Raw genomic sequence first — 56,310 nt, 5'->3', positions numbered from 1 at the left:
CCTATTCGATCGACAATGTTGTCGACGGCGACACCTTGTCGGTGAACCTGCGGACGGATGCCACGGCCTCGTCGGGTGTCGGAACCTATGGCATTGCCCTTGATTCAGGCCTGATCGGCAACGACCTCGGCAATTACAGGCTCGACACCTACAACGGCGCGGACCTGACGGTGAACCAGCGCGCGATCACGCTCAGCGCCGATGCCAAGTCGCGGCTCTACGGCAACGCCAACCCGGCGCTGACTTTCGGTGCCGTTGGCGGTGACGGGCTGGCTTCCTTCGATACGCTGGGCAGTGCCGGCTACGGTCTCGCCACCTCGGCGCAGACAACATCCGGTGTCGGCACCTATGGCATCACGCTGACCGGTTCGAACGACAATTATGCGGTGACCTACACCGGCGCCGACCTCACGGTGAACCAGCGCGCGATCACGCTCAGCGCCGATGCCAAGTCGCGGCTCTACGGCAACGCCAACCCGGCGCTGACTTTCGGTGCCGTTGGCGGCGACGGGCTGGCTTCCTTCGATACGCTGGCCAGTGCCGGCTACGGTCTCACCACGTCGGCCCAGACAACATCCGGTGTCGGCACCTATGGCATCACGCTGACCGGCTCGAACGACAATTATGCGGTGACCTACACCGGCGCCGACCTCATGGTGAACCAGCGCACGATCACGCTCAGCGCCGATGCCAAGTCGCGGCTCTACGGCGATGCCAACCCGGCACTGACCTTCGGCACGATCGGCGGCGACGGGCTGGCGTCCTTCGATACGCTGGCCAGCGCTGGTTACGGTCTCACCACGTCGGCCCAGACGACATCCGGCGTCGGCACCTACGGCATCGCGCTGACCGGCTCGAACGACAATTACGCGGTGACCTACAGCGGCGCCGACCTCATGGTGAACCAGCGCACGATCACGCTCAGCGCCGATGCCAAGTCGCGGCTCTACGGCGATGCCAACCCGGCACTGACCTTCGGCACGATCGGCGGCGACGGGCTGGCGTCCTTCGATACGCTGGCCAGCGCTGGTTACGGTCTCACCACGTCGGCCCAGACGACATCCGGCGTCGGAACCTACGGCATCGTGCTCACCGGTTCGAACGACAATTACGCGGTGTCCTATACCGGCGCCGACCTGACCGTGAACCAGCGCGCGATTACGCTCTCGGCAAACAACGCCGCCCGCGCCTACGGCGCCGCCAATCCGGCGCTGACGTTTGGCGCCGTCGGGGGTGACGGCCTGGCCTCGTTCGACTCCATGCCGGAGGATGCGGGCTTCGGCCTGGCCACTTCGGCGACGGCCAATTCCAATGTCGGCAGCTATGCCATCACGCTCGCCGCCACCGACACGAACTATGCCGTGACATTCACGCCGGGCACGCTGACGGTCAACCAGCGCGCCATCACCGTGACGGCCGACAACCAGTCGCGGTTGCAGGGCCAGCCCGATCCGATGCTGGGCTATTCGCTGACCGGCGGCAGCCTCGCATCGTTCGACAGCGACAGTAGTGTCTTCACTGGCGCGCTGGTGCGCGCGCCCGGAGAGGCTGTCGGCGGCTATGCCATCAGCCAGGGGTCGCTTGCCGCCAACAGCAACTATGTGATGACCTTTGTCGGTGGCGTGTTGTCCATCGGCCCGGCGCAGGTCACGGTCAGTCGACCTCTGGAGACGACGCCAGACCAGGTCGCATCGCTGCTCCCGGCACCGGGCGGTCAGGCAGGCGAGGGAGATGAGGCTCAGTGCAAGGCTGGTGTGATCGGCGGCGCCTGCGCGTCCCAGGTCTATCCGGACAATCGCCGCCTCGGCCCGTTCATCGGTTTCTCGAACTAGGTGGCCGGGATGAGGATATTGCGCGCAACGACGCTCCTCTTGGCCGGTGCGGCCACGGGTTTGATTGCTGAGGGACAGGCCTGGGCGCAGTCCGCGGTGGAGCGCAACCTGCCGGCCACGGTTGCGCCGCGGCCGGCCGCGCTTTCGGTCGGCGAAACGGACTATGGCAAAGGCGACGACAAGCCGCTTGGCGTCAACCTGGCCGGCGTGCGCCTGATTGGGCCGGACGAGAAGGTTGCTGCAAGCGCGCCAGTCGGAATTTCGCTTGGCAACATATCCGGCATCACGGCAGAGGCGGCGCGGGCGGCGCTGTCGCCCTATATCGGTAAGCCGCTGACGCGCGCCCAAATCGCTCGTATGCAGGCCGCGCTGGCGGGCTTGTGGCGAAAGGCGGGCTTTCCGTTTATGTCGGTCACCGTGCCGCCGCAGGAAATAACGTCGGGCGTGCTGAGCCTCAGGATCATCGAATTCCATGCCGGTGCGGTGAAGGTCGAGGGCGGTTCGGTCCTCGAGCGCAATCTGGCGGGGCGCATGCGCGTGGAACCTGGCCAGCGCATCGACGCCGCGGCGATCAAGGAGGACCTCGACTGGATCAACCGAAATCCGTTCCGGCGCGTCGAGGGCGTGTTCGCGCCAGGCGACGGGACGGGTGCCAGCGACATCACGCTGAAGGTCACGCAGGACAAGCCTTTCCAGGTGTTCGGTTCCTATGCCAACACCGGCAGTGAAGCGACGGGGATGGACCGCTGGTCCTTTGGCGGCGGCCTATGGCTGCCGGCGCTCAACGACATGACGTTGTCCTACCGCTTTACCCGCTCGGGCGAGTTCTGGGACAATGGCGACGTGTTCAAGCTCGACACCGCGCGGGGCGGCTACATAAGCCATTCGGGACGTATCGACCTACCAACCTTCGACCGCCAGGCGCTGTCGATCGCGCCGAATTTCGTCGAGACCAACGAGCTTGTGACGGGCACGCCTTTCTCCTTCGACAACACGACATTCGAACTGCCCATTCTCTATCGCAGCGCGATTTCCAACATCCTGCCCGGTCACTATTGGGGCGACCTTTATTTCGGCGTCGAGCCGAAATGGTTGAAGCGCACCACCGCCTTCGCCGGCGTCAACGTCGCGCAGGGCGAGGCCAATCTGTTCAATCTGGTGCTGGGCTGGTCCGATGATTTCAGCGACCGCTACGGCACCACATCGGTCGATGCCCGCATCAAGGGTAATCCGGGAGGGGTGCTGTCGAAAAATACCGCTGCCGACTGGGCGGCGTTCACCGGTGGCCGCGTCGACGACAACACCTATGTCACCGCCGGCATCGACATCAGCCGCATGACTGACCTGACACACGGCTTCGGGTGGGCGACGCAGCTGTCCGGCCTGATAGCCGGCCAGGCGCTGCCGGACTCAGAAAGGCTGTCGCTTGGTGGTTACTATGCCGTGCGCGGCTACGGCAGCGAGGATGGCGCCGCGGATGCCGGCCTTGTCTGGCGCAATGAATTGCGGCTGCCAAGCTATGCGCCGCTCGCAGGGGCGGGGCTGGGCATCAGGGACGGTCTCTCGCCGTTCCTGTTCGCGGATCTCGGCCACGGCTATGACTTCGCCGCGAAGGACCACATGACGCTGGCCTCGACCGGTGCCGGCTTCGATTATTCGATCGGCGCCAACCTTGCCGCCAGTCTCACCGGCGCAGTCGCGCTTGCGCACGCCGGAGAGACTCGCTCCGGCGATGCCACACTCACAGCCAGCGTACGCGTAAGCTACTGAAGGCCTGCCTGAAGCCGCCGGATGGCGGCGGCTGGAAGGACCCAAAAAAAGTCAGGCTGAAAAGGTTTGGCCAAACCCTGCAATCAAGCGGCCTTTTGACTGATATCTTGCGGCCGCGATCAGCGCCTTGCGTTTGCCAATGGGTTGAAAAAGCCCGGAAAACGGCCTGTTCCGGTTCATCCGTACACCAATGATCCTTTGTGTAAGCTACTGTTCAGACACGGAAATCGCCGATCGGCACCACCCGCCGGCGGCGTTGACAGATGACGATGCGGCATGCGTATTCGTGGTCCTGGGGTTACGCCAAAGCGATGCTGTTCGAACGGGGCGGGGTTTCTTGAACGACAGCGTTGGCGGGGGCGCCGGACGAGCGGGCATTGCAGCCTGAGGCAGTGCGCCGCTCGCTCCTGGCGAACTATACGTGCGAAAATCTATTCGCCGACAAAGCCGATTGGCTCTCCCGATGCGTGAACTCGCCATGCCTTCCCTGCGTCTGCCAACGGTCATCGCTTGCCCGGCAGGCGGCTCCTGAGCCATGTCCATCGGACCGCAGTACCGCTCCAAGACAGACAGCAAAAAGCCCCTGAGGGAGAAATCCCTCAAGGGCTTGGCTCATTGTCCGAAAGGGACGTCAGACCGAATAGTACATATCGTACTCGACCGGGTGCGGGGTCATTTCGAAGCGCATGACCTCGGCCATCTTCAATTCGATGTAGCTGTCGATCTGGTCGTCGTCGAAGACGCCGCCGGCCTTCAGGAAGCCACGGTCCTTGTCGAGGCTCTGGAGCGCTTCACGCAGCGAGCCGCAGACGGTCGGGATCTTCTTCAGCTCCTTCGGCGGCAGGTCGTAGAGATCCTTGTCCATCGGTTGTCCCGGATGGATCTTGTTCTTGATGCCGTCGAGGCCGGCCATCAGCAACGCGGAGAAGGCCAAGTAGGGGTTCGCGCCCGGATCGGGAAAGCGGACCTCGACGCGCTTGGCCTTCGGCGACGAACCGAACGGGATGCGGCACGATGCCGAGCGGTTGCGCGCCGAATAGGCGAGCAGCACTGGCGCTTCATAGCCGGGCACCAGACGCTTGTAGGAGTTGGTCAGCGGGTTGGTGAAGGCGTTGATGGCCTTGGCGTGCTTGATGACGCCGCCAATGAAGAACAGGCAGTTCTCCGACAGGCCGGCATATTCATTGCCGGCGAAGGTCGGCTTGCCGCCTTTCCAAATCGACATGTGGACGTGCATGCCCGAACCGTTGTCGCCGAAGATCGGCTTCGGCATGAAGGTTGCCGTCTTGCCGTAGGCATTCGCGACCTGGTGCACGACATACTTGTAGATCAGCATCTTGTCGGCGTTGCGCACCAGCGCATCGAACTTGATGCCGAGCTCGTGCTGTGCGGCGGCGACCTCGTGGTGATGCTTCTCGACGCGCACGCCCATCTCGGCGAGCACGGTCAGCATTTCGGAGCGCATGTCCTGCGCGCTGTCGATCGGCGGGACCGGGAAATAACCGCCCTTGACGCGCGGGCGGTGGCCGAGGTTGCCGGTCTCATAATCGGTGTCGTCGTTCGACGGCAGTTCGGTGGAGTCCAGGCGGAAGCCGGTGTTGTAGGGATCGGCCTTGTACTTGACGTCGTCGAAGACGAAGAACTCGGCTTCGGGGCCGACATAGATGGTGTCGCCGATGCCTTCCGACTTCATGTAGGCTTCGGCCTTCTTGGCCGTGCCGCGCGGATCACGATTGTAGGATTCGCCCGAGACCGGGTCGAGGATGTCGCACAGGATGACCATGGTCGACTGCGCGAAGAACGGGTCCATATGGACGGTGTCGGGGTCTGGCATCAGCACCATGTCGGACTCGTTGATGGCCTTCCAGCCGGCGATCGAGGAGCCGTCGAACATGACGCCGTCTGCGAACATGTCTTCCTCGACCTCGACGACGTCCATCGTCACGTGCTGCAGCTTGCCCTTCGGGTCGGTGAAGCGCAGGTCGACGAATTTCACGTCGTTGTCCTTGATCTGCTTCATGATGTCTTTGGCTGTCGTCATGTCATGTATCCCTGTGTGATGACGTGTTTTTTGATGGATGACGTTTCTTGGAAGATGGCCGCGTCAGACCGCGTCCATTCCGGTTTCGCCGGTGCGGATGCGCACGACTTCCTCGATATTGGAGACGAAAATCTTGCCGTCGCCGATACGGCCGGTCTGGGCCGCCTTGCGGATGGCCTCGATCGCGCCTTCGACCGCATCGTCGCCGAGCACGACCTCGATCTTCACCTTGGGCAGGAAATCGACGACATATTCGGCGCCACGATAGAGTTCGGTGTGGCCCTTCTGGCGGCCGAAACCCTTGGCCTCGGTCACGGTGATGCCTTGCAGTCCGGCCTCCTGAAGCGCTTCCTTCACTTCGTCGAGCTTGAATGGCTTGATGATCGCTTCGATCTTTTTCATGTAAAAAGTGGCCTCCACTGCCAAAAAAACGGGTTGTGAGTCCCCGCTTGCGCCTCTTTCAAGCACGAACCGTGCCAGATACACGGATTCGAAGCGGCCTCATACGATTTCGAAGGCGCGCCGCGCGGGGATGCAAATTCGCGTCGTTCGTTGCGCCAGATGCGGCACGGGGCTCAAGCGTTGACAGGATATCTACAGGCTCTATAGCCCAATAATTGGGCGTCTTGCCTATCTCTTGGGCATTTTCTGCCAGCGGTGCCTCCCATCCGCACATCTTGAACGCGGGTCCGCCGCTCCTCCTCGTTTGCGTCGGATCGAAAACTGGACAATGCTTGATCCAATGCGGATCGGCAATCCATGAGCAACGAACTTCTTACTTCCGCCGAGATGGGCGAGGCGGACCGGCTGGCGATCGCGGCCGGTCCGGCGGACGGCATCGCCCTCATGCACCGTGCCGGTGAAGCAGTCGCGGCAGAGATTTTGATCCGCTATTCCCGGGCCAGCCATGTCCACGTGCTTTGCGGGCCGGGCAACAATGGCGGCGACGGCTATGTCGTCGCGCGCATCCTGGCTGCAAGCGGCGTCACCACCACCGTATGGACCTCCGGCCCGCCGAGGCCGGGAAGCGACGCGGCGCTGGCGGCAGCCGAATGCAGCATCGCGCCCAGGCCGCTGTCCGGCTTCGAGGCCGAGCGCGGCTCGATCGTGGTCGATGCGCTCTACGGGGCAGGGCTCTCCAGGCCGCTGTCTGGAGATCCCGCCAGGGCGATCGATACTGCCGCCGGTCTGCGTCTGACTGTCGTGGCGATCGATCTGCCCTCCGGCGTTTCGGGCGACAGCGGCAAAGTGCTGGGCGAGGCGTTTCGCGCCGATGTGACAGTCACGTTCGCCCGCAAGAAACCCGGCCATCTGCTGCTGCCGGGCCGGGAGCGATGCGGCGAGATCGTGCTTGCCGACATTGGTATTGGCGACGATGTCATCGCGCTCATCCGGCCCCGGACGTTCGAAAATACCCCAGATCTGTGGCTCAGGGACTTTCCGGTGCCGGCTGTCGACGCGCACAAATACAGGCGCGGCCATGCCGGCATCTTTTCGGGCGGGCCAAGCGCCACAGGGGCGGCGCGGCTGTCGGCGCTCGCGGCGGCCCGAAGCGGGGCAGGTGCGGTGACCGTGCTGTCGCCCGGCAATGCCATGCAGGTCAATGCTGCCCATCTGACGTCGATCATGCTGCGCAAGGCCGACGATGCTGATGACGTCGGGGCGTTTATCGGCGAACGCCGGCCTTCGGCCTTTGTTCTCGGCCCCGGCTTTGGTGTCGGCGAAAAGACACGGACCTTCGCGCTTATGCTTCTTTCCCTGAGGCAAGCGCAGAATTCCGCCGCACAACTCGACGGGCTTGTGTTCGACGCCGACGCGATCACGTCGTTTCGCGAGGCGCGAGATGTCCTGTTCGACGCCGCGCATCGACCTGGCGCACCGGCATTGGTGATGACGCCGCATGATGGGGAATTCGCCAGGCTGTTTCCCGATCTCTCCGGCGATGATGCTTCGTCCAAACTGGACAAGGCGCGCATGGCCGCCGCACGTGCCAACGCCGTCATCGTCTACAAGGGCGCCGACACGGTGATCGCCGCTCCCGACGGCAGGGCGGCGATCAATTGCAACGGCGCGGCCTGGCTGGCCACCGCCGGCTCGGGCGACGTGCTGTCGGGCATCACGGCCGGTCTGCTGGCGCAAGGCATGCCGGCATTCGAGGCGGCCTCCGCGGCGGTGTGGATCCATGCCGAGGCCGGCAGCCGCTTCGGGCCGGGGCTGATCGCCGAGGATCTTCCTCAGGCCATGCTGCCGGTGCTGCGTGAACTCGTGACTGCTCGCGGCCAGCGCTGATCAAAGGCGCTGGCGCAAGCCGCTCACAATGGAATGTTGTCGTGCTTCTTCCAGGGGTTCTGCATGTCCTTGTTGCGCAGCATGCGTAGCGCCCGCGCGACCCGGCGGCGGGTCGAGTGCGGCATGATCACCTCGTCGACATAGCCGCGCTCGGCGGCGACGAAGGGCGACAGGAAGCGATCCTCGTAAGTCTTTGTATGGGCTGCGATCTTTTCGGCGTCGCCAATGTCCTTGCGGTAGATGATCTCGACCGCGCCCCTGGCGCCCATGACGGCGATCTGCGCCGTCGGCCAGGCATAGTTCATGTCGCCGCGCAGATGTTTGGAGGCCATCACGTCATAGGCGCCGCCATAGGCCTTTCTCGTGATGACGGTGATCTTCGGCACGGTGGCCTCGGCATAGGCGAACAAAAGCTTGGCGCCATGCTTGATCAGGCCGCCATATTCCTGGGCGGTGCCGGGCAGGAAGCCCGGAACGTCGACGAAGGTGACGATGGGGATGGAAAAACAATCGCAGAAACGCACGAAGCGGGCCGCCTTGCGGCTGGCATCGGAATCGAGCACGCCGGCCAGCACCATCGGCTGGTTGGCGACGAAGCCGACCGTTCGCCCTTCGACGCGCCCGAAGCCGGTGACGATGTTCTTGGCAAAGCTCTGCTGGATTTCGAAGAAATCGCCTTCGTCGGCGACCTTCAGGATCAATTCCTTGATGTCATAGGGCTTATTGGCATTGTCGGGGATCAGGCGGTCGAGCGACATGTCGTGGTCGGTGACCGACTGATAGCACTCGATCTCGGGAATTTCCGAAGTGTTGGAAGCCGGCAGCAGGTCGATGAGCCGGCGCATCTGCAGCAGCGCCTCGACATCATTGTCGTAGGCGCCATCGGCGATCGACGATTTGGTCGTGTGGACGGAGGCGCCGCCGAGGCTTTCGGCCGTGACCGTTTCGTTGGTCACCGTCTTCACCACATCCGGTCCGGTGACGAACATGTATGAGGTGTCGCGCACCATGAAGATGAAATCGGTCATGGCGGGCGAATAGACATCGCCGCCGGCGCAGGGGCCCATGATCACCGAGATCTGCGGGATGACGCCGGAGGCCAGCACGTTGCGCTGGAAGATCTCGGCATAGCCGCCAAGCGCCGCCACGCCTTCCTGGATGCGTGCACCGCCGGCATCATAGAGGCCGATGATCGGCGCGCGATTGCGCAGCGCCATCTCCTGCACCTTGATGACCTTCTCGGCATGCGCTTCCGAAAGCGAGCCGCCGAACACCGTAAAATCCTTGGCGAAGAGGTAGACCGGGCGGCCGTTGACCGTGCCCCAGCCAGTGACGACGCCGTCACCGGCTATCTTTGTCTTCTCCATGCCGAAGTCGGTCGAGCGATGCTCGACATACATGTCGAACTCCTCGAACGAGCCTTCGTCGAGAAACACCTCGATGCGTTCGCGCGCGGTGAGCTTGCCTTTCTTGTGCTGGGCCTCGATGCGTGCCGGGCCACCGCCCATGCGCGCAATGTCGCGCCGACGTTCGAGTTCCTTCAGCACGTCCTTCATTGCGTTGCCCTCAAAAATGGAAGCCGGAATTCGTGGTAATCGTGCCCGATTGACAGCGCAAGCTTCACTTTCAGACCGCTTCTTGTTGCGCTGCAGCATTGCGCTCTTGCATTTCGAGGCGAACTCCGCCATATGCAGGCCATAGGCGCTTGGGCCGGGAACGAATCCGGCCTTCTCGACGAATGAGACTGGTTGCGTCTGTTTTCCCTCTTTTTCGGCTGATCGGCCCGATTGGTTGGCAAGGTGGTGAAAAAGCCCCGAGGCACAATGCCTGCGGGCACGACAGCGCAGCCGCGCGGACGGGTCACGTCCGCCGCCTTGTCGTTCCATTAGAGATATCCCGACGGCAGGTTGCGCCCTGCCGCCCCACGATGTTTGCGGCCAAGAGGCCGCTCGAAAGAAGATTTATTTTGACCAACGAAAACACTTTGCCCGGTAACGGCACTGCGGAACTCTCCGGTTTCGCCGCACTGGGAATTACGGGTGCGCTGCTCAAGGCCACCCACGCCGCGGGCTTCACCGATCCGAAGCCGATCCAGGTGCAGGCTATCCCGCCGCAGCTGGAAGGCCGTGACATTTTCGGCATCGCGCAGACCGGTTCCGGCAAGACGGCTGCCTTCGCGCTGCCGATCCTGTCGAAGATCATTGGCCTCGGCACCAAGCGGCGCGCCAAGACGACGCGTGCGCTGATTCTTGCGCCGACACGCGAACTCGCCGTGCAGATCGAGGAGACCATCAAGATCCTCGCCAAGGGCGCGCATGTGTCGACCGCGCTCGTGCTGGGCGGCGTCTCGCGCTTCAGCCAGGTGAAGAAGATTGCTCCCGGCGTCGATATCCTGATTGCTACGCCCGGCCGGCTGACCGACCTGGTGCGCGAGGGCGACCTCATCCTCTCCGACACCAAATGGCTGGTGCTGGACGAAGGCGACCGCATGCTCGACATGGGCTTCATCAACGACGTCAAGCGCATCGCCAAGGCGACCGCGCCTGATCGCCAGACCGCACTCTTCTCGGCCACTATGCCGGACGAAATCGCCGAACTCGCCAAGGGTCTTCTGAAGAGCCCCGTCCGCATCGAAGTGTCGCCGCAGAGCACCGCGGCGGCCGAGATCGTGCAGAGCGTCGTGCTTGCCCGCACCAAGCAGAAGCGGCAGGTGCTGTCGACGATGCTTGCCGACGAGGCGATGAAGTCCGTCATCATCTTTTCGCGCACCAAGCATGGCGCCGACCGGGTGACCAAGGACCTCGAGCGCGACGGCTTCAAGGCCGCCGTCATCCACGGCAACAAGTCGCAGAATGCTCGCCAGAAGGCGCTCAACGACTTCCGTGACGGGTCGGTGCGTATCCTGGTCGCGACCGACATCGCCGCGCGCGGCATCGATGTGCCCGGTATCAGCCATGTCGTGAATTTCGATCTGCCGGACGAAGCCGAAAGCTACGTCCACCGCATCGGCCGCACCGGCCGCAACGGCCGGGATGGCATCGCGATCACGCTGTGCGATCCCTCCGAAAACAGCAAGCTGCGGCAGGTCGAGCGGATCATCCGCACCAAGCTGCCCGTGGTTGCCGACCATCTCGGCAGCCCCGATCCACAGCGCAATCCGGCCGAGAGAGCCGAGCGCCGCCACGAGCCTGCCAATGACCGCGCCGACCACAATGGCCGTCGCGACGGCCGGCGCCCCGGCGGCAACAATGGCGACGGCAAGAAGCGCTTCGGCGGCAAGCCGGCCGGCGATCGCCCCTTCGCGGCAAAGCCGCAAGGAGAGCGTCCGGAAGGGCGCAAGCCGTTCAAGGGTAACAACAAGCGCCGTTTCGGCGGCAAGCGGCCCGCGACGCGGGCGGCATAAACGGATATTCCGTCCAATCGGGCCTAGTTTATTGGCCGATTGAAAAACTGAAGAAGGCGATCACGGCCATGCCGCGGTCGCCTTTTGTCTTGTGAACGTTCTTCTCTCGGGGATTCCTGGCAGGCTTACTTGACCACGGCCTCGACCCATACCGAAATTCTCTGCGCGAGGAATGCCGTTGTCGACGGCGAAAGCACGTCGCCGGCGATGACGTGGTTGTCGGGATCGCCGGTATCGTCGACCGGCACCAGCTCGTGCGGCGCGCCCCAGCGGGCGGCGATTTCGCGGGTGCGGTCCGGCCGCACCACCTTGTCCGAATCCGAAAAGATGAACAAGGCGGGGATAACAGCCTTTTCCACCGGCGCAGCGTAGGCAAGTTCCGTCAGCGCCTGCATCGGCAGCGTCGCGGCGACCGGATATTTGTATGTCCAGAATTTCTCGTGCAGCGCATTGCGCGGCACGAAGCTGCGCTCGCGGCCGATGACGAGCTCGGCGATCTGCTTGCCCCACGGCATGGTCAGGATCTCGGCACCAGATGCCTTCACCCCGAAATTCGGCGAAATGAATGCGATCGCGGCCACGCCCTCCGAGGCTCCGGGCTGTGTTGCCGCCCAGGCCGCCAGTGAGCCGCCGGTCGAGGTAGAGATCACGATCACCTTGTCGCCGATGGCACGGCCGATGGCGAGCGCCTCTTCGTAGTCGTTGATCCAGGCATTGACGCTGCCTTGTGTCATGGCCTCGCCGTCCTGCCCGTGGCCGGTAAGGCGGGTGTAGAAGAGATTGGCGTCGAGCGCGTCGGCCACGTCATCCGGCAATGGGCGAAGCTCGCCCTTCGATGCCGAGAAGCCGTGGATATAGACGATGGACAGCGGCGTCTTGGCATGCACCATCGGGTTGGCCCAGACGATCTCCTTTTCCAGCCCGTCGCGGATGCCCGGCACGGCTGCTTCGGTCCTTGCTATATAGGCTTGCGGATCGTCGCCGATGACGGAGGGGTCGAAACGGATCGTGGTGTCGACGGGGACGCGCGGACCAAGTGCGAAGGCCAGGGCAAGGACGGCGATCAGGCCCAGCACTGCAAGCACGATCCGTCGCCCCATTGCAGACTCCACGCAACAACAAGTCAACCTATGGCGGCGGCCAAAGACAGGCAACGCCCGGCGCTGACATGCCCTGTGAATTTCGGCGGCGAATTATTGGCTTGGCGGCTTGCGGTCGTAATTCAGCGGCCGTGCTTTCCATTTGGTCATCAGGGAGATCGTCGCCCTGGAAAACGGCCTGGGCAGCAGGCCGAGAAATTTCAGAGGCCAGCTCGTGCGGTAGGGAAACGTCACCTCGAAGCCGCCGGACTTTATGCCGCGTATCATGCGCCGTGTCGCACGACCGACCGGCATCAGGCCAGGCATCGGCAGCATGTTTTTTTCGGTCAGCGGTGTGTCGACGAAGCCGGGGTTTATCACCTGGACGCGGATATTCATCTTGTCGAAATCGTATTTCAGCGACTCGGCCAGGATGTTGATCGCCGCCTTGGTGCCGCCATAGGCGGCCGTGGTCGGCCAGCCGAAATAGGCGGTGACCGACCCAACCAGCACGACGTGGCCGCGGGCCCGCACGCGCATGTGCTCCACAACCGGCACCAGCCCGTTGATGATGCCGAAATAGTTGACCTCGAAGGAGCGGCGAAAGTCGCTGACCACAAGGGCCTCTCCGGGTGTCGAAATATAGTTTCCGGCATTGAAGACGGCCAGCACGATGGGGCCGAGTTCCTTCTCGATGGCGGCGACCGTTTTTGCCATGCGCGGCTCGTCGGAGACGTCGCAGGGAAACGATACGACGCGGCCAGGCATCTGCGCGGTCTCGACGATAAGCGTGTCGATCGGGTCGTTGTCGAGTGACGTCACCGCCACGGCATAGCCCTGAGCCGCCAGGTTTCTGGCCAGCGAGCGGCCTATGCCGCTGCTGCCGCCGGTAACCCAGGCGACGCCGTGTTTCGGATCTGCCCGATAGAGTGTCATGCCGTTCCAGTCGAATTGTTGGTGCCTTGCTCTAACGGCGAAGAAATCGGATGAAAAGAGTGCTTTTTGGCCGCGGCGATAAATGAAGTGTGTGACACTGGCCCGATCCAAGGGAAGCCGAGCGCTCTCGCAGTGCCCGAAATGCGACTGGACCAGGCGAATTCTTGCCTTGAAACCGGGGCGTCGGGTTTCTAGGGTTTCGGCGCACGCACACAAGGAATCCTGAATGCCCCGTTCTGTGATCGACGCGATCGGCAACACGCCTCTGATCCGCCTCAACAAAGCTTCCGAAGAAACCGGCTGCGAGATCCTGGGCAAGGCCGAATTCATGAATCCCGGACAGTCGGTGAAGGACCGCGCCGGCCTGTTCATCATCCGTGACGCCGAGCAGCGGGGCCTGTTGAAGCCGGGCGGCGTTATCGTCGAGGGGACTGCGGGCAACACCGGCATCGGGCTGACGCTGGTCGCCAAGGCGCTCGGCTACAGGACCGTCATCGTCATTCCGGACACGCAGAGCCAGGAAAAGAAGGACACGATCAGGCTGCTCGGTGCCGAACTGATCGAAGTGCCGGCGGTGCCTTACAAGAATCCCAACAATTATGTGAAACTGTCGGGACGGCTGGCCGAGCAGATGGCAAGAACCGAGCCGAACGGCGCCATCTGGGCCAACCAGTTCGACAATGTTGCCAACCGCGAAGGCCATATTCGTACGACGGCACAGGAAATCTGGAACCAGACCGGCGGCAAGGTCGATGGCTTTGTCTCGGCCGTCGGCTCCGGCGGCACGCTGGCGGGCGTCGCCATGGGGCTGAAGGCCAGGAGCAAGGACGTCAAGATAGCGCTGGCTGATCCGCTGGGGGCGGCACTCTACAGTTTCTACACCAGTGGCGAACTGAAGTCCGAAGGCAGTTCGATCACCGAGGGTATCGGGCAGGGGCGCATCACGGCCAACCTCGAAGGGTTCACACCTGACTTTTCGTATCAGATCAGGGACGAGGACGCGTTGCCGATCGTCTTCGACCTGATCCAGGAGGAAGGCCTGTGCGTCGGCGGCTCGACGGGTATCAACATTGCCGGCGCGATCCGGCTGGCCAGGGAACTTGGGCCGGGCCACACCATCGTGACCATTCTCTGCGACTACGGCACGCGCTACCAGTCGAAACTGTTCAACCCGGAATTCCTGCGCGACAAGAATTTGCCGGTGCCGGATTGGATGGAGTTCAAGAGCAGGATCTCGGTGCCGTTCGAAAAGGTCGCGTGATGGCGCACAAGACGGAAGCGTTGTTTCGCGACGATGCCTATCTGCGCACGGCCGATGCGACGGTGGTCGCCATCAATGATCGTGGCGGCATCATTCTTGACCGGACGATCTTCTACGCCACCTCGGGCGGCCAGCCAGGCGACATCGGTCATCTCGAACGGATGGACGGCAGCCGCATCGCCATCGCGGCCACCATTACGGGCGAGACCAAGGACGAGGTCATCCATGTGCCGGCGCCGGAACAGGCTGTGCCGCAGGTCGGTGAACGCGTGACCCTGGCGATCGACTGGGACCGTCGGCACCTGTTGATGCGCATGCATGCGGCTTGCCACCTGCTCACCGTCGTTTGTCCGTTCCCGATCACGGGCGCCGCGGTTTCGGTTGACGACAGCCGCGTCGATTTCGACATTCCGGATGCCGGTTTCACCAAGGAGGAAGTCACCGCACGCTTGATGGAACTCGTCCGGGCCGATCATGTAATCTTCACCAGGTTGATCAGCGACGAGGACCTTGCCGCAAATCCGGGCCTTGTGAAGTCCAAGAACGTCCGGCCACCGGTCGGCACCGGCAAGATCCGTCTGGTCTGCATCGGCGACAATGGCGCGGTTGACAGCCAGCCCTGCGGCGGCACGCATGTGAAAAGCACAGGCGAAATCGGTGAAATCCACATCGGCAAGATCGAAAAGAAGGGCCGCGAGAACAGGCGCTTCCGCATCCGCTTCGGCCCGATGCCCGCAGCCTGACCCAAGACGCCCATCTTTTGTCCAGAACAGGAAGAACCACCATGGCCGAAGACAGTCCTTTCACCGTCGATGCGGACTGGCTGCAGGAGCGCCTGGGACAGCCAGGCCTGACGATCGTGGACGCGTCCTGGTACCTGCCGGCGCAAAAGCGTCAGGCGCGCGCCGAATATGATGCGGCGCACATTCCTGGAGCCCGATTCCTGGACCAGGACGCGGTTTCCGATCCTGATGCCGCCTTGCCGCATACGCTGGCTTCGCCACGGCATTTTGCTCAATATGTCGGCGCCATGGGTGTCTCGGCCGATGACACGATCGTCGTCTATGACGGCCCGGGCTTCTTCTCCGCACCCAGGGCATGGTGGATGTTTCGCATCATGGGCGTTTTCCAGACCTATATTCTGGATGGCGGCTTCGACGGCTGGAAGGCTGCCGGACGGCCTGTGACCGCGGAACCGACAAAGATCGCGCCGGGCGTTTTCCATGCGGATTTCGACGCCAGTCGCGTGGCCAGCCTTGCCGACATGCGCGAGATCGTTGAAAGCAAGGCCAGCCAGATCGCCGATGCCCGGGGACCGGGCCGCTTCACAGGTGGAGAGCCCGAGCCTCGCGCAGGCATCCGCTCCGGACACATGCCCGGCGCCCGCAATGTGCCGTACTCCGCATTGTCGGAGAACGGCAAGCTGCTGCCGAAGGACCGCTTGCGCAAGGTGATCGAGGAGGCTGGCATTGACCTGTCGAAGCCGATCGTCACATCCTGCGGGTCGGGTGTCACCGCCGCGGTGATCACGCTGGCGCTTGAGACGCTTGGCCACACCGACAACCGGCTTTATGACGGCTCATGGACCGAGTGGGGCGGTCTTTCCGATACGCCTGTCGTGACCGGCCCAGCGACGCCCGGCCCCGCAAAGACCGGCCCCGCGAAGATCGGCAAGGAATGAACGCGATGGAAAACGGCGCGCTGCAAGACATCGAAGTCACTGTGACTTTTCTGGAGATGCATGCCCCGCCGGCCGTCTCACCGCCCGTGCCCTACAACCGTCAGGTCGCGCTGCTGAAGACCAGGGATATCCCGCTGCATTTCTACCGCTACCTGATGGACCGGGTAGGGCGCAAATGGCACTGGGTGAACGTTCTGCGGCTGAATGATGACGAACTCTCGGCTGGCATCCACCGCGAGGATCGCGACATCCGGGTGCTTTACCTCGATGGCTCACCGGCAGGCTTCTTCGATCTCAAGCCGCATCTGCCTGAGGAAGTTGAACTGGCCTATTTCGGCATGATGGAGCATGCCACCGGACAAGGCATCGGTCGCTGGTTCCTGGGCTCGGCCATCGCCGCGGCATGGTCGCACGGGCCGAAAAGGGTCACGGTGCAGACCTGCACGCTCGACCATCCGGCGGCGCTGCCGCTCTACCAGAAACTCGGCTTCAGGCCCGTCGCGCAGAAAAAGGAAGTTGTCCACCCGCTGCCCTTCGCCGAGCGCTCGGCCAGCGTCATGCGGCCATGACACCGGCCGGAACCTGAACCGGCCGTTCATCCGCGCTTCAGCCTGCCTTTGGCATGGTGCCCCGCATTACCAATGCGGCGCAGGCCGAAGGAGAAAGACATGCTGACCCGACGTACACTCGCCGCCGCGCTGATCGCAGCCATTGCCTTGCCAAGTCTCGCCGCTGCCCAGGCCACGACGCCTTCGGCCGCGACCATCGAGCGCAAGCTCGAGGCCGCGCCTCAAGTGAAGTTGCGGCCAAACGAGCGTGTCACGATCCGCGAATTCAAGCGCCGCCCGGATTTGCGCCGCATGGCCCGGTCGATCGATATCCAGTCGATCAACTTCGCCTTCGGTTCGGCCGCCATTTCCAGTTCGCAATACGACAAGATCGAAAACATTGCCGATGCGCTTCACCGCATCCTGCGCCGTGATCGCGGCGCACGGGTCCTGATAGAGGGGCATACCGACGCCGTCGGCTCGTTCCAGTCGAATCAGGTCCTGTCCGAGCAGAGGGCGGCTTCGCTGAAGCGCACCCTGGTGCGGGAATTCGGCGTTCCCGGCTATGCATTGGAGACCGTGGGGTACGGCGAGGAGTTTCTGCTCGTGCCGACGCAGAACGAAAACTGGCAGAATCGACGGGTGACGCTTCGCCGGTTCGACGATTTCATTCGCTGATTCCTCAAGCTGATTAGCCGGCTTATTAATCGACTCGATTGCTGTCGGTAAGCTTGTTCGGGACCGATTCGCATAGGCGGATCGGTCCTGCGGCACTTGGCGGGAATCGGGTGGGAGCCTTGGGAGCGAGCGCGTAATTTCCGGTCGACGAAACCGGAGATTTCACCATGACCATCCAGTTCAAGGCGCTTCCAACCCAAGATGTGCGGCCGCTGCAGTCCGGCGGGCGGGATGCATACGGAAATGCGCCCGAGCACAGGATTTCCGACGGTGACGGTATGCCGTGCCGGCACTGCCTGAGGAACATTGGAGCCGGCGAGCCCTATCTGGTTCTGGCCTACCGGCCATTCCCTGAGCTTCAACCCTATGCCGAGACCGGCCCGATTTTCCTCCATGCGCAGGAATGCGAGCGTGCACTTGAGACGGAGGAGCTTCCCGAGATTCTCGAAAGCGCCGATTACATCGTGCGCGGCTATGGCCCTGACAACCGCATCGTGTATGGCACTGGTGGCGTGATCGCGACCGGGACGATCGCCGCGCGGGCCGCGACGCTGTTCGAACGCGACGACATCGCTTACGTCCATGTGCGCTCGGCACGAAATAATTGCTATCAATGCAGAATCGAGCGGGCCTGACCGGTCAAACCTTGCCGGCTCACGAAAACGCTGTCGTATTCCCGTCGCATGGATGCGCTAGAACGTGACTGTCGATTGATTTGTCGACCGCGGATGAACCGGCGACACATCTCGACATCGAGGAAGCGGGGCTTTGGCTCCGCTTTTTTGTTGCCTGATCCCGGCGCAGAGACCCAGCCCAAAGAGAAAGCCCGCCGGCAAGGCCGACGGGCTTCGACTGTTTGCCTGGAGGGGCTTAGTTGAACTTGTATTTGGCGCCGACGCGAACGGTCTGGAAGGACGGGGTGTCCTCAAGGAAGCCGCCCGAGCCGAAGTCTTGCTTCTGGTACTGCGAATAGCGATATTCGAGACCGACCGTCACGTTGCTCGAAACTGCCGTTTCAAGGCCGCCACCGACCGAGAAGCCGCTGGAGCCCCAGTCATAGATGTCGGTGCTCGGGCCGCTGGGCGGCGAAGCATGCAGATTGAAGTGCTGCCAGCTATAGCCGCCGATAACATAGGCAAGCGTCGAGTCGTTGACCTTGGCGCCAACACGGGCCAGCGCGTCAAAGCCATAATCGGCGTCGCCCTTGATCGTTCCCCCGAAGATATCGAGTTTCGATTGGATACCAGAGTAGCGAGCGTCAAGCTGGACGCCGGCCACCCAGTTGCCGAAATCATGGTCGTAGCCGACACTTGCTTCGCCGAACACGCCTTCGCCGCCAATGCCGTTCAGATCGATGAAGCCACCGGCAACGGAAAGATCATGCACCATGGTGCCAGCGCCGAGCGCGCCACCGGCATAGAAGCCAGTCCAGTTGTAGACCGGAGCTTCGAGAGCGGCGCCGCCGCCATTCTGTGCGCCGAAACGATAGTTGGCGGCGATGTGGAAGGTGTGCGTCGACGGTTCAACATTCAGTGAGCCGCCGCCAAAGTCGAGCACCGATTTGTCGCCATAGTCCGCGTAGCGGTATTCGGTCTTCAGCGTCCAGTTGCCGCGCAGCACGGTTTCCATGCCGACACCGAGCACATAGCCGCCACGGTTTTCGGTGTAGTCGAAGCCGATGGAAGACGCATCGAGTTTGAAGTGTTGCCAGCTGTAACCGCCCAGCACGTAGCCGAGAGTATTCGGGTTGAGCAAGTATCCGGCCCGTACTCCAACGTCGAAGCCATAGACGTTCTGCAGATTGGCGTCCAAGCCAAACGCGCTCAACGACGGGCCGATATTGCCGTAATTGGCGTCGATGAAACCACCAAGCAGGAAGCGCTCGTTGACCATGTAGTCGTAGCCGGCTGTCAGTTCACCGAACACCCCGTTGCCGCCGATGCCGTTGAAATCGACAAACGGAGCCACGCTGACCTTGTGCACCGTCGCGCCGAAGCCGCCACCGATGCCGATATAGGCACCACTCCAGTTGAAACCACTCGCTGCGACCGGCTGAACCATGTCAGCGGCATGCGCCGCCGACATCAAAGCCACGGCCGAAACTGCACCAAGAAGAAAGGATTTCGCGGAAACGCGAACAAACATAGCCCGTACCCCTAATCAATAAGCCCGGGATCGTTCTAGCAGGAGGGCAGCTAATTTAGGAATGATAAAAATGCAACAATGATGGGCAAAGTGCCATTGCGGCACATGTTCGGCGGCTAACTCTGGCGGAAAAATGGGCTCGCGGCCGCCGATCGGATCAGAAAAAACCCGCCAGCGTTAACCGGCGGGTTTGACAGGAGGAAGTCTTCGTCAGGGAATCAGGCGGCGAGCACTGCCTTCGGCTCGACCAGTTCGTATCCGAGCGCCTCGGCGACCGCGCGATTGGTGATCTTGCCCTTGTGGACGTTGAGGCCGTTGCGCAGATGGTGGTCGTCGACGAGCGCCTTCAGGCCCTTGTCGGCCAGTTGCAGGCCGTAATGGAGCGTGGCGTTGTTGAGCGCGTGAGCCGACGTGACCGGCACGGCGCCCGGCATGTTGGCGACGCAATAATGGATGACGCCATCAACTTCGTAGGTCGGGTCGGCATGTGTCGTGGCATGCGAAGTCTCGAAGCAGCCGCCCTGGTCGATGGCAACGTCGACCAGCACCGAGCCCTTCTTCATGCCGGACAGCATTTCGCGGGTCACCAGCTTCGGCGCGGCGGCGCCCGGGATCAGCACGGCGCCAACGACGATATCGGCCGAAAAGCATTCTTCCTCAAGCGCCTCGACGGTCGAGTAGCGGGTGTGGACACGGCCGGCGAAGAGGTCGTCGAGCTGGCGAAGGCGCGGGATCGAGCGGTCGATGATGGTGACATCGGCGCCAAGGCCGGCGGCCATGCGGGCCGCGTGGAGACCGACGACGCCGCCGCCCAGCACGGTGACCTTGCCGGGCAGCACGCCGGGCACGCCACCGAGCAGCACGCCACGGCCGCCATTGGCCTTCTGGAGCGCCGTCGCGCCGGCCTGGATCGACAGCCGTCCGGCAACTTCCGACATCGGCGCCAAGAGCGGCAGCCCGCCACGGTCGTCGGTGACGGTTTCATAGGCGATCGCGGTCACGCCCGAGGCGAGCAGCCCCTTGGTCTGTTCCGGATCCGGAGCCAGGTGGAGATAGGTGTAGAGGATCTGGCCGTCACGCAGCTGGGCCCACTCATTGGGCTGCGGCTCCTTGACCTTGACGATCATGTCCGACTTGGCGAACACGTCGGCGGCGGTCTTGGCGATGGTGGCGCCGGCCGCGCGGTAGGCGTTGTCGTCGGCGCCGATGCCTGCGCCCGCGCCGGCCTCGACCAGCACTTCATGGCCATGAGCGACATATTCGCGGACCGAGCCGGGCGTAAGGCCGACGCGATATTCGTGATTCTTGATTTCCTTGGGGCAACCGACGCGCATCTTCTTCTCCTGATCCGGGCCCTTTTGGGCTCACTCCCTGTATTTTCGGAGTGAACCATGAATCGGCGCGAAGGTGTTTGCGAATGCGCTTGCTTGAGAAGGCAGCTTTCGCTAATCGTTGCGTGAAATAGCCGGATATTCGCAGGATTCACGAAAAATGCCGCTCGACAGGATCGATATCGCCATTCTCGAGGCTTTGCAGAAGGATGGCCGGATCCCCAACGCCGCCCTTGCCGAGAAGGTCGGCCTGTCCCAGTCGGCCTGCTCGCGCCGGCTCGACAATCTGGAGAAGTCCGGAACCATTCGCGGCTATCACGCCCGGCTCTCCAACGCGGCGCTCGGTCATCAGATGACTGCGATCGTGCATATATCGCTGTCGGGCCAGTTCGAGAAGACGCTCTCGGATTTCGAGGCAGCGATCAAACGCTGTCCCAATGTACTGTCCTGCCACCTGATGTCGGGGGAATACGACTACATCCTGCGCATCGCGGCGAAGGACCTCGTCGATTATGAACGCATCCACAAGGAATGGCTGTCGGCCATGCCCCATGTGACCAAGATCAACTCCTCCTTTGCCTTGCGCGAGATCGTCGATCGCACGGCAATGGGCATGAAGCCGGAAATGGCCTGATGCGATTCCGGGGCGTCTAGGCGGCTTCGGTGACGATCCGATCCATCGGGATGTCATGCAGCTGCGGATAGATGGTGGCGATGCGCTGCAGTTCGTAGCCGACGCCGATCACCAGCGGCTTGAACGGCATCGCGGCCAGCGTGCGGTCGAAGAAGCCGCCGCCATAGCCCAGGCGATAGTTGGCCGGGTCGATGCCGACGATCGGCGAGATGACGATGTCTGGCAGCACCGGATCGCCCTCGGCCGGGATCGGGATGTTCCAGACGCCCTTTTCCAGGCGGTCGCCCGGCCTGTAGGCACGGAAGATCAGCGGCTGCCCCTTCTCGATCACGATGGGCAGGGCAGTGCGGCCGCCCCGTTCGTTGATCGAGATCATCCACGGCCGCAGGTCCGGCTCGCCGCGGAACGGCCAGTAGAGGCTGACCATGCGGCCGGCGATGTCGCCGATGATCGCGTCAAGTCCTCCGGCGATGCGCTGCGACATCACTGTTCGCGCATCGGCGGAAACCGCAAGCCGCGCCGCGATCAGGCGTTCGCGCTCGGCCTTGCGCCAGCGCCGGACATCGGCCCAGTCGGCCAACGGGGCTTGGAACGCGGGGGCGAGTTCATGCATGAAACAGGGAGGCGAGGCATATTGTGCCGGACCCTGATTGTCATCCTCGTCAGCCATGATGCACCTCGTCACGTGTTCGATGACGCTATATCTCGCGATACGATACAACAGGCGTATTGACGACATCCAACGACGAGTCTCAGGCATCCCTGCCGTTGTTGCACTGCACAAAAACACCTACATCAAGGCAGGCAATCTTGCCCGCCGGGAGTGCGTGAGATGAACGAAGCCAGCCATCATGTCGTCGTCGTCGGGGCGGGTTTCGGCGGCCTCGAACTCACTCACGCTCTTGCCGGCGCGCCGGTGCGCATCACCATGATCGACAAGCGCAACCATCATCTGTTCCAGCCGCTGCTCTACCAGGTGGCCACGACCGCGCTGGCAACTTCGGAGGTTGCCTGGCCGATCCGCCATCTCCTGCGCAAGCGCAAGGACGTGACGACGCTGCTCGCCAATGTCAGCGGTGTCGACCGGGCCGGCAAGCGCGTGCTGCTCGAGGATGGCAGCGCCGTTGCCTACGATACGCTGGTGCTCGCCACGGGAGCGCGGCACGCCTATTTCGGCCATGACGAATGGGAACCTTATGCGCCGGGGCTGAAGACTCTTGAGGATGCCACCACGATCCGGCGCAATGTCCTCCTGGCTTTCGAGCAGGCGGAGCGCGAAGCCGATCCCGCAAGGCGCCAGGCGCTGCTGACGATCGCGATCGTCGGCGGAGGTCCGACCGGCGTCGAACTCGCCGGCACCATTGCCGAACTCGCGCATGACACGCTCCGTGGCGAGTTCCGCAACATCGACACGCGCCAGACGCGTGTCGTGCTGATCGAGGCGGGGGAGCGGATCCTTGCCAATTTCGCGCCCAAGCTCTCAGCCTACGCCCGTAAGGCGTTGGAGAAGCTCGGCGTTACAGTCGAGCTCGGAAGCGCGGTCACGCGTTGTGATGCCGACGGTGTGGTCTTCGGCGACACCGTTCTGCCGGCCAGGACCATATTGTGGGCGGCAGGCGTTGCCGCTTCACCCGCCGCCGAATGGCTGGACGCCAAGGCCGACCGGGCGGGCAGGGTGCTGGTCGAGCCCGATCTCAGCGTGCCGGGCAGTCCCGATATTTTCGTTATCGGCGATACCGCCCTTGTCGTGCGGCCCGACGGCCGGCCGGTCCCCGGTGTCGCGCCTTCGGCCAAGCAGGAGGGCCGGCACGTCGCCGCAACCATCAAAGCCCGGCTCGGCGGTGACATGACCCCGCGCCCGTTCCACTACAAACACGCCGGCGATCTGGCCACGATCGGCAAGCGGGCGGCGGCAATCGATTTCGGATGGCTCAAGCTGACCGGCTGGCCGGCGTGGTGGCTTTGGGGCATCGCCCACATCTATTTCCTGATCGGTTTCCGTAACCGGCTTGCGGTTTCGTTGAGCTGGCTATGGATTTATGCCACCGGCCAGCGCAGTGCCCGCCTGATCACGCAGGGCGACGACGACAAAGGCTGAGCTTTCGCCTCGCTCAAATTCATCCGCGCGTCATCTGTTGCTGATCGACTGATGCAGCGAAGAGCGACTTCTGGAATGGACTCGGATCCGTTTCGGCGCGAAGTTCGCTCCGGGGCAGGGCTTGTCACGTCGTCGAAGAAGGAGAAAACATGTCGCAACTGCTCCATCCCGTCTCCCGCCGCGGTCTCCTCGCAGGCGTTGCCGCCACCGGGGCGCTGATCATGCTTCATCCCTTTTCCGCACGCGCGCAGGCCAACCAGGCGCATCTGCGCATCATGGAGACCACCGATATCCATGTGAACGTGCTGCCTTATGATTACTACGCCGACAAGGCCAACGACACGATGGGCCTGTCGCGCACGGCGTCGCTGATCGAGGCGGTGCGCAAGGAAGCGGTCAATTCGATGCTGATCGACAATGGCGACCTGCTGCAGGGCAACCCGATGGGTGACTATATCGCCTATGAGAAGGGCCTGAAGGACGGCGACCTGCATCCCATCATGAAGGGCATGAACCTGCTCGGCTACGAGTGCTCGACGCTCGGCAATCACGAGTTCAACTACGGCCTGTCGTTCCTTGACAAGGTGCTGGCCGGCGCCAATTTTCCATTCGTCTGCGCCAATCTGATCCGTGGCACCACGCTTGCCGCCAACCCGCGCGACGACAAGCTCTATCTCAAGCCCTATGTGATCCTCGACAAGAAGATCAAGGACGGTTCAGGCGCCGAACATCCGATCAGGATCGGCATAATCGGCTTCGTGCCGCCGCAGATCATGGTCTGGGACCTCAAGAATCTCGAAGGCAACGTCAAGACGCGCGATATTGTCGAGGCGGCGAAAGCCTGGGTGCCGCAAATGAAGGAAGAGGGCGCCGACATCGTCATCGCGCTCTCGCATTCGGGCATCGACGTGAAGCAGGGCGACATGATGGAGAATGCGTCGTTCTTCGTCGCCGGAGTCGAGGGCATCGATGCCGTCTTCACCGGGCATCAGCACCTGGTGTTTCCCGGTAAGAAGGACTTCCAGTCGCTCGAGGGCGTCGATACGCAAAAAGGTACCCTTCAGGGAAAACCCGCTGTCATGGGCGGTTTCTGGGGCTCGCATATGGGACTGATCGACCTGATGCTTGAGCGCGACGGTTCGGCATGGAAGGTCGTTTCCGCGACGTCCGAGGCGCGGCCGATCTTCGAACGGGTCGACAACAAGAACAAGCCGACCGTGCCCGACGACAAGCGCATCGTGGCGGCATTGGAACAGGACCATCAGGCCACACTTGCCTATGTGCGCCGTCCGGTCGGCAAAACGTCCGCCCCGCTCTATTCCTATTTCGCGCTGGTCGCGGACGATCCATCGGTCCAGGTCGTCAGCCAGGCGCAGACCTGGTATCTGAAGGACATCCTCAAAAGCACGCAGTGGAAGGACGTGCCGCTGCTGTCGGCGGCAGCCCCCTTCAAGGCCGGTGGACGCAACGGCCCCGACTACTATACCGACGTGCCCGCGGGCGACATCGCCATCAAGAACGTCGCCGACCTCTATCTCTACCCGAACACCGTACGTGCCGTCGAAATCACGGGCGCGCAGGTCAAGGAATGGCTGGAGATGTCGGCCGGCATCTTCAACAGGATCGAGCCGGGGAAGGCCGACCAGGCCCTCATCAACACCGATTTCCCATCCTACAATTTCGACGTCATCGACGGCGTCACCTACAAGATAGATCTGTCGCAGCCGCCGAAATACGATGCCAAGGGCGGCGTGGCGAACGCCAATGCCAATCGCATTGTCGGCTTGATGCATGATGGGAAACCGATTGATCCCAATCAGAAATTCGTCGTTGCGACGAACAATTACCGGGCCGGCGGCGGTGGCAATTTCCCCGACATCAACGTCTCCAAGATCATCTACGAGGCGCCGGACACCAATCGCGACGTCATTGTTCGCTACATCGTCAGCCAAGGCACCATCAATCCGTCGGCGGACGGCAATTGGTCGTTCGCGCCTTTGCCGGGAACCAGCGTGGTCTTCGATACGGGCGCCAAGGCCAAGGATTTCATTGCCCAGGTGAAGTCGCTGAAGATCGAGCCGGCAGGTGAAGGCGAGGCGGGGTTTTCCAGATATCGCATCCTCCTCTGATGCGGCCATGATCGGAGGGCCTTCCCCCGTATGGGAGATGACCCTCGCTTCCGCCCGGTGGCATGATCCTGGTTCCGGCAGCCCTTGTCCGGGGTGCCGGGGCCTTGCATCTGAACCTTCTTGAACTGGCTGGCGATGCGTTGCCGGCAATATGGAGCCGTGCCCGTGACGGGCGGGCCGGCACGACGTTGTGCGTCGGAAGTCCTATGGGTGGGACCCTTTGGGGATCAAAGGAGTCCTTGCATGACTGACAAGATATTTACGGGAGCAAGTCTCGAAGAAGCGTTGAAGAATGACGATTTTGGCCTGTCCGGCACCGAAATGACCGGCATGGTCAAGGCATCGAAGAAGGCGGGCCATATCGCTTTCACCCGGTCGGGTTGCGAAAACTGGGTCGACATACCCGTCGGGCTTGTCGAGAAGGCCGAGCAGCTCGGCAAGGCCCCTTGCAAAGACCACTGGCATCCGATCTTCAGGCTGACGCTGAAGGAACCCAAGGATGCCGAGGCAAAGGTGTTTGCCGCCCTGCTGGCGGCGGTGCCGCAAGGCGGCGGCCGGCCGCCGCAGGGTGGTCCTCCTCCGATGCAGCCGCAGCCTATGTCTCATATCGGTTCGGGTGCCAGCTTCAGTCGCGCGGCGGCTTCGGCGCCCGGCCGAGGCTCACCACATGGTTCGATGGGCGGGCGACCCCAGACCGCGGCACGGATGGCGGGCGGTCTCGGCGGCTTTGGCGGTCTCGGCAATGGCGGCCTGAATGCCTGGGGCTGTTGGGAATCGGAGTGCTGCGACTGCATTCTGTGGGGCAATTGCTGGTATACGGGTGACGGACGATGCATCCCGGAATGCCTGCAATATGCCTGCGAGCCCTGCGAACGTTGCATCTGGCCCTGGTGAGCTTCGACATCAGCCTGAACAGGCCTGCTTCGCGACAGCGATACGGGCCTGTTCGACAAGCAATGGCGGCCTCAGTTGGTCGTCGGCGTCAAGGATGTCGCCGGGGCAGGCGGGCTGACCGGCTGCGTCGGCTCGAGGGATATGCCTGTCGGGTCGCTGGGTACCGTCAGGGGTGCCATCCCCGCCGGCGCATGGACCTCGTGGATCGTCGATGTCGGAATGTCGTTGAGGAGATCGCTGGCGCCTGGTGTCAAGGTTGGGCTGATGCTGTGACCCAGCGGATCGTTCATGACAGTCGGTGGGGTTATGCGCCGGGCATCGGCCGCCGATACGGCGGCAAGCAGGATGGCAATGGCGGCAACAATTCGCTTCATGGAAGCCTCCTATGGTCAGAGGCGCTCGGCGTTGGTTCTGGGGCGCGGGGCGTCGGATGCCTGAAAACGGCCTCGGCGCGGTCGCGGTTTCATCACGCAGTATCAGGAAATCGCGATCTGCTCAGGCCTTGTAGACCACTTGGCGGACGTCGATGTAGCTGGCGCGGAATCCGGCTTCGCAATAATGCAGGTAGAACTCCCAGAGCTTCTTGAAACGGTCGTCGAAACCGAGCGGTACGATCTTCTCCCATGATCCCCAGAAGCGCTGGCGCCACTCGGCGAGCGTTCGGGCATAATCCTCGGGGAAAACGCGTTCGCGCAGATGCGCGAGGCCATGGTCCTTGCCGAGCGTCTTCAGGATCGAAGGCGTCGGCAACATGCCCCCCGGAAAGACGTAACGCTGGATGAAATCGGGCCGGGCGCGGTAGGTGTCGTAAGCCGCTTCGTTGATGGTGATGATCTGCAGGCCCGCCGTGCCGCCGGGTCTCAGGCAGGACTTCATCTTGGAGAAGAACACCGGCCAGTATTTCTCGCCGACGGCCTCGAACATCTCGATCGAAGCAATACGGTCGTAGGTTCCCGTTTCGTCGCGATAATCCTGCAGTTTGATATCGACCTTGTCGGCAAGTCCGGCCTTGGCGATACGAGCTTTGGCGAAGTCGTGCTGTTCGCGGCTGATCGTCAGCCCGGTTACGCGGCAGCCGATTTCGCGCGCCGCGAATTCGGCGAATCCACCCCAGCCGCAGCCGATCTCCAGCACGTGGTCCTTGCTGCCGATATCGGTATCCCTGGCCAGCGCCCGGTACTTGGCGGCCTGGGCGCTTTCCAGATCATTGGCGCCGTTTGCGTAGAGCGCCGAGGAATAGGTCATGGAGGGATCGAGCCATTCTTTATAAAAGGCATTGCCCAGATCGTAGTGGGCCGAGATGTTGCGCTTCGAACCGGAGCGCGTGTTTTCGTTGAACCAGTGGCGGATGCGCTGGACCGCGCCGATCAGCCAGCTTGCCCCACCGGCAACCTTCTCGCCGAGTGCCGAGTTGACCACGAACAGCTCGAGGAAACTGGTTACGTCGGGGCTGTCCCAATCGCCGTCCATATAGGATTCGGCAACGCCGATCGTGCCGCCGGAAAAGGCACGGCCCGGCAGGCGCCAGTTCTTCAGCACCAGTTCGGCGTCGGGGCCCGGCGCCTTCCCGCCGACGAGCACCGCGCGCCCGTCCGGCATCCGGACCTTGAGGGAGCCGCGGGGAAGGTTCATCGCCGCCGACAGGACCATGCGCGCCTTGGCCGGCAGGCCCTTGACGATTTCGGCGAAGTTGAACTCATCGAGTTTCACCGCGTCGCCCGGCGTCATCCCCGAATGTTCCTTGTGAACCATGTCGTGCCCCTGGATTTCCACGATTTCGGCGCCAATTGCCTGGCCGTGGTTCTCTCGGATCATTCTCCGGGTTCGAACGCCGCCCCCCGATCCCGGTAACTGACGGGCTCGGGAAGTGGAGGGCTCGAACGAAAGCGCGCGCCCTTCAACCAGAGCTTCAGCGCTTCCCAGTGAATACCCGCGACGATCTTCCACGTCATGAAGGGAAACTTCAAGAGACAAGCCGCAAGCCGGGCTGTGCCAAGCTTCTGGTTTTTGCCGGCAAAAGTCGCCGACAGCAGCGGTTCACCGTTTTCGGTCTCGTGGATGCGCAGACGCACCACCTTTCCGGGCGGCAGGATATGGAAATGGTAACGCGTCCCCATGTCGATAAATGGCGAGACGTGAAACATCTTGGTTCTTGTCTGGCGCACGCCGGCCGGACCGAGATCGCCGGCTTCTATCGGCGCGACATAGGTATGCCGTTGGCCGAACGTGTTGCGCACGGCGTAGATCATGGCGATCAAGGTTCCGGCCTCGGCGTAGCAGAAATAGACCGAGATCGGATTGAAGACGTAGCCAAGGATGCGAGGGTAGGCGAGCAGCAGGATACGCGTCGCCGGCTCGCTTAACCCGGCGTCCGCAAGCAGCCGGTCGGCGAAGGCGCGCAGCGTTTCGCCTTCGCGCTCGACGTGGTCGCTCTCGTGGAACGAGGTCAGGCCTGGCCGGTTCACCTTCAGCAGCCATGTCATCCCGCCCACCTCGTTCAGCCTGTCGATGTCGACCAACAGCGAAAAGACAGAATAGACGAACCGGTGGCCGAAAGGCTTCAGCCGCGCGTGCATGACTTGGCCGGGGTAGAGCGCTCCGGCCGCTTGCGGCGGGGCTCCGTTTTCCGACATTGTCGAGATGCGCCGTTTGGACATTGTTGCGTCCACCTATTCCGCCGCCAAGGCGGGCTCCGGCATTTCGATGGAAATGTCGCGCCACGGTACTTTCGCGCCGAGCGCAATTGCCGCGTCCAGCCCGGAGCGCAGCCCGTCCTCGTGAAAGCCATGTCCCGTCCAGGCTCCGGCGAAGTAGACGCCGCGCGTGCCCTGGATGTCGTGGAGGCGTGCCTGCGCCGAAAGGGCGCGGGCGTCGTATTGCGGATGGTCGAACATCCATTCGCCGAACACCATATCCTCACGCGGTTCGATCACCGGATTGAGCGAGACAAACAGCGGCTTGTTTTCGTCGATGCCTTGCAGCCGGTTCATCCAGTAGGTGACGGAGACCTCAGGCTCGTCGCGATCGCAGGCGCAGCGCAGGTAGTTCCAGGCCGCCCATGCGGCACGGCGCTTCGGCATCAGCCTTGCATCGCGGTGCAAGACGACACGGTTCGGCCGGTACGGGATGGCGGAGAGGATGGTTTCCTCGACGCTGGTGGCGTCGCCCAGCATGGCGAGCGCCTGGTTGCTGTGCGCCGCGACGATCACATTGTCGAAGCGGTCCGGCGGCTGGTCGCCCGCCCATACCGTAACGCCAAAGGCGTCACGCACCAGAGTCTTGACCGGCGATTCGAGCTTGACGCGCCCGCCGAGCGGCGCCAGGAGCTTGTCCAGGTAGTTACGAGAGCCGCCGCTGACCGTGCGCCATGTCGGACGTTCGGCGTGGATGAGCCGATGATTCTCGAAGAAAGAGATGAAACTCGCCGCGGGGTAGTCGAGCATGCTTGCCCTTGGCGTCGACCAGATCGCCGCCGCCATCGGCATCAGATAATTGTCGCGAAAGGCGGCTGAATACTTCTTCCTTTCCAGATAGCGGCCGATGGTCGTATGGGTGAGCGAACCGCTGTCGCGATCGGCCACGCACTCCTTGTTGAAGCGCAGGATTTCGCGCAGCATCCAAAGGAAGCCCGGGGAGAAGACGTTGCGCTTCTGGGCAAATATCGTGCGCAGCGTCGAGCCGCACCATTCGAGCCTGCCTCCGTCGAGGGACAGCGAAAATCCCATGTCGCTCTCATGCGTGTCGACGCCGAGATGCGAAAACAGGGCCGAGAGGTTCGGATAAGCGAGTTCGTTATAGACGATGAAGCCGGTGTCGACGGAGAGGGGGGTGCCGTCATAATCGATGTCCACGGTGGCGGTGTGGCCGCCGGGGCGTGCGGATGCCTCGAACAAGGTGACATCGGCAACGGTGTGAAGCGCCCAGGCCGCCGCGGCCCCGGAAATTCCCGACCCGATGATCGCTATTTTCTTCCTGCCGCCGTCTCCGCCGCGGTTTATAGGCACGATATTCATCTGGTCCCCTTGCATCGACTTTGTTTGCTTGAGAGGCGCGCTGAGGCGCCAAGGCATGGTCAATGAAAGGTACGGTGCAACTGACGCCGAGTTTCATCGCTGAAGCAGCTCGGCGTCTGCGCGGTCTCGAAACAATTGCGGGGATTCTGAGCCCGGGAGGCATGATGACCTCTATGGTCACCGCCGCGCATGTGCGATAGCTTTAGCCATGCGTTATGTAATCGTCATTGCCGCCATCGCGTTCTTCCTGATCTGGGACGGCCTTTACAATCAGGGCCGCTATCTCGACATTTCGGTCAAGGAGCTCTCCCATGTCGTGCGCTATGTCACCGGCAAGGCCTAGCTAGCTTCGAAAAGCATCGGCGGTCGCGTCCTTGCGACCGCGAGGTGGCGCGTCGCAAGGACGCGCGTCGTCATGAGTGGTTGACGCCACCGGACCGCCGTCACAAAAGACCCGGCATCAGATCGAGGAGGCGGAAATTTGATCCGGCATATCGTTTTCTTCAGCGCGCGGCGCAAGGAGGACATGGAGGCGGTGCGCACCGGACTGCTGGCGCTCGGCGACATTCCCCATTCCAGTCTTTTCGAGGTTACCTTCAACACCAAGGTCGACCCGCTCGGCAACGAAATCGACGTCGTTGTCTATGCGGAGTTTGCCGATGACGCCGCGCTGGCCGCCTACAAGGCCCATCCGCTCTATGCGCAGACCACCAGCAAGGTCAAACCGTTGCGTGAACTGCGTTATTCCGCCGACGTCGTGGCCGGAAGCTGATCCAGGGCCTGCGCCAGGAGGTGTCTTTTGCGGCGCCCGGTGAAATAGCCTGGAAACACATGCAGGCCACCGGGCAGGTTGTCGGCCCGGCGCCAGGCTTTCAATTCAGCCAGCGCGACGCTGAAATGGCCTTGCGCCAATGCCTTCAATGCGCCGCGCACCGTCAGATAGCTGAGGATCGACGCGTAGCCGGCCGATCGATAATCGGGGCAGCGAGCCACGAAGTCGTCCAGCCCCTTGATGTAACCGGCATGGGTGCGCGAGATCGAATTCGCCGATCGGTACTTCAGGACATCGGTGGCGGTGCCGAAGGCTATGCGGTGCTGCCGCGCCAGGCGCAGCAGGAGTTCCCTGTCCTGATGGCGACGAAGGTCCGGATCGTAGCCGCCGACTGCCTCGAACGCCGCCCGGCGAACGGTGACGGTCGAATTGGTCAACGGAATGCAGTGGCAGAGCAGCAACTGCCGTAACGTTTCCTCATCGGGCTCGACCCGCGGCAGCCGATGGATGCGCTCGCCGCTGGGGGAGATGTCGCTGAATCCGTCTATGGTGCAGGCGATTTCAGGGTTTTCCTCGAAGAAGGAGACAAGCCGGTCGATCCGCCCGGGTCGGAAGGCGTCATCAGAATCAAGGAAGGCGATCAGCGGCGCACGCGACAACGCCGCGCCCTCATTGCGGGCCGTGTTGGCTCCGGCCGGCGCAGGCAAACGGCGCCATTTCAGGCGCGGATCGTCGATAGAGGCCAGGTAGCTTTCGGTGCCATCCGCCGATCCGTCGTCTATAACCACCACTTCGATATCTGTCCGGGACACGCAAAATATGGATGCCAGCGTGCGCGGCAAGCTTTCGCGGCGGTTCCTGGCGGGGACCACGACGGCCAGCCGGGGCGTGTCGAGAACGCCGTCTGGCTCCGGAAGTGTCGCAGGCAGGACTGTCACAGGCAAAACTCGTACATGGTGGAGCGGGTGCAGCCGAACCGGCTCTTGAAGGGCTCATCGCCAATGGTGAAATCGAAGGTCTTGCCCCCGTCGGTGGCCCAGGCCGCCATCACGCAGTCAAGCGCCAGCAGGCCCGGAGAATAGCGCGCATGGGCGCCATAGTCGCAGGCCAGAAGAATGTATCGGAAACAGTCGCCGTCGACCAAGCCGAAGACCAGGGCGACCGTGCGGTCCTCGGAAGCGAGACGATAGGTTCGCGCGAGGCCTGAATGCGCGCCGTTCACGGCGACGTCGATGTAGAATTCGAGGCCATGCTCTGTCTGCAGCGGATCGTCCGGAAACCGCCCGGAACGGAAATCGCGCGCCGCGATCATGGCCTGGCGCACATCATTGGGCTCGACCAGCCGCAGCTTCAGTTCGCCGGCCTCGGCAAGCCTGCGTGCCTTGCGGTCGAGATCTGCCGCGCGTCGATTGCCAAGGTTGGCTTTGCGCCATTCGGCATAAGGAAACGCGTAGCGCACGGCATGGGCACCGAAGTCTAGCTCGGATGGCCCGATGCCCAGCAGCGCACGCCATTGACTGAGGTGAGCGCGATGGACAGGGCCGATTCTCAGGGCGCAATAGAGGCCAAGTACATCGCGAAAATGCCGCCTGGTCGATGCATTGATTTTCACGCCCTTAGCAATGACAGGGCAAACGTAGTCGGTGACGCCGAGAAAGGCGTATTCGATCGACTGCGTTTGACTGCCGCTCTCGCGCCGGACGAGCGGCACCACAAGCCGAAGCTCGCCGGCAGTGTCCCGGCCAGTAATAACCAAAGGTTCCGCATCATGTGCCGGAGCGATGTTGCGATAGAAGGCCGTGAGCCAGTTAGGGTGTTGGAATGCCGATGCCGGTGCGCGGGCGTAGAGCCGCCGATATTCCTCGGAGCCGAAATCGAAGTGATCGGTCGCCTCGATCAGCATCGGCCGATCGGAAATGAAAGGTTCAGCCGCGGCGAGATCAAGCACGTTTCAGCCCCGTGAAAAGTCTTCTGAACGCTTGCTGCGGGAGGAGTGCGGGATCGTCGAGGCCGATGCGGGCGCCTGCCGGCACATCCACCGCCCGCAAGGCGGCGTATAGCCTGTCTTCCGATAGTTTTTGGGTCGCAACGCGTTCGGGATGGGTCTGCTGATAGATCGTGCTGTGGGAGCCATGTGCCGGATTGGTGTTGATCTCGAATATCTGGGGACGGCCGTCGACCAGCGAGAAATCGGCCCGTCCATAGTCGATGCCGGCAAGGTCGAAGGCCCGGCGCAGCACTTCTTCGTAGATATTGCCTTCGACGAAACGGCGTTCGGTTTCGAGGAATGCCGCGAACATCGGATGGGCGACAAGGCGCTGTGTGTCCTCCACGTCCTTGGCGGCCCAGCGGAAATCGACGGCGTTGTGGTGGGCGATCAGCCGATGGCCGACGCGATAGGTGGCAAAGCGCTGCCAGACGCCCGGGCTTACCTCCTGTCCGGCATACTCGATGACCAGCTTGCCGGCCAAGGGTATGCCGTTCGCTCTCATCCGGCTCAGTGCCGCATCGAGTGCCGCTTGGTCCGCAATCAACTCCAAGCCGGCGGAAACATGATCGAACTCGTTGCGGATGAAGACTGGAAACGAGTTCGGGCGCGGCTGGCTTTCACAACGCCAGGCCGAAAAACGATTGATCCCTGCCGCATTCAGGGCCTTCAGCAGATCATGGCGGCCAAGCACATGGGCGGGGTGGTTGAGCACGCGGGCTCCGCCGCGCTCAAGTCGATTGGCGACCCGGGCGGCCAGGGCGATCTCGAAGTTCGAAAGCCGCTCATGGTCGGTAAAAACCCAGGTACCGGAGCGCAGTTCCCTCTGCCGAAAGAGGCGCTCGTAGCTCCAATGTCGCGCATTGCCCAACTGGCGGACCAGATGGCGAACGGTATGGCCATGGCTGCGCGTGGTGACGAAGTTGATCAAGCGCTGTCCGGCGAGCCGCCGTCCTCCTGCCACGTCGGCGCGCCGGCCGGTCGCCGTGATCCTTTCGCGGCGAGAACTGAAGCATACAGGGCAAGGTTCAGCGCTACCGCGGAATCCACCGAAAAGTCCGCCGCGCGTCGGCGCCCTCGCGCGACAAGCCGTTCCCGCTCCTGACGGTCGGCAATCAATCGCAGTACACGGTCGGCGAGTTCGTCCTGGCGCCCCGGCCGTACGAGTTCCAGTGCTTCGGGACAGCCGGCGACGTCGCCAACACCCCCTACGGCATAGGCGACCACCGGCACGCCTGCCGCCATCGCCTCCAGAAGGACGCTGCCAAACACTTCTCGTCGGGAAGGCAGGACCATCGCGTCGGACAAGGCGAACGCCTTCTTGACCTCGTCGGGCGAGACGAAGCCGGTGATGGCCCACGAGCCCGGCCGGGAAATCGCGGCGAGGGCCGCCTCGAGTTTGCGGCGGTCGGGACCATCTCCGCAGATCAGGAGAAAGACGCCTTTCGCGGAGAAACGCTCGACCAGCGCGGGCAGATCCTGCCAACCCTTTTCGGCGCTGACGCGGCCGATGAAGCTGACGATTGGCCGGCCTTCGGGGATGCCGTGCTCGCCTCGGAAGGCCCGAAGCGCTTCAGGAGCGATCGGGCGCCGGAAAGCGCCGACGTCGACCGCGTCGGGGATGATCTCTACATCGGAGGCGTCGAGCCCCAGTTCCTCGGCCGTGGCCCGGCCGAATGTCCCGGTCAGTGCGACCACCCTGTCGGCGGACTTCAAAGCCATGCGCTCGACCCAGCGCGTTACGTCGTATGGCTTGCCCCTGAGACCGAACGCGCTCTGAAGACCAGACCACATCGGCGTATTCATCGAAACGACGAGCGGCATGTTCAGACTGTTGACGATGAGCGCGATGATCCTGCACCAGATCGAGTGGTTGAAATGAATGTGGACGATGTCATAGCTGCGGCGCGCTCGCAGAAGCTCGGGTATCGCCCCCACGAACCAACTGAAGCAAAGCATCGAGCCGGCCATGAATTCGGGCAACCAGAAACCCGTGCATTTGACCCGCGTTGTTGCCGACAATTGCATTCGTCTTGGGCTACCGGGAATGTAGCTGGTCAGGATAGTCTGGGTTGTGCCGACCTTGTCCATGCCTTGCGAGATCGTCCATGACTGGTTTTGCAGTCCTCCAACGGGATCGTAGGCCACGGGCCAACTGCCTGGTCGGTAGAAATGCGGCGTGATCCGCAAGATCCTGAGCATGCAGTCGCCCGTCATCCGTGGTTCCAGCCATGCAAGCAGGACAATAGTCGCGGCCGACATCGACTCGCGACGCCGTGACAATCGTCCAAGGCCGAACTCGGAACATCCCCCGTGCGGGGGATATTCTTACTTCAAATCCACAGGCGGCAGAAGAGAGTAACCGCAACTATTTCTGATCGCCGTTGCTGATGCCGGGCGGCGGCATTGCGATGGAGCCTTGAACCGGTCCGCGCAATGATGCACATCGCGTCACATGACACGAACAGCAACCGGAATTCATATGCGCAATCCTTTGGCGCTCGATCATCTGGTCCTGCCGACACAAAGCCTCGATCTGGCGCGAGACCGGCTTGCCTCTCTCGGCTTTGTCGTCGCTCCGACCGGCATCCATCCGTTCGGAACCGAGAATTGCTGTGTTTTCCTTGCCGACGGCACCTATCTCGAGCCGCTCGCGATCGGCGATGAACAGCGGGCGACGAAGGCTGTTGCCGAGGGCAATGTGTTTGTCGCGCGTGACCGGCTCTACCGCGAGAATCGCGGCGAGGATGGATTTTCCGCCGTGGTCCTGGCCACGGCCGATGCCGATCAGGACCATGGACGCTACGTGGCGGCGGGCCTGTCGGCGGGAGACATGCTGAGCTTTTCGCGCGCCTTCACCGACGCGACAGGCAAGAGCGATGTCGCTTCGTTCAAGCTCGCTTTCGCATCCGCCGACAAGGCAAGGGATGCCTTCCTCTTTGCCTGCCAGCGGATCAACGCGCCCGATGTCGACCGCTCGGCCTTGCAGGCCCATCCCAACGGCGCCACGGGAATTCTGGAGGTTGTGGCGCTCAGCAAAGCACCTGCCACACAGGATAGGTTTATTTCGGTGGCGGTTGGCGATCCGGCCGCCAACGAGCCAGGCGGCGTGTTCGACTTGCCCAATGCAAGGCTGAGTGTCGTTGACCCCGCATTGTTTGCCGAGCGCTTTGGTTTGGCGGCGGGTGCGCCGACGGACCTTCGCTTTGCCGCCGTGGTGTTCTCGGTCCGCGACGCCGATGCGGCGTCGCGGCTGCTTGCAGCCGCTTCGGTCGAGTACGATATAGCGGGCAATGACATCGTCGTGCCGCCGGCATCCGGACAGGGCGCGGCTTTTATTTTCCGGGAGACCCCATGAACAAGCCCTTGGCGCCCAATTCGTCCGTCACCGTCGGCAATGTCGTCTTCGACAACAAGGCGGCCCTGGCGCTGATTGCCGGTCCGTGCCAGTTCGAGTCACGCCAGCATGCCTTCGACATGGCGGGGGCGCTGAAGGAACTGACCGGCAAGCTCGGCATCGGTCTCGTCTACAAGACCAGCTACGACAAGGCCAACCGCACCTCGCTGTCGGCCACGCGCGGCGCCGGCATGGACGCCGCCCTTCCGGTTTTCGACCAGCTGCGCAAGGAATTCTCGCTTCCGGTGCTGACCGACGTCCACACCGAGGAGCAGTGCGCCATCGTCGCGCCGCATGTCGACGTGCTGCAGATCCCGGCCTTCCTGTCGCGCCAGACCGACATGCTGGTGGCCGCCGCGAGGACGGGCAAGGTGATCAATGTCAAGAAGGGGCAGTTCCTCGCGCCTTGGGACATGAAGAACGTGGTCGCTAAGATCACGGGTTCGGGTAACGCCAATGTCCTGACCACCGAGCGCGGCGCTTCCTTCGGCTACAATACGCTGGTATCCGACATGCGCGCCCTGCCGGTCATGGCCGATATCGGCGCGCCGGTTATCTTCGACGCCACGCATTCGGTTCAGCAGCCGGGCGGGCAGGGTGGTTCCTCCGGCGGCGAGCGTCGTTTTGTCGAAACGCTGGCCCGCGCGGCCGTTGCCGTCGGCGTCGCGGGCGTCTTCATCGAGACCCATCAGGATCCAGACAATTCGACCTCCTCAGACGGCCCGAACATGGTGCCGTTGAAGGACATGCCAGCGCTTTTGGAGAAGCTCATGGCTTTCGACCGGGTGGCAAAGGGCCGTTAAACGGCGGCATTCGACCGGTGCTTGTGGTCGTCGGGTGGCGGTTGTACGCTTGCCCGGCAAATGAGCGTTTCGGCAGGAGGAAGCCATGTCCGTTGCCCGCGTCACAGAAATCACCTCATCATCGAAAAAGAGTTTTCAGGAAGCTATCGAGAAGGGTATCGCCCGCGCGTCGAAAACCCTGAAGAACGTCGAAGGTGCCTGGATCCAGGATCAGAAGATCGTGGTCGAGGACGGCAAGATTTCAGCCTATCGCGTCAACATGAAGGTGACTTTCATCCTGGCGGAGTGACCTCGCGGCCGCTGAAAAAATCGGGAACTTTCGCCCCGCGCCTCATTGTCAAAGCAGAGTTCAACGACAATGAGGAGCGCATCATGACCACCCAGACAGGCCACACCGAAGCCATCGCTGCTTCGCGCGTGATCGGCACTTCGGTGTACAACACCGAGGGCAAGAGCATAGGCGGGATCGAGGACATCATGCTCGACAAGACGTCGAACGGCATCATGTTCGCGGTGATCGGCTTCGGCGGCTTTCTCGGCATAGGCGAGAAGTACCATGCCATTCCCTGGGCGAGCCTGGACTATGACGAGGACAAGGGCGGCTATGTCGTGCCCTTCTCTAAGGACCAGTTGCAGGCGGCTCCGGCCTACTCGATCAACGAACTGGCCGGTGCGGACAGCGAGAGCGCGCGCGATGCGTCTTACGAGTACTACAAGGTCACGCCTTACTGGCACTGACGCCGCATTCAAAAGGCCCCGCTTGGCGGGGCCTTTTCAATCAGGGCGATGATTGTTCACCGAAGTGAAGGGCGGGCAAGGACGCGCTGGCCTTCGGTGGTGACTGCTGGTTGTCGCATGACGTCAGGAAAGCCGCCGCGATCAGGAACAGACTGACGATACCGCTCAACTCGGACATGGCGAAACTCCTCCAGTTTCGCCCCTCGCGCCAGCAGCAATACCCCGAAATGCCTGTTGGGCGGCATGACTTATGATGACAGAAATTTGCGCTTCGTGACTCGGCGCGATGCCAATAAATGCCGCCGGCCCAATTGCCTTTTGCGTCGCTTTGGCTAAGACGGGCGCGACCTTCCTTCTGATCAATCGGGGACACCACAATGACCGCCATCATCGATATTGTCGGGCGTGAAATCCTGGACAGCCGTGGAAATCCGACCGTAGAGGTCGACGTCGTGCTCGAAGACGGCTCCATGGGCCGCGCCGCCGTGCCGTCCGGCGCGTCGACCGGCGCGCATGAAGCCGTCGAACTGCGCGACGGCGGCGCCCGCTATCTGGGCAAGGGCGTGCTCAAGGCCGTGGAAGCGGTGAACGGCGAGCTGTTCGAGGCGATCGGCGGCATGGAGGCCGAAAACCAGATCCATATCGACCAGACCATGATCGAGCTCGACGGTACGCCGAACAAGAGCCGGCTCGGCGCCAATGCCATCCTCGGCGTGTCCCTGGCTGTGGCGAAGGCCGCTGCCGATGCGGCTGGCTTGCCGCTCTACCGCTATGTCGGCGGTACCAAGGCGCATATCCTGCCGGTGCCGATGATGAACATCATCAATGGCGGCGCACATGCGGACAACCCTATCGATTTCCAGGAATTCATGATCCTGCCGGTCGGCGCGCCGACGTTGCGCGAAGGCGTGCGCTGGGGATCGGAAATCTTCCACACGCTGCGCAAGAAGCTGAAGGATGCCGGCCACAACACCAATGTCGGCGATGAGGGCGGCTTCGCGCCGAACCTGAAGAGCGCGCCGGTGGCGCTCGACTTCATCATGGAGTCTATCGAGAAGGCGGGTTTCAAGCCGGGCGAGGAGATCGCGCTCGGCCTCGATTGCGCCGCGACCGAATTCTTCAAGGACGGCAATTACGTCTATGAAGGCGAGAAGAAGACGCGCGATCCCAAGGCCCAGGCAAAATATCTTGCCAAGCTCGCCGCCGACTATCCGATCATCTCGATCGAGGACGGCCTGGCTGAGGATGACTGGGAAGGCTGGAAGTATCTCACCGACCTTATCGGTAAGAAAACCCAGCTCGTCGGCGACGACCTTTTCGTCACCAACACGGCGCGCCTGCGCGACGGCATTCGCATGGGCGTCGCCAATTCGATCCTGGTCAAGGTCAACCAGATCGGTTCTCTGACCGAGACGCTCGACGCCGTCGAGACCGCGCACAAGGCGGCCTACACCGCCGTCATGTCGCACCGCTCGGGCGAGACCGAGGATTCGACCATCGCCGACCTCGCCGTCGCCACCAATTGCGGGCAGATCAAGACCGGTTCGCTGTCGCGCTCCGACCGCATGGCCAAGTACAACCAGCTGATCCGCATCGAAGAAGAGCTCGGCAAGCAGGCGCGCTACGCCGGCAAGTCGGTGATCAAGGGCTGAGCCCTGCGCACATCGTCGATCGATGGAAAGGGCGGGAACATCCCGCCCTTTTTCATTTGCGGGCAGCCAAGCGGCCCCGCGTAACCGTCCGTTAAGCACAATCAGGCGAAAAAGACTGAGGGTCGTTCGAGTTCGCGGCCATGGGGAATCAGTCATGTGGACGCGCCAGCACAAGCAGAGAAATACCGGCCGGCTGATCATTCCCTCGCTGTGCGTGGTGTTCCTGGCCTATTTTGGCTTTCATGCCTATCACGGCGAATTCGGCATCAATTCGAAATACAAGCTGGAAGCCCAGACCGTTACCTTGCAGGCGCAGCTCGATGCCATCAAGGGGCGCAGGATGGAACTGGAGCGGCGCGTCAAGCTCATGCATGACGGGACCCTGGAGAAGGATATGCTCGACGAGCAGGCGCGCAGGGCGCTCAATCTGTCCCAGCCAGACGAGATCACCATCATGCTGCCGGCCTCTGCAAATTAATCCAATTTCGGTTAATCGCCAATATTTTCAATGATTTTAATCGCTTAGGCGCATGCCAGCTATGCATTTTCGACATGGCGGAGCGCGTTTTTACGTGTTAGCCTCCCATAAATCGCAGGGGAGGGTGATCTCCCCGGAGTGGATTGTTCCGCTCCAATGTCCGCAAAGAGACGCCAACAGGGAGTGATGCATGGCCACCGCAGCCAGAAAAGCGCCTGCCAAATCCAAATCCGACGGCAAATCAGGTCTTTCGGCGCCAAAGCCGGCCGACTTCACCAAGGACGAGGAGCTCTCCGCCTACCGGCACATGCTGCTCATCCGGCGCTTCGAGGAAAAGGCCGGCCAGCTCTACGGCATGGGCTTCATCGGCGGCTTCTGCCATCTCTATATCGGCCAGGAAGCGGTCGTCACCGGCATGAAGATGGCGCTGATCGAAGGCGACCAGATGATCACCGCTTATCGCGATCACGGCCACATGCTGGCCATGGACCTGTCGCCACGCGGCGTCATGGCCGAGCTGACCGGGCGCCGTGGTGGCCTGTCCAAGGGCAAGGGCGGCTCCATGCACATGTTCTCCAAGGAGAAGCATTTCTACGGCGGCCACGGCATCGTCGGCGCGCAGGTGTCTCTCGGCACCGGCCTGGCCTTCGCCAACCGCTACCGCGAAAACAAGAATGTCTCGCTGACCTATTTCGGCGACGGCGCGGCCAACCAGGGCCAGGTCTACGAAAGCTTCAACATGGCCTCGCTGTGGAAGCTGCCGGTGATCTACATCATCGAGAACAACCGCTACGCGATGGGCACTTCGGTGTCGCGCTCGTCGGCCGAGACGGATTTTTCGCACCGCGGCGCTTCGTTCAAGATTCCCGGCATCCAGGTCGACGGCATGGATGTGCGCGCCGTCAAGGCGGCCGCCGATCTCGCCACCGAATGGTGCCGTTCCGGCAACGGCCCGCTCATCCTCGAGATGCAGACCTATCGCTATCGCGGCCACTCCATGTCCGATCCGGCAAAATACCGGTCGAAGGAAGAAGTGCAGAAGATGCGCTCCGAGCATGACCCTATCGAGCAGGTCAAGGCGCGGCTCATCGAGAAGAAATGGGCCGACGAGGACGAGCTCAAGGCAATCGACAAGGAGGTTCGCGACATCGTCGCCGACGCCGCGGAATTTGCCCAGAACGATGCGGAGCCGGATGCATCCGAGCTCTGGACCGATATCGTATTGTAAGGGAGGGCCAGGACATGCCGATCGAAATTCTCATGCCCGCCCTCTCGCCGACCATGGAAGAGGGCAATCTTTCCAAGTGGTTGAAAAATGAGGGCGACAAGGTCGTGGCCGGTGACGTGATCGCCGAGATCGAAACCGACAAGGCAACCATGGAAGTCGAAGCCGTCGACGAAGGCACGCTGGGCAAGATCCTGATCGCCGCCGGCACCGAAGGCGTCAAGGTCAACACGCCGATCGCGGTCCTGCTACAGGATGGCGAGAGCGCCGCTGCTCTTACCTCCCCCTCCGATGGGGGAGGTCGCGCCGCAGGCGCGGGTGGGGGTGAGCCCGCCGCCGCAACTCCCACCCCGGCCGGCGAGCCGGCCGACCCTCCCCACAAGGGGGAGGGTAAGGCAGCGCCGGTTGCAGCCGCCCCGAAAGCCGAAATCGCCGCCGATCCCGACATTCCGGCCGGCACCGAAATGGTCTCGACCACGGTGCGCGAAGCGCTGCGCGACGCGATGGCGGAAGAAATGCGCCGCGATGGCGACGTCTTCGTCATGGGCGAGGAGGTCGCCGAATACCAGGGCGCCTACAAGATCACCCAAGGCCTGCTGCAGGAATTCGGCCCGCGCCGTGTCGTCGACACGCCGATCACCGAACATGGTTTTGCCGGCGTCGGCGTCGGTGCTGCAATGGCCGGGTTGAAGCCGATCGTCGAGTTCATGACCTTCAACTTCGCCATGCAGGCGATCGACCAGATCATCAACTCGGCCGCCAAGACGCTCTATATGTCGGGCGGCCAGATGGGCGCGCCGATCGTCTTCCGCGGGCCAAACGGCGCGGCGGCCCGCGTCGCGGCCCAGCACTCGCAGTGCTATGCCGCCTGGTACAGCCATATTCCCGGCCTCAAAGTGGTGATGCCTTACACCGCCGCCGACGCCAAGGGCCTGCTGAAAGCGGCGATCCGCGATCCCAACCCGGTCATCTTCCTCGAGAACGAAATCCTCTACGGCCAGTCCTTCGACGTGCCGAAGCTGGACGATTTCGTGCTGCCGATCGGCAAGGCCCGCATCCACAAGTCGGGCAAGGATGTCACGATCGTCTCGTTCGGCATCGGCATGACCTATGCGGTCAAGGCCGAAGCCGAACTGCGCGGTATGGGCATCGATGCCGAGATCATCGATCTCAGGACCATCCGCCCGCTCGATCTCGACACGGTCATCGCCTCGGTCAAAAAGACCAACCGGCTGGTCGTCGTCGAGGAAGGCTTCCCGCAGAACTCGGTCGGCGATCACATCGCCAACCAGGTCTCGCAACGCGCCTTCGACTTCCTCGATGCGCCGGTCATCACCGTAGCCGGCAAGGATGTGCCGATGCCTTATGCGGCCAATCTCGAAAAGCTGGCCTTGCCGAATGTCGGCGAGGTCATCGACGCGGTGAAGGCAGTGACGTACCGGGGTTAACGAGATGGCTCGCGAACTCGAAGTTCCCGCAGCGGTAGCCGAGAGTAGCGAATTTGATGAGGTACTCCGCGTCTGGATTGGTTCGGACGCGGTTGTCACGATGCAAGACCTCTTTGGATCAAACGCTCACAACTGGGGCATGGTGCTCGCTGATGTCGGGATGCACATAGCCAGGATGAGACTGGAACAAGATGGCATCCCTGAAATCGAGACGCTTCAGGCATTGGAAGACGGCTATCGCGGCAGAATGTCGGATCAGTTCAATATCCAGCACCGTTCGCTGACAGGACGGAACTGAGGAGGAAAAATGCCAATCAACATTACCATGCCGGCGCTCTCGCCCACGATGGAAGAGGGCAATCTTTCCAAATGGCTCGTGAAAGAGGGCGATAAGGTCTCGCCGGGCGATGTGATCGCCGAGATAGAGACCGACAAGGCAACGATGGAAGTCGAGGCCGTCGATGAAGGGACCGTCGCAAAGCTCGTCGTGCCGGCCGGCACGGAGGGTGTCAAGGTCAACGCACTGATTGCCATTCTTGCCGGCGAAGGCGAGGATGCCGGTGCCGCTGCAAAGGGTGGCGGCAGTGCTGCGCCCAAGGCCGAGGCTCCGAAAGCCGAAGCGCCAAAGGCGGAAGCGCCGAGGGCGGAAACTGCTGCCGCGGCGCCTGCGCCGGCCAAGGCAGAACCCGCTCCGGTCGCCAATGGTCACGCTTCGGGCGAGCGCACTTTCGCCTCGCCGCTGGCACGCCGCATCGCCAAGGAGGCCGGTGTCGATGTGTCTGCCGTGACCGGCACCGGCCCCCATGGCCGCGTGGTCAAGGCCGATGTCGATGCTGCGATTGCCGGTGGCGGTGCCAAGGCTGCCCCCGCGGCCAAGGCAGCGCCTGCTGGAGCTCCGGCGGCAGCATCCGCGCCGGCTGTGAAGGCCATGTCTGACGACCAGGTGCTGAAGCTGTTCGAGGAGGGCTCCTACAATCTCGTCCCGCACGACAACATGCGCAAGACCATCGCGCGGCGCCTGGTCGAGGCGAAGTCCACCATCCCGCACTTCTACCTGACGCTCGACTGCGAGCTCGACGCGCTGCTTTCGCTGCGCTCGCAGCTCAATGCCGCCGCCCCGATGAAGAAGACCGACAAGGGCGAAGCCCCCGTCTACAAGCTGTCGGTCAACGACATGGTGATCAAGGCGATGGCGATGGCGCTGAAGGCGGTGCCTGATGCCAATGCCTCGTGGACAGAAAGCGCCATGGTCAAGCACAAGCACGCCGATGTCGGCGTGGCCGTGTCGATCCCGGGCGGGCTGATCACGCCGATCATCCGGCATGCGGATGAAAAGACGCTGTCGACCATCTCCAACGAGATGAAGGACCTGGCCAGCCGCGCGCGCAGCCGCAAGCTGAAGCCGGAAGAGTATCAGGGCGGCACCACGGCGGTGTCGAACCTTGGCATGTTCGGCATCAAGGACTTTGCCGCCGTCATCAACCCGCCGCATGCGACGATCCTGGCGGTCGGCGCCGGCGAGGAGCGGGCGGTGGTCAAGAACGGCGAGATCAAGATAGCCACCGTGATGTCGGTGACGCTGTCGACCGATCACCGCGCCGTCGACGGCGCGCTGGGCGCCGAGCTGCTGGTCGCCTTCAAGCGGCTAATCGAGAACCCGATGGGCATGCTGGTGTAGAAAGGGAAAAGGCTGTGCGGATAGTCTTCACCAGCCTTTTCGCCTTCATCATTTCCGGGTTCGTCGGCGGCCTGGTCGCGCAGGAACTCGCGGTCGCCACCGGCGCCGAGGAAGAATACGTCATCGTCTTCATGTTCTCGGTCCTGGTGACTTTTGTCGTCACCTTCGTCTTCTTCGTGGCGCAGCTGATGAACGATCCCGTCGCCGCCGTGGCCATGGCGGGCAAGTGGACCCTGATTGTATTCGTGGTGTTGCTCGCCTTGCTGGTCGTACTGATCCTCTACAGCGACTCCAGCGCCGCCGTGGTCAGGAAAGACATGCCGATGGTTGCCGGGCTTGGTTTGCCGGGCCTTGTGACCATCATCGTGCATTGGCTGTTCGTGCGCTGGCGCGTAAAGCGCGGCATTGCCGAAATAAAGGCAGGTTGAACAATGAAGACAGTGCTTTGTTACGGCGACTCGCTGACCTGGGGCTACAATGCCGAAGGCGGTCGCCACGCGCTCGAGGATCGTTGGCCGAGCGTTTTGCAGGTTGGGCTCGGCAACGGCGTGGAGGTCATCGCCGAGGGCCTCAATGGCCGCACGACCGCATTCGACGATCATATGGCCGGTGCCGACCGCAACGGCGCCAGAATGCTGCCGACTGTCCTGGCGACGCATGCCCCGATCGACCTGATCGTGATCATGTTGGGCGCCAACGACATGAAGCCCTGGATCCATGGTAACCCGGTGGCTGCCAAGTACGGCATCCAGCGATTGATCGACATCGTGCGTGGCCACGACTATCCGTTCGACTGGACCGCGCCGCAGATCCTGATCGTTTCACCGCCTCTTGTCTGCCGCACCGAGAATGCCGATTTCAAGGCGATGTTCGCTGGCGGCGATGACGCCTCGAAGCAACTTGCACCGCAATACGCCGCACTTGCCGACGAGATGGGCTGCGGCTTCTTCGATGCGGGCGGCGTGGCGCTGACCACGCCGCTCGACGGCGTCCATCTCGACGCTGAAAACACCCGGAATATCGGCAAGGCGCTGACGCCAATCGTACGCGTCATGCTGGAATTGTGAATCAAGGAGAAGACCGTGGCTGAGAACTACGACATCATCATCATCGGCTCCGGCCCCGGCGGCTACATCGCCGCCATTCGTGCCGCGCAGCTCGGCCTCAAGACGGCGATCGTGGAGCGCGAGCACCTGGCGGGCATCTGTTCGAACTGGGGCTGCATTCCGACCAAGGCTCTGCTGCGTTCGGCCGAGGTGATGCACTATGCCGAACATGCCAAGAACTACGGCCTGAAGATCGAAGGCACCGTCAAGGCGGACCTGAAGGCGGTCGTGGACCGGTCGCGCGGCATCGCGCAACGCATGAACGCGGGCGTCGGCTTTCTGATGAAGAAGAACAAGGTCGATGTCATCTGGGGCGAGGCCAAGCTGACGAAAGCCAACGAGATCGTTGTCGGCAAATCGTCCAAGAAGCCGATGGAGCCGCAGGCGCCGCTGCCGAAGAACACCAAGGGCGAGGGCACCTACACCGCCAAGCACATCATCGTCGCCACCGGCGCCAGGCCGCGCGCGCTGCCGGGGATCGAGCCGGACGGCAAGCTGATCTGGACCTATTTCGAGGCCATGGTGCCTCCGGAAATGCCGAAGTCGCTGCTGGTGATGGGATCGGGTGCGATCGGCATCGAATTCGCCTCGTTCTACCGCACCATGGGCGTTGATGTGACCGTGGTCGAGGTGATGCCGGCCGTCATGCCGGTCGAAGACGCCGAAATCTCGGCTTTCGCCAAGAAGCAGTTCGAGAGGCAAGGCATGAAGATCCTGCTCGAGGCCAAGGTGGCGAAGGTCGAGAAGGGCGCGAACTCCATCACCGCGCATGTCGAACTCAAGGACGGCAAGGTCGAGAAGATCACCGCGGACCGCATGATCTCGGCCGTCGGCGTGCAAGGCAACATCGAGAATCTCGGCCTTGAAGCGCTCGGCGTGAAGACCGAGCGCGGCTGCATCGTCATCGACAGCTATGGCAAGACCAATGTAGCCGGGCTCTATGCCATCGGCGACGTCGCCGGCCCGCCGATGCTCGCCCACAAGGCGGAACACGAAGCGGTCATCTGCGTCGAGAAGATCGCCGGCCTGCCCAACGTCCATCCCATGGACAAGCTCAAGATCCCGGGCTGCACCTATTGCAGCCCGCAGGTTGCCTCCGTGGGCCTGACGGAAGCCAGGGCCAAGGCCGAGGGCAAGGACATCCGTGTCGGGCGCTTCCCCTTCGTCGCCAACGGCAAGGCCATTGCGCTTGGCGAGGACCAAGGCCTGGTCAAGACCATCTTCGACAAGAAGACCGGTCAGTTGCTTGGTGCGCATATGGTCGGCGCCGAGGTGACCGAGCTGATCCAGGGGTTTGTCGTGGCCATGAACCTGGAGACCACGGAGGAAGAGCTGATGCACACCATCTTCCCGCATCCGACATTGTCGGAGACGATGAAGGAGAGCGTGCTCGACGCCTATGGCCGGGCACTCAACGCATGATAGATTGGCTGCACGAGACTCAGGCGCGCAAGCGGTGGGATCTCGCCGGCAAGGTAGTTCGTATCCGGATGCAGTTTCACTCGGTCAAGGAGAGCGCATATGGACGTGAATGGCGTGGGCTGGATCGCAGCCATCATCATCGGCGGATTGGCGGGCTGGTTCGCCGAAATGGTCATGAAGAGCAACACCGGCATCTTCATGAACATCATTCTGGGCATTGCCGGCGCGGTGGTGTTGAACGCCATTCTGCGAGCCCTCAACATCGAGCCCTTCGGCATCGGCTGGATGGCCTACCTGATCACCGGGTTCATCGGCGCCTGCCTGCTGATCTTCGCGGGACGACTGGTGCGCCGCTAAGCTGGACGGATCCCGGTTATGCGAAAATGGCCGTGGCGGCATGCGCCGCGACGGCCTTTTTCTTTGTACCGAAAAGTCCTAGATGACATTTAGGTGGCTACCGCCAGTGGCGGCCGCGAAGACAAGCCGGATTTGAGATGGTTACTGTTCTCGACACGATCGCCAACGCGCCGCGCCTGCGGCACCCCGAAAAGGCGCACAAGCCTGACCAGGAGGTGTTGCGCAAACCCGACTGGATCCGCGTCAAGGCGCCGGTGTCGAAGGGCTATGCCGAGACGCGCGAAATCGTGAAGTCGCACAAGCTGGTGACGGTGTGCGAGGAGGCGGGCTGCCCCAACATCGGCGAGTGCTGGGACAAGAAGCACGCCACCTTCATGATCATGGGCGAGATCTGCACGCGCGCCTGCGCGTTCTGCAACGTGGCCACCGGCATTCCGACCGCCCTCGATGCGGACGAGCCGGCGCGTGTCGCCCATGCCGTGAAGCAAATGGGATTGAGCCACGTCGTCATCACATCCGTTGACCGTGACGACCTCGCCGATGGCGGAGCCCAGCACTTCGCCGACGTCATCCATGCAATACGCGCCGCAACGCCTTCGACCACGATCGAAATCCTGACGCCGGACTTCCTGCGCAAGGACGGTGCGCTGGAGATCGTCGTGGCGGCCAAGCCCGATGTCTTCAATCACAATCTGGAGACCGTGCCGTCGAACTATCTGAAAGTCCGCCCGGGCGCGCGCTATTTCCATTCGATCCGGCTGCTGCAGCGGGTCAAGGAACTCGACCCGTCGATCTTCACCAAGTCGGGAATCATGGTTGGCCTTGGCGAGGAGCGCAATGAGGTCCTGCAACTGATGGACGATTTGCGCTCGGCCAATGTCGACTTCATGACCATCGGCCAGTATCTGCAGCCGTCGAAGAAGCACCATCCGGTGATCCGCTTCGTCACGCCGGAGGAGTTCAAGTCCTTCGAGACGATCGGCAAGACCAAGGGCTTTCTGCTGGTGGCGTCGAGCCCGCTGACGCGCTCGTCCCATCACGCCGGCGATGATTTCGCCCGGTTGCGGGCCGCGCGCGAAGCGCAGCTCCAGAAATCGCCCTGATGCACAAGAGCGAGCTGAAGCGCGGCGCATGAATCCGTCTCGACACCACGCGCTTTAGAGCCGGTTCATGCCGAAATTCGAAGCCACCCGCCGCGTCGCCCATACGCCGCAACAGATGTTTTCGCTGGTTGCCGACGTCGAGACCTATCCGCAGTTCCTGCCGCTGTGCGAAGCGCTGACGGTGCGCTCGCGCAAGGAGCGGGCCGGCCGAACCATTCTCGTCGCCGACATGAGCATAGGCTACAAGGCAATCCGGGAGACCTTCACCACGCAGGTGCTGCTCAAGCCCGACGAGAACGCCATAGACGTCAAGTACATCGACGGGCCGTTCAAATATCTGAGCAATGTCTGGCGCTTCGAACCGGACGGCGCCGGCTGCGCCGTCCGCTTCTTCATAGACTATGAGTTCAAGAGCCGTATCCTCGGCGCGCTGATGGGCACCATGTTCGATCGTGCCTTCCGCATGTTCGCCGAGGCTTTCGAGAAGCGCGCCGATGTGATCTACGGCGCGAACCCGCTCCCTTCCGGCCCGTCTTATTCCAGGCCGCAGGGTTCCTGAGCTTGATCGTCAGTCCAGTGCGCGCAGCCCAAGCTGGAGCGCATGCCTGACCGTCTCGTGGCGGATGAATTCGCGGCCCTTGTGGCCAAAAAGCTGGCGCTCCGCGACGACCGGCCGTCCGGCCAACGCGATCCCGAACCAGACGAGACCGATCGGCTTGTCTGTCGAGCCGCCGCCGGGGCCGGCAATGCCGGTGACAGCCAGCGACAGTTTCGCGCGTGAATGCGAAAGCGCGCCCGCCGCCATCTCCAGCGCCGTCTCTCGCGAAACCGCGCCATGCGCATCGAGCGTCGCGGCGGACACACCGAGCATCTCCATCTTGGCTTCATTGGAATAGGTGATGAAGCCGCGATCGACCACGGCCGAAGAGCCGGCGATATCGGTCAGCGCGGCAATGATCAGGCCGCCAGTGCAACTTTCGGCCGTCGCCAGCATGATGCCGTGTTTCTGGCAGGCTCCGAGCAGGGCGATGGCGAGTTCGGCGTTGCTCACTGCGGCACCTCTCCCGGAAAGACCACGCTGGCCGTGGCGATCGCCGCGATGCCTTCCTCGCGGCCGACGAAGCCCAGCTTCTCGTTGGTTGTCGCCTTGACCGAGATGCGGTCGGCGGAGATGGCCAGCATCTGCGACAGGGCTGCCGTCATCGCCTCGCGATGCGGGCCGACGCGCGGCGCCTCGCAGATCAGCGTGATGTCGGCGTTGGCGATGCGCCCGCCACGCTCGCGCACCAGTTTAGCCGCGTACTCGACGAAGAGCCGCGACGCCGCACCCTTCCACTGTGGATCGGAGGGCGGGAAATGCGTGCCGATATCGCCTGCGCCGCACGTCGCCAGCAAGGCGTCTGTCAGGGCGTGCAGCCCGACATCGGCGTCGGAGTGCCCGGACAGTTTCTTCTGGTGCGGAATGGCGACGCCGCACAAGGTTACATGGTCGCCGGGCTCGAAGGCATGAACGTCGTAGCCATTGCCGGTGCGGATGTCGGGAAAGCGAAAACGTTCGCCCGAAAGTCTCTGGTCTGCCATCGCGATATCCCGTGCCCAGGTGAGTTTGACATTGTCTGGCGAGCCCGCAACGATCTTCACCGGCATCTGCATCCATTCGGCGATCGCCGCGTCGTCGGTAAAGTCCGCTCTGCCGCGATGATAGGCTTCCTCGTGCATCGTCATGATCGCCGCGAACGGAAAGCCCTGCGGGGTCTGTGCCGCGTGCAAGCCGCTTCTGGAAACGGTTTCGCTGACCACGCCACCGGCTGATTCCCGTTTCAAGGTGTCCGCAACGGGCAAAGCAGGCAGCGCGCCCTCGCGTTCGCCGATCGCGGCGATGGTCCGGTCGATAAGTTCGGCGTCGACGAAGGGGCGAGCCGCGTCATGAATGAGCACCTTTTCCGGTGCGTGGGTTCTCAAGGCCTGTAGCCCGAGCCGGACTGACTCCTGCCTGGTGGCGCCGCCGGCAATTGCCGTCACCCTATCCGCATGAGCACCCACGGCCTGATTGAAAAGCTCATGGTCCTCGGCGTGGATGGCCACGACGATCTCGCCGATGCGCGGATGCGCCAGGAAAATGTCGAGCACGCGCGCGATGACAGCGCGGCCGCCGATCCGCTGATATTGCTTCGGACCATCGGCCTGCCCGGCACGCGCACCCCGGCCGGCCGCGACGATGACCACCGCCACCTTGTCATGCGCGCCTGAAGCCTGTTTTCCGCTTGCGTCAGTCATGCCGATTGGCTTAGCGCACGATCCCGAAAAGTGTAATCGGTTTTCGGAAAGATCGTGCGCCAAATATAAACATCCAAGGCGTCCTTTTGTGTCTTCCCGATGGACGTGAGCGCTTTGGCCGCCGCCAAGGCGCAAGGCTCGAATTTTCCCAATTGCGCCTCAATGTGGCGTCATTGCGCGTTGCACATTGCGGCCGATATGGCTAGTGAATGTGCAACGAATGGACGTGCTTGGTTTTTGTGCATGGTTAATTTGGCTGGATTGTCGATGCCTCTCGACGTCGGTGGCGTAGGAATCCGCAACCGCGTCTTCCTGGCACCGATGTCGGGAATTACAGACATGCCGTTCAGGCAGCGCGCCCACGCGCATGGTGCCGGCCTGGTCGTCTCCGAAATGGTTGCGAGCGGAGAACTCGCCAAGGGCAGGGCCGGCTTCGACCTGCGCATACGGCATTCCGGCCTGCCCGTCCATATGGTTCAGCTTGCCGGACGCGAAGCGGTGCATATGGCCGAAGCCGCGCGGATCGCAGCCGGCGAAGGCGCCGATATCATCGACATCAACATGGGCTGCCCGGCCAAGAAGGTCACAGGCGGCTATGCCGGTTCGGCGTTGATGCTCGATCTCGACCATGCGCTGTCGCTGATCGAGGCCGTTATCGGCGCGGTCGAGGTGCCGGTGACGGTCAAGATGCGGCTCGGCTGGGATGAGGGCGCGCTCAACGCGCCCACTCTGGCGCGCCGCGCCGAACAGGCGGGCGTCAGCATGGTCACGGTGCATGGCCGCACGCGTTGCCAGTTCTACCAGGGCAAGGCCGACTGGCGCGCGATCGCCCGGGTCAAGGAGGCCGTGTCCATTCCTGTCGTTGCCAATGGTGACGTATCTTCGCCGGCCGAGGCGGCGGAGATTCTCGACCAGTCGGGTGCCGATGCCGTGATGGTCGGGCGAGCGCATTATGGAGCGCCATGGGTCGCGGGCAGCATTGCCGCGGCGGCCGCGGGCGATGCGGCGGCCGGCGTGCCGCAAAACGCAGCGGCACTCGCCGACTATGTCGTCGCCCATTATGAGGACATGCTGGAGCTTTACGGTCTTGAGAGCGGCGTTCGTCAGGCGCGCAAGCATCTGGGCTGGTACCTCGATCGCCATGCCGGCGGCGTGGCCGACGACAGCCGAAAAGCGATACTGACCTCGTTCGAGCCGACCCGCGTCAAGGCCATGCTGCGCGACGTGCTCTTGCGCGATCCGCAATCTCAGAACCTGCGGAGCGCCGCATGAACGCCACTGCCGGCCAGGGAACCGAAATGATTGATGCCGCGCAGATCGTGCTCAACACGATCCGCCGCCCGGTGATCATGATCAGCGAGGAGGGGTTCATCACCTTCGCCAATGCGGACGCCGAGGACTTCTTCCGCTCCAGCGCGACCATGCTTGCGCGCAACACCTTGTCCAAGCTCATTCCTTTCGGCAGTCCGCTCCTGACGCTTGTCGACCAGGTGCGCGAGCGCCGGGCACCGGTCAACGAGTACAGGGTCGACGTTTCCTCGCCGCGGCTGGGTATCGAGAAGGTGGTCGATCTCTATGTCGCGCCGGTTTCCGAATTCCCGGGGTCCGTGGTGGTGATGTTCCAGGAACGGTCGATGGCCGACAAGATCGACCGGCAGATGACCCACCGCGGCGCCGCACGCTCGGTGACAGGCCTGGCCGCGATGCTGGCTCACGAGATCAAGAACCCGCTTTCCGGCATCAGGGGGGCAGCGCAATTGCTCGAATTGTCCGCGTCCGATGAGGACCGGGCACTGACGCGCCTGATCACTGACGAGACCGATCGCATCGTGTCGCTGGTGGATCGCATGGAGGTGTTTTCCGACGAGCGACCGATTGATCGCTATCCCGTCAACATCCATGTCGTGCTCGACCATGTGAAGGCGATCGCCAAGAACGGTTTTGCAAGGAAAATCAAAATATTGGAGGATTATGATCCTTCACTGCCTCCGGTCTTTGCCAACCGCGATCAGCTCATCCAGGTGTTTCTGAACCTGGTCAAGAATGCGGCCGAGGCGATCGGCGGCGATCCGCAGGGTGAAATCGTGCTGTCGACCGCTTTCCGGCCCGGAATTCGCGTCTCGGTTCCCGGCACGCAGGACCGCGTATCGCTGCCTCTGGAGTTCTGCGTGCGCGACAACGGCTCGGGCGTTTCGGAGGATATCCTTCCGATCCTGTTCGATCCCTTCATAACCACCAAGCCTAACGGTTCGGGGCTGGGCCTGGCGCTCGTTGCCAAGATCGTCGGCGAGCATGGCGGCATCATCGAGTGCGATTCGACGCCGCGCGCGACAACGTTCCGGGTTCTGATGCCGGCCTGGAAGGAAACGGCGCCGGGCGCCGATCAAGATGGCGAAGGAGACCGCAAATGACCGCTCGCGGCAATATTCTCGTCGCCGATGACGATGCGGCCATCCGCACCGTCCTCAATCAGGCGCTTTCCCGCGTCGGTCATGAAGTGCGCGTGACATCCAATGCGTCGACGCTCTGGCGCTGGGTGGCGGCGGGCGAGGGCGACCTGGTCATCACCGATGTGGTCATGCCGGACGAGAACGCGTTCGACATGTTGCCGCGCATCAAGAAGGCGCGGCCGGAACTTCCGGTCATCGTCATGAGCGCCCAGAACACCTTCATGACGGCAATCCGTGCATCGGAAACCGGTGCCTACGAATATCTGCCGAAGCCGTTCGACCTCACCGAACTCCTCAACATCGTCAACCGCGCGCTATCGGAACCGCGCCGGCCGAAGATCGATGCACGCGCCGAAGAGCAGCCCGAGACCATGCCGCTGGTCGGGCGCTCGGCGGCCATGCAGGACATCTATCGCATGCTGGCGCGCATGATGCAGACCGACCTGACGGTGATGATCTCGGGCGAATCGGGCACCGGCAAGGAACTGGTGGCGCGGGCGCTGCATGAGTATGGCCGCCGCCGCGGCGGGCCGTTCGTGGCCATCAACATGGCCGCGATCCCGCGCGACCTGATCGAATCGGAGCTGTTCGGACACGAGAAGGGGGCCTTCACCGGCGCGCAGAACCGCTCCACCGGCCGCTTCGAGCAGGCCGAGGGCGGCACGTTGTTCCTCGACGAGATCGGCGACATGCCGATGGAGGCGCAGACCCGCCTGCTGCGCGTGCTGCAGCAGGGTGAGTACACGACGGTCGGCGGCCGCACGCCGATCAAGACCGACGTGCGCATCGTGGCCGCCACCAACAAGGATCTGCGTACACTGATCAACCAGGGACTGTTCCGCGAGGACCTGTTTTATCGCCTCAACGTCGTGCCGCTCAGGCTGCCGGCGCTGCGCGAACGCTCCGAGGACGTGCCGGATCTGGTGCGCCATTTCTTCAAGCTCGGCGAGATGGAAGGGTTGCAGACCAAGCGCATTTCCTCGGGCGGCATCGAACTGATGAAGCGTTATCCCTGGCCGGGCAATGTGCGAGAGCTGGAAAATCTCGTGCGCCGGCTCGCCGCGCTCTATTCACAGGACGAAATATCAGCCGAGATCATCGAGGCGGAGCTCAAGACCGGCGAGCGCCCCGTGGTGCCAGGCGGCGGCAATCTCATCCCCGATGACCTGTCGATCGGCCAGGCGGTGGAACACTTCCTGCAGCGCTATTTCGCCTCGTTTGCCGGCGAACTGCCGCCGGCCGGCCTCTACCAGCGGATTCTGTCCGAAGTCGAGTATCCGCTGGTGCTGGCGTCGATGACGGCGACCCGCGGCAACCAGATCAAGGCGGCGGAACTGCTCGGCCTCAACCGCAACACGCTGCGCAAGAAGATTCGCGAATTGGGCGTCAACGTCTACAAATCATCGCGAACGGGTTGAACCCTGGTCTGGCCTGTCCCCTTTTTCAGGGGATCGAGCGGCTAAAGATTTCCGCTCCGGACACACTTGTTGCATAATCGCCACAATGCGTTGCATAGATCGGACGCAATCACTGGCTTTAGACGGCGACATGGCTCCGCAGGCACCTGGAATAAACCAACCGCTTTTCAGCGAACCCGGCGTACGCGACGGGCGCAGGCTGCTGGCCCTGCCAGGCGTGGTGGCCATCGTTGGCGCGCTGATCATGGCAGCCATTTCGTTCGCGATTCTGGTGGGCGCGACGCCGATCGCGCCCGATGCCGACACGACCTGGGCGCTGATCGCGCTCAACGCCGCCTTCGTCATCTTCCTCATTGCCCTGATCGGCCGGGAAGTGCACCGCATCGCCATGGCGCGCCGGCATGGCAAGGCGGCCTCGCGGCTGCACATACGCATCGTCACCATGTTCGCACTGGTTGCCGCCATTCCAGCCATCATGGTGGCGATCATCGCCTCGATCACGCTCGATATCGGCCTCGATCGCTGGTTCCAGATTCGCACCAAGACGATCGTCAATTCGTCGCTGTCGATCGCGGATGCCTATGTCCAGGAGAATGCCCGCAACCTGCAGGGCACGACGCTGTCCATGGCCTATGATCTCGATGCGTCGCGGACGCTCTATGGCCTTGATCGCACAGGCTTTCTCGACCTGATGAACAAGGAAGCCGTGGGCCGTTCGCTGGCGCATGCCGCGCTTATCAAGCCCGATGGCTCTTTCGTCATGAGCGCCAAGACCGATGCCGACTTCGCCATGCCGGAACCGCCGGAAGGCGCTGTTTCCAGCGCCACGGACGGCAGGCCGGTGCTGATCGAACCGCGCACGCGCAACATCATGGGCGCCATCGTCAAGCTGCGCGAGATCGAGGGACTCTATCTCTACACCATCCGGCTGGTGGATCCCGAGGTGATCAAGGCGCGCCAGATCGTCAGGTCCAACACCGACGAATATCGCAATCTCGAGGACAACAGGCGCACCTCGCAGGTGGCGTTCGCGCTGCCCTATCTGTCGCTGACCCTGATCATCATCCTGTCGGCGATATGGACGGGCATCGCGGTCGCCGACCGGCTAGTGCGGCCGATCCGCCAGCTGATCGGCGCCGCCGACGAGGTGGCGACGGGCAATCTCGCCTTAAACCAATCTGGCGCTGCCGGCGGTGGCAGGGGCGTACGTATGTGCGGTTGCCGTAGCAATGCACAA

At 62.7% G+C, this 56,310-nt stretch carries 54 protein-coding genes and 1 pseudogene (1 of these 55 only partly in view); 36 read left to right on the top strand and 19 right to left on the bottom strand.

All coding sequences use genetic code 11. From position 1 onward, the window contains the following. Both FFS37_RS28130 and FFS37_RS28125 read left to right on the top strand, forming a co-directional pair. Positions 1-1,832, top strand: partial view of an MBG domain-containing protein gene (locus FFS37_RS28130; RefSeq protein ID WP_171026457.1) — the final stretch only. The gene continues 6,019 nt to the left of window position 1, outside the view; 1,832 of the gene's 7,851 nt are visible here — the last part of the coding sequence; its start codon lies beyond the left edge, outside the window; its stop codon occupies positions 1,830-1,832. A 9-nt stretch (positions 1,833-1,841) separates the two neighbouring features. Beyond that, positions 1,842-3,602 carry a ShlB/FhaC/HecB family hemolysin secretion/activation protein gene (locus FFS37_RS28125; RefSeq protein ID WP_137934244.1) on the top strand — a complete coding sequence of 587 codons (1,761 nt, stop codon included), beginning with the start codon at positions 1,842-1,844 and terminating at the stop codon, positions 3,600-3,602. 631 nt (positions 3,603-4,233) lie between these two features. Here the strand turns inward: FFS37_RS28125 and glnA are convergent. Together glnA and FFS37_RS28115 are read right to left on the bottom strand one after the other, a co-directional pair. Continuing rightward, entirely contained in the window at positions 4,234-5,643 is a 1,410-nt protein-coding gene (gene glnA / locus FFS37_RS28120) for a type I glutamate--ammonia ligase (RefSeq protein WP_137934243.1), read from the bottom strand. Positions 5,644-5,706: 63 nt separating this feature from the next. Next, positions 5,707-6,045: a P-II family nitrogen regulator gene (locus FFS37_RS28115; protein WP_006205430.1), complete on the bottom strand. Its 339-nt coding sequence runs from the start codon at positions 6,043-6,045 to the stop codon at positions 5,707-5,709. A gap of 357 nt (positions 6,046-6,402) precedes the next feature. On the opposite strand from FFS37_RS28115, the gene FFS37_RS28110 reads away from it, so the two are divergent. Beyond that, on the top strand, positions 6,403-7,932 hold the full coding sequence (locus tag FFS37_RS28110) for an NAD(P)H-hydrate dehydratase (protein ID WP_137934242.1): 1,530 nt from the start codon (positions 6,403-6,405) through the stop codon (positions 7,930-7,932). 23 nt (positions 7,933-7,955) lie between these two features. On the opposite strand, the gene FFS37_RS28105 is transcribed toward FFS37_RS28110, so the two are convergent. Beyond that, on the bottom strand, positions 7,956-9,488 hold the full coding sequence (locus FFS37_RS28105; protein WP_137934241.1) for an acyl-CoA carboxylase subunit beta: 1,533 nt from the start codon (positions 9,486-9,488) through the stop codon (positions 7,956-7,958). A gap of 182 nt (positions 9,489-9,670) precedes the next feature. Between FFS37_RS28105 and FFS37_RS28100 the strand changes: the two genes are divergently transcribed. Continuing rightward, positions 9,671-11,335: a DEAD/DEAH box helicase gene (locus FFS37_RS28100; protein WP_408631455.1), complete on the top strand. Its 1,665-nt coding sequence runs from the start codon at positions 9,671-9,673 to the stop codon at positions 11,333-11,335. Between the two features lie 125 nt (positions 11,336-11,460). On the opposite strand, the gene FFS37_RS28095 is transcribed toward FFS37_RS28100, so the two are convergent. Continuing rightward, positions 11,461-12,435 carry an alpha/beta hydrolase gene (locus tag FFS37_RS28095; RefSeq protein ID WP_137934239.1) on the bottom strand — a complete coding sequence of 325 codons (975 nt, stop codon included), beginning with the start codon at positions 12,433-12,435 and terminating at the stop codon, positions 11,461-11,463. A gap of 93 nt (positions 12,436-12,528) precedes the next feature. Continuing rightward, positions 12,529-13,350, bottom strand: coding sequence for an SDR family oxidoreductase (locus FFS37_RS28090; RefSeq protein ID WP_137934238.1), 822 nt, complete (start codon positions 13,348-13,350; stop codon positions 12,529-12,531). 226 nt (positions 13,351-13,576) lie between these two features. On the opposite strand from FFS37_RS28090, the gene FFS37_RS28085 reads away from it, so the two are divergent. From FFS37_RS28085 to FFS37_RS28060, 6 genes are all read left to right on the top strand, one after another. After that, positions 13,577-14,611 (top strand): cysteine synthase A, encoded by a 1,035-nt coding sequence (locus FFS37_RS28085; RefSeq protein ID WP_137934237.1) that lies wholly within the window; start codon positions 13,577-13,579, stop codon positions 14,609-14,611. Beyond that, the gene (locus FFS37_RS28080; RefSeq protein ID WP_137934236.1) at positions 14,611-15,354 is read left to right on the top strand and encodes an alanyl-tRNA editing protein; all 744 of its coding nucleotides are present in this window, start codon (positions 14,611-14,613) and stop codon (positions 15,352-15,354) included. Before FFS37_RS28085 ends, FFS37_RS28080 begins: the two co-directional genes overlap by 1 nt. A 41-nt stretch (positions 15,355-15,395) precedes the next feature. Then, the gene (gene sseA / locus FFS37_RS28075) at positions 15,396-16,292 is read left to right on the top strand and encodes a 3-mercaptopyruvate sulfurtransferase (protein ID WP_137934235.1); all 897 of its coding nucleotides are present in this window, start codon (positions 15,396-15,398) and stop codon (positions 16,290-16,292) included. A gap of 5 nt (positions 16,293-16,297) precedes the next feature. Further along, positions 16,298-16,861 carry a GNAT family N-acetyltransferase gene (locus FFS37_RS28070; RefSeq protein ID WP_137934277.1) on the top strand — a complete coding sequence of 188 codons (564 nt, stop codon included), beginning with the start codon at positions 16,298-16,300 and terminating at the stop codon, positions 16,859-16,861. A gap of 99 nt (positions 16,862-16,960) precedes the next feature. Further along, positions 16,961-17,518, top strand: a complete 558-nt coding sequence (locus FFS37_RS28065; RefSeq protein ID WP_137934234.1) for an OmpA family protein — start codon at positions 16,961-16,963, stop codon at positions 17,516-17,518. Positions 17,519-17,685: 167 nt separating this feature from the next. Beyond that, the gene (locus FFS37_RS28060) at positions 17,686-18,153 is read left to right on the top strand and encodes a DUF1203 domain-containing protein (RefSeq protein WP_137934233.1); all 468 of its coding nucleotides are present in this window, start codon (positions 17,686-17,688) and stop codon (positions 18,151-18,153) included. Between the two features lie 235 nt (positions 18,154-18,388). On the opposite strand, the gene FFS37_RS28055 is transcribed toward FFS37_RS28060, so the two are convergent. Continuing rightward, on the bottom strand, positions 18,389-19,603 hold the full coding sequence (locus FFS37_RS28055; RefSeq protein ID WP_137934276.1) for an outer membrane protein: 1,215 nt from the start codon (positions 19,601-19,603) through the stop codon (positions 18,389-18,391). A gap of 278 nt (positions 19,604-19,881) precedes the next feature. Further along, positions 19,882-20,997, bottom strand: coding sequence for an alanine dehydrogenase (gene ald / locus FFS37_RS28050; protein WP_137934232.1), 1,116 nt, complete (start codon positions 20,995-20,997; stop codon positions 19,882-19,884). A gap of 157 nt (positions 20,998-21,154) precedes the next feature. On the opposite strand from ald, the gene FFS37_RS28045 reads away from it, so the two are divergent. Continuing rightward, entirely contained in the window at positions 21,155-21,628 is a 474-nt protein-coding gene (locus FFS37_RS28045; protein WP_013531467.1) for an Lrp/AsnC family transcriptional regulator, read from the top strand. Between the two features lie 16 nt (positions 21,629-21,644). Here the strand turns inward: FFS37_RS28045 and FFS37_RS28040 are convergent, their stop codons facing one another. After that, positions 21,645-22,298 (bottom strand): 5-formyltetrahydrofolate cyclo-ligase, encoded by a 654-nt coding sequence (locus FFS37_RS28040; protein ID WP_137934231.1) that lies wholly within the window; start codon positions 22,296-22,298, stop codon positions 21,645-21,647. A 162-nt stretch (positions 22,299-22,460) separates the two neighbouring features. Here FFS37_RS28040 and FFS37_RS28035 point away from each other — a divergent pair, with 162 nt between their 5' ends. The 3 genes from FFS37_RS28035 (at position 22,461) to FFS37_RS28025 (ending at position 26,749) form a co-directional block, all read left to right on the top strand. Beyond that, positions 22,461-23,726 carry an NAD(P)/FAD-dependent oxidoreductase gene (locus FFS37_RS28035; protein WP_137934230.1) on the top strand — a complete coding sequence of 422 codons (1,266 nt, stop codon included), beginning with the start codon at positions 22,461-22,463 and terminating at the stop codon, positions 23,724-23,726. A gap of 149 nt (positions 23,727-23,875) precedes the next feature. Then, the gene (locus tag FFS37_RS28030) at positions 23,876-25,855 is read left to right on the top strand and encodes a bifunctional 2',3'-cyclic-nucleotide 2'-phosphodiesterase/3'-nucleotidase (protein ID WP_137934229.1); all 1,980 of its coding nucleotides are present in this window, start codon (positions 23,876-23,878) and stop codon (positions 25,853-25,855) included. A gap of 243 nt (positions 25,856-26,098) precedes the next feature. Then, positions 26,099-26,749 carry a hypothetical protein gene (locus tag FFS37_RS28025; protein WP_137934228.1) on the top strand — a complete coding sequence of 217 codons (651 nt, stop codon included), beginning with the start codon at positions 26,099-26,101 and terminating at the stop codon, positions 26,747-26,749. Positions 26,750-26,820: 71 nt separating this feature from the next. Here FFS37_RS28025 and FFS37_RS28020 read toward each other — a convergent pair whose 3' ends face one another. From FFS37_RS28020 to FFS37_RS28005, 4 genes are all read right to left on the bottom strand, one after another. Beyond that, the gene (locus FFS37_RS28020) at positions 26,821-27,123 is read right to left on the bottom strand and encodes a hypothetical protein (protein WP_137934227.1); all 303 of its coding nucleotides are present in this window, start codon (positions 27,121-27,123) and stop codon (positions 26,821-26,823) included. A 121-nt stretch (positions 27,124-27,244) separates the two neighbouring features. After that, positions 27,245-28,501, bottom strand: a complete 1,257-nt coding sequence (locus FFS37_RS28015) for an SAM-dependent methyltransferase (RefSeq protein WP_137934275.1) — start codon at positions 28,499-28,501, stop codon at positions 27,245-27,247. A gap of 59 nt (positions 28,502-28,560) precedes the next feature. After that, positions 28,561-29,406: a DUF1365 domain-containing protein gene (locus FFS37_RS28010; protein ID WP_137934226.1), complete on the bottom strand. Its 846-nt coding sequence runs from the start codon at positions 29,404-29,406 to the stop codon at positions 28,561-28,563. A 12-nt stretch (positions 29,407-29,418) separates the two neighbouring features. Then, positions 29,419-30,762, bottom strand: coding sequence for an NAD(P)/FAD-dependent oxidoreductase (locus FFS37_RS28005; protein WP_137934225.1), 1,344 nt, complete (start codon positions 30,760-30,762; stop codon positions 29,419-29,421). A 208-nt stretch (positions 30,763-30,970) separates the two neighbouring features. Between FFS37_RS28005 and FFS37_RS36505 the strand changes: the two genes are divergently transcribed. Further along, positions 30,971-31,105: a hypothetical protein gene (locus tag FFS37_RS36505; RefSeq protein ID WP_269750928.1), complete on the top strand. Its 135-nt coding sequence runs from the start codon at positions 30,971-30,973 to the stop codon at positions 31,103-31,105. A gap of 138 nt (positions 31,106-31,243) precedes the next feature. Continuing rightward, positions 31,244-31,534 (top strand): Dabb family protein, encoded by a 291-nt coding sequence (locus FFS37_RS28000; protein ID WP_137934224.1) that lies wholly within the window; start codon positions 31,244-31,246, stop codon positions 31,532-31,534. On the opposite strand, the gene FFS37_RS27995 is transcribed toward FFS37_RS28000, so the two are convergent. The 4 genes from FFS37_RS27995 to FFS37_RS27980 are packed head-to-tail and all read right to left on the bottom strand — an operon-like array spanning position 31,504 to position 35,723. Beyond that, a complete protein-coding gene (locus tag FFS37_RS27995) occupies positions 31,504-32,472 on the bottom strand; it encodes a glycosyltransferase family 2 protein (protein ID WP_269750927.1) in 969 nt (322 codons plus the stop codon). The two genes, FFS37_RS28000 and FFS37_RS27995, sit on opposite strands and share 31 nt — an antisense overlap. Then, positions 32,469-33,437, bottom strand: coding sequence for a GNAT family N-acetyltransferase (locus FFS37_RS27990; RefSeq protein ID WP_171026454.1), 969 nt, complete (start codon positions 33,435-33,437; stop codon positions 32,469-32,471). Before FFS37_RS27990 ends, FFS37_RS27995 begins: the two co-directional genes overlap by 4 nt. Before the next feature lie 37 nt (positions 33,438-33,474). After that, positions 33,475-34,452: a hypothetical protein gene (locus tag FFS37_RS27985; protein WP_137934221.1), complete on the bottom strand. Its 978-nt coding sequence runs from the start codon at positions 34,450-34,452 to the stop codon at positions 33,475-33,477. Next, entirely contained in the window at positions 34,449-35,723 is a 1,275-nt protein-coding gene (locus FFS37_RS27980) for a glycosyltransferase family 4 protein (protein WP_269750954.1), read from the bottom strand. Before FFS37_RS27980 ends, FFS37_RS27985 begins: the two co-directional genes overlap by 4 nt. Positions 35,724-36,003: 280 nt before the next feature. Here FFS37_RS27980 and FFS37_RS27975 point away from each other — a divergent pair, with 280 nt between their 5' ends. The 4 genes from FFS37_RS27975 to FFS37_RS27960 all read left to right on the top strand — a co-directional run bounded on the left by FFS37_RS27975 (position 36,004) and on the right by FFS37_RS27960 (position 38,459). After that, on the top strand, positions 36,004-36,879 hold the full coding sequence (locus FFS37_RS27975) for a VOC family protein (protein ID WP_232375791.1): 876 nt from the start codon (positions 36,004-36,006) through the stop codon (positions 36,877-36,879). Then, on the top strand, positions 36,876-37,721 hold the full coding sequence (gene kdsA / locus FFS37_RS27970; RefSeq protein WP_137934218.1) for a 3-deoxy-8-phosphooctulonate synthase: 846 nt from the start codon (positions 36,876-36,878) through the stop codon (positions 37,719-37,721). The genes FFS37_RS27975 and kdsA overlap by 4 nt, the downstream gene beginning before the upstream one ends. Before the next feature lie 85 nt (positions 37,722-37,806). After that, on the top strand, positions 37,807-38,010 hold the full coding sequence (locus FFS37_RS27965; protein WP_137934217.1) for a dodecin family protein: 204 nt from the start codon (positions 37,807-37,809) through the stop codon (positions 38,008-38,010). Between the two features lie 83 nt (positions 38,011-38,093). After that, the gene (locus FFS37_RS27960) at positions 38,094-38,459 is read left to right on the top strand and encodes a PRC-barrel domain-containing protein (RefSeq protein WP_137934216.1); all 366 of its coding nucleotides are present in this window, start codon (positions 38,094-38,096) and stop codon (positions 38,457-38,459) included. Positions 38,460-38,499: 40 nt separating this feature from the next. On the opposite strand, the gene FFS37_RS35860 is transcribed toward FFS37_RS27960, so the two are convergent. Next, entirely contained in the window at positions 38,500-38,637 is a 138-nt protein-coding gene (locus FFS37_RS35860) for a hypothetical protein (RefSeq protein ID WP_171026452.1), read from the bottom strand. Positions 38,638-38,836: 199 nt separating this feature from the next. Between FFS37_RS35860 and eno the strand changes: the two genes are divergently transcribed. The 12 genes from eno (at position 38,837) to FFS37_RS27900 (ending at position 49,487) form a co-directional block, all read left to right on the top strand. Next, a complete protein-coding gene (gene eno / locus FFS37_RS27955; RefSeq protein ID WP_137934215.1) occupies positions 38,837-40,111 on the top strand; it encodes a phosphopyruvate hydratase in 1,275 nt (424 codons plus the stop codon). Between the two features lie 154 nt (positions 40,112-40,265). After that, positions 40,266-40,589 (top strand): FtsB family cell division protein, encoded by a 324-nt coding sequence (locus tag FFS37_RS27950; RefSeq protein ID WP_137934214.1) that lies wholly within the window; start codon positions 40,266-40,268, stop codon positions 40,587-40,589. 190 nt (positions 40,590-40,779) lie between these two features. Further along, complete coding sequence (pdhA, locus tag FFS37_RS27945; protein ID WP_137934213.1) at positions 40,780-41,817, top strand: pyruvate dehydrogenase (acetyl-transferring) E1 component subunit alpha; 1,038 nt, start codon at positions 40,780-40,782, stop codon at positions 41,815-41,817. 14 nt (positions 41,818-41,831) lie between these two features. After that, entirely contained in the window at positions 41,832-43,262 is a 1,431-nt protein-coding gene (locus FFS37_RS27940; RefSeq protein WP_137934212.1) for a pyruvate dehydrogenase complex E1 component subunit beta, read from the top strand. A 4-nt stretch (positions 43,263-43,266) separates the two neighbouring features. Then, positions 43,267-43,560, top strand: coding sequence for a DUF5076 domain-containing protein (locus tag FFS37_RS27935; protein WP_137934211.1), 294 nt, complete (start codon positions 43,267-43,269; stop codon positions 43,558-43,560). A 9-nt stretch (positions 43,561-43,569) separates the two neighbouring features. Then, entirely contained in the window at positions 43,570-44,940 is a 1,371-nt protein-coding gene (locus FFS37_RS27930) for a pyruvate dehydrogenase complex dihydrolipoamide acetyltransferase (RefSeq protein ID WP_137934210.1), read from the top strand. Positions 44,941-44,954: 14 nt separating this feature from the next. Then, a complete protein-coding gene (locus tag FFS37_RS27925) occupies positions 44,955-45,368 on the top strand; it encodes a hypothetical protein (protein WP_137934209.1) in 414 nt (137 codons plus the stop codon). Positions 45,369-45,371: 3 nt separating this feature from the next. Beyond that, entirely contained in the window at positions 45,372-46,007 is a 636-nt protein-coding gene (locus FFS37_RS27920) for an SGNH/GDSL hydrolase family protein (RefSeq protein WP_137934208.1), read from the top strand. Between the two features lie 15 nt (positions 46,008-46,022). Then, the gene (gene lpdA / locus FFS37_RS27915) at positions 46,023-47,468 is read left to right on the top strand and encodes a dihydrolipoyl dehydrogenase (RefSeq protein ID WP_137934207.1); all 1,446 of its coding nucleotides are present in this window, start codon (positions 46,023-46,025) and stop codon (positions 47,466-47,468) included. Between the two features lie 99 nt (positions 47,469-47,567). Next, a complete protein-coding gene (locus FFS37_RS27910) occupies positions 47,568-47,825 on the top strand; it encodes a GlsB/YeaQ/YmgE family stress response membrane protein (protein ID WP_137934206.1) in 258 nt (85 codons plus the stop codon). A 137-nt stretch (positions 47,826-47,962) separates the two neighbouring features. Beyond that, positions 47,963-48,928 carry a lipoyl synthase gene (gene lipA, locus FFS37_RS27905; RefSeq protein ID WP_137934205.1) on the top strand — a complete coding sequence of 322 codons (966 nt, stop codon included), beginning with the start codon at positions 47,963-47,965 and terminating at the stop codon, positions 48,926-48,928. Between the two features lie 67 nt (positions 48,929-48,995). Beyond that, the gene (locus FFS37_RS27900; RefSeq protein ID WP_137934204.1) at positions 48,996-49,487 is read left to right on the top strand and encodes a type II toxin-antitoxin system RatA family toxin; all 492 of its coding nucleotides are present in this window, start codon (positions 48,996-48,998) and stop codon (positions 49,485-49,487) included. Positions 49,488-49,496: 9 nt separating this feature from the next. Here FFS37_RS27900 and FFS37_RS27895 read toward each other — a convergent pair whose 3' ends face one another. Beyond that, the gene (locus tag FFS37_RS27895; protein ID WP_137934203.1) at positions 49,497-49,979 is read right to left on the bottom strand and encodes a CinA family protein; all 483 of its coding nucleotides are present in this window, start codon (positions 49,977-49,979) and stop codon (positions 49,497-49,499) included. Beyond that, a complete protein-coding gene (locus FFS37_RS27890) occupies positions 49,976-51,205 on the bottom strand; it encodes a bifunctional 2-C-methyl-D-erythritol 4-phosphate cytidylyltransferase/2-C-methyl-D-erythritol 2,4-cyclodiphosphate synthase (protein ID WP_137934202.1) in 1,230 nt (409 codons plus the stop codon). The genes FFS37_RS27895 and FFS37_RS27890 overlap by 4 nt, the downstream gene beginning before the upstream one ends. A gap of 243 nt (positions 51,206-51,448) precedes the next feature. On the opposite strand from FFS37_RS27890, the gene dusB reads away from it, so the two are divergent. The 4 genes and pseudogenes from dusB to FFS37_RS27870 all read left to right on the top strand — a co-directional run. Beyond that, the gene (gene dusB / locus FFS37_RS27885; protein ID WP_137934201.1) at positions 51,449-52,477 is read left to right on the top strand and encodes a tRNA dihydrouridine synthase DusB; all 1,029 of its coding nucleotides are present in this window, start codon (positions 51,449-51,451) and stop codon (positions 52,475-52,477) included. Then, on the top strand, positions 52,474-53,616 hold the full coding sequence (locus FFS37_RS27880; RefSeq protein ID WP_137934200.1) for a two-component system sensor histidine kinase NtrB: 1,143 nt from the start codon (positions 52,474-52,476) through the stop codon (positions 53,614-53,616). The genes dusB and FFS37_RS27880 overlap by 4 nt, the downstream gene beginning before the upstream one ends. Further along, positions 53,613-55,073: a nitrogen regulation protein NR(I) gene (gene ntrC / locus FFS37_RS27875; RefSeq protein WP_137934199.1), complete on the top strand. Its 1,461-nt coding sequence runs from the start codon at positions 53,613-53,615 to the stop codon at positions 55,071-55,073. The genes FFS37_RS27880 and ntrC overlap by 4 nt, the downstream gene beginning before the upstream one ends. A gap of 130 nt (positions 55,074-55,203) precedes the next feature. Further along, positions 55,204-56,310 (top strand): annotated as a pseudogene (locus FFS37_RS27870) (PAS domain-containing sensor histidine kinase); the annotation flags it as partial.

This window comes from Mesorhizobium comanense (assembly GCF_005503535.1).
GTDB classification, from domain to species: Bacteria; Pseudomonadota; Alphaproteobacteria; order Rhizobiales; family Rhizobiaceae; genus Mesorhizobium; species Mesorhizobium comanense.
Note: the sequence above shows the minus strand (reverse complement) of the source record. Positions and strands in the feature narration are given on the sequence as shown.

Excerpts from the sequence above, each read along its gene's own strand:
- FFS37_RS27975 (WP_232375791.1), top strand. The coding sequence starts at position 36,004 with ATGCGCAATCCTTTGGCGCTCGATCATCTGGTCCTGCCGACACAAAGC.
- glnA (WP_137934243.1), bottom strand. The coding sequence starts at position 5,643 with ATGACGACAGCCAAAGACATCATGAAGCAGATCAAGGACAACGACGTG.
- ald (WP_137934232.1), bottom strand. The coding sequence starts at position 20,997 with ATGCGCGTCGGTTGCCCCAAGGAAATCAAGAATCACGAATATCGCGTC.
- FFS37_RS27940 (WP_137934212.1), top strand. The coding sequence starts at position 41,832 with ATGCCGATCGAAATTCTCATGCCCGCCCTCTCGCCGACCATGGAAGAG.
- FFS37_RS27965 (WP_137934217.1), top strand. The coding sequence starts at position 37,807 with ATGTCCGTTGCCCGCGTCACAGAAATCACCTCATCATCGAAAAAGAGT.
- FFS37_RS28070 (WP_137934277.1), top strand. The coding sequence starts at position 16,298 with ATGGAAAACGGCGCGCTGCAAGACATCGAAGTCACTGTGACTTTTCTG.
- FFS37_RS28040 (WP_137934231.1), bottom strand. The coding sequence starts at position 22,298 with ATGGCTGACGAGGATGACAATCAGGGTCCGGCACAATATGCCTCGCCT.
- FFS37_RS27930 (WP_137934210.1), top strand. The coding sequence starts at position 43,570 with ATGCCAATCAACATTACCATGCCGGCGCTCTCGCCCACGATGGAAGAG.
- FFS37_RS28065 (WP_137934234.1), top strand. The coding sequence starts at position 16,961 with ATGCTGACCCGACGTACACTCGCCGCCGCGCTGATCGCAGCCATTGCC.
- lipA (WP_137934205.1), top strand. The coding sequence starts at position 47,963 with ATGGTTACTGTTCTCGACACGATCGCCAACGCGCCGCGCCTGCGGCAC.
- FFS37_RS28015 (WP_137934275.1), bottom strand. The coding sequence starts at position 28,501 with ATGGTTCACAAGGAACATTCGGGGATGACGCCGGGCGACGCGGTGAAA.
- FFS37_RS27920 (WP_137934208.1), top strand. The coding sequence starts at position 45,372 with ATGAAGACAGTGCTTTGTTACGGCGACTCGCTGACCTGGGGCTACAAT.
- FFS37_RS28090 (WP_137934238.1), bottom strand. The coding sequence starts at position 13,350 with ATGACACTCTATCGGGCAGATCCGAAACACGGCGTCGCCTGGGTTACC.
- sseA (WP_137934235.1), top strand. The coding sequence starts at position 15,396 with ATGGCCGAAGACAGTCCTTTCACCGTCGATGCGGACTGGCTGCAGGAG.
- FFS37_RS27910 (WP_137934206.1), top strand. The coding sequence starts at position 47,568 with ATGGACGTGAATGGCGTGGGCTGGATCGCAGCCATCATCATCGGCGGA.
- FFS37_RS28055 (WP_137934276.1), bottom strand. The coding sequence starts at position 19,603 with ATGTCGGCGGCGCATGCCGCTGACATGGTTCAGCCGGTCGCAGCGAGT.
- FFS37_RS28020 (WP_137934227.1), bottom strand. The coding sequence starts at position 27,123 with ATGAAGCGAATTGTTGCCGCCATTGCCATCCTGCTTGCCGCCGTATCG.
- FFS37_RS27980 (WP_269750954.1), bottom strand. The coding sequence starts at position 35,723 with ATGCTCAGGATCTTGCGGATCACGCCGCATTTCTACCGACCAGGCAGT.
- FFS37_RS27900 (WP_137934204.1), top strand. The coding sequence starts at position 48,996 with ATGCCGAAATTCGAAGCCACCCGCCGCGTCGCCCATACGCCGCAACAG.
- FFS37_RS28115 (WP_006205430.1), bottom strand. The coding sequence starts at position 6,045 with ATGAAAAAGATCGAAGCGATCATCAAGCCATTCAAGCTCGACGAAGTG.
- FFS37_RS28080 (WP_137934236.1), top strand. The coding sequence starts at position 14,611 with ATGGCGCACAAGACGGAAGCGTTGTTTCGCGACGATGCCTATCTGCGC.
- FFS37_RS36505 (WP_269750928.1), top strand. The coding sequence starts at position 30,971 with ATGCGTTATGTAATCGTCATTGCCGCCATCGCGTTCTTCCTGATCTGG.
- FFS37_RS28025 (WP_137934228.1), top strand. The coding sequence starts at position 26,099 with ATGACTGACAAGATATTTACGGGAGCAAGTCTCGAAGAAGCGTTGAAG.
- FFS37_RS28030 (WP_137934229.1), top strand. The coding sequence starts at position 23,876 with ATGTCGCAACTGCTCCATCCCGTCTCCCGCCGCGGTCTCCTCGCAGGC.
- FFS37_RS27960 (WP_137934216.1), top strand. The coding sequence starts at position 38,094 with ATGACCACCCAGACAGGCCACACCGAAGCCATCGCTGCTTCGCGCGTG.
- FFS37_RS27990 (WP_171026454.1), bottom strand. The coding sequence starts at position 33,437 with ATGCTGATCGAGGCGACCGATCACTTCGATTTCGGCTCCGAGGAATAT.
- FFS37_RS27880 (WP_137934200.1), top strand. The coding sequence starts at position 52,474 with ATGAACGCCACTGCCGGCCAGGGAACCGAAATGATTGATGCCGCGCAG.
- FFS37_RS27890 (WP_137934202.1), bottom strand. The coding sequence starts at position 51,205 with ATGACTGACGCAAGCGGAAAACAGGCTTCAGGCGCGCATGACAAGGTG.
- FFS37_RS27935 (WP_137934211.1), top strand. The coding sequence starts at position 43,267 with ATGGCTCGCGAACTCGAAGTTCCCGCAGCGGTAGCCGAGAGTAGCGAA.
- kdsA (WP_137934218.1), top strand. The coding sequence starts at position 36,876 with ATGAACAAGCCCTTGGCGCCCAATTCGTCCGTCACCGTCGGCAATGTC.
- FFS37_RS28105 (WP_137934241.1), bottom strand. The coding sequence starts at position 9,488 with ATGAAGGACGTGCTGAAGGAACTCGAACGTCGGCGCGACATTGCGCGC.
- FFS37_RS28085 (WP_137934237.1), top strand. The coding sequence starts at position 13,577 with ATGCCCCGTTCTGTGATCGACGCGATCGGCAACACGCCTCTGATCCGC.
- FFS37_RS28110 (WP_137934242.1), top strand. The coding sequence starts at position 6,403 with ATGAGCAACGAACTTCTTACTTCCGCCGAGATGGGCGAGGCGGACCGG.
- FFS37_RS27950 (WP_137934214.1), top strand. The coding sequence starts at position 40,266 with ATGTGGACGCGCCAGCACAAGCAGAGAAATACCGGCCGGCTGATCATT.
- pdhA (WP_137934213.1), top strand. The coding sequence starts at position 40,780 with ATGGCCACCGCAGCCAGAAAAGCGCCTGCCAAATCCAAATCCGACGGC.
- FFS37_RS28010 (WP_137934226.1), bottom strand. The coding sequence starts at position 29,406 with ATGTCCAAACGGCGCATCTCGACAATGTCGGAAAACGGAGCCCCGCCG.
- FFS37_RS28005 (WP_137934225.1), bottom strand. The coding sequence starts at position 30,762 with ATGAATATCGTGCCTATAAACCGCGGCGGAGACGGCGGCAGGAAGAAA.
- FFS37_RS28060 (WP_137934233.1), top strand. The coding sequence starts at position 17,686 with ATGACCATCCAGTTCAAGGCGCTTCCAACCCAAGATGTGCGGCCGCTG.
- eno (WP_137934215.1), top strand. The coding sequence starts at position 38,837 with ATGACCGCCATCATCGATATTGTCGGGCGTGAAATCCTGGACAGCCGT.
- FFS37_RS28045 (WP_013531467.1), top strand. The coding sequence starts at position 21,155 with ATGCCGCTCGACAGGATCGATATCGCCATTCTCGAGGCTTTGCAGAAG.
- dusB (WP_137934201.1), top strand. The coding sequence starts at position 51,449 with ATGGTTAATTTGGCTGGATTGTCGATGCCTCTCGACGTCGGTGGCGTA.
- FFS37_RS35860 (WP_171026452.1), bottom strand. The coding sequence starts at position 38,637 with ATGTCCGAGTTGAGCGGTATCGTCAGTCTGTTCCTGATCGCGGCGGCT.
- ntrC (WP_137934199.1), top strand. The coding sequence starts at position 53,613 with ATGACCGCTCGCGGCAATATTCTCGTCGCCGATGACGATGCGGCCATC.
- FFS37_RS28095 (WP_137934239.1), bottom strand. The coding sequence starts at position 12,435 with ATGGGGCGACGGATCGTGCTTGCAGTGCTGGGCCTGATCGCCGTCCTT.
- FFS37_RS28125 (WP_137934244.1), top strand. The coding sequence starts at position 1,842 with ATGAGGATATTGCGCGCAACGACGCTCCTCTTGGCCGGTGCGGCCACG.
- FFS37_RS28100 (WP_408631455.1), top strand. The coding sequence starts at position 9,671 with ATGAGACTGGTTGCGTCTGTTTTCCCTCTTTTTCGGCTGATCGGCCCG.
- FFS37_RS28035 (WP_137934230.1), top strand. The coding sequence starts at position 22,461 with ATGAACGAAGCCAGCCATCATGTCGTCGTCGTCGGGGCGGGTTTCGGC.